A 54,321-nucleotide genomic window follows, 5' to 3' on the forward strand; every position below is an offset into this window, starting at 1 on the left:
ACCTTCTTTTCCACCACCCGGTCTCCGAGGGTGGCCACCGCGAGCTCATCCGGCCCGACGGTCAGGTGCAGTGGGTTGCCGGCGGTGAGCTTCGCCAGCGCCTCCCGCAGCGGTGCGTTGACGTCGACATTGGTTGTGCCGTGGCCGGTTTCGCCGTCCAGGCCGTCGGGCAGCACATCGAGCCGCGCGTGCACGCCGCCGCAGCCGGAGAAGGATTCGAACCGCAGCCGATCCCCGTTGGCGGTCACCACCGGATCGAGGCTGGCGACGCGCTTCGGATCGTAGTAGCGGGCCGCGGCGACATCGGCCACCGCGAGCAGCCCCGCGGCCGCCACCGCCGGATTCGTCACGAAGCCGCGGAAGAACGTCGGGTTCGCCACCGCACCCGCGGGTGTGCGGCCGCCACTGGTCTGCAGGCCGAGCGCGGCGCGATCGGGGGAGCTGGTGAGTGCGGACGGCTCGAGGTAGGTGAGCGAGTGCAGGGCTGCGGTTGCCATGTGACGAGACGGTAGAGGCCGGGTCCGACAAGAAGTCGGATCCGGCTCGTCGACCCTTCGTCAGTTCACCACGGGGACAGGAGATTACGTTGCCATCGAGTCGTCCGGCCACCCGATCAGTGCTGGGGGCAGGAAATTCCGGTGTGGGCCGGGTCGAGGGCGCGCTGGACGAGGTAGGCGATGGTGGGGGATTGGGGGAGTGGGCCGTGGTCGAAAGTGTCTGTGGGGCAGACGTCGTGGACCCAGATGTTGTCGACGGTCGCGCCGGGGCCTGCCTGGAGGAAGGTGGCTTCCGGCGGGGTGGAGGCCTTGTCGAGGCGGGTGGCCACCACGGTGTAGGCGATGCCGGGTTCGGTGTCGCCGCCCGCGTTGATCGTACGGACGACGTCGCTGCCGACGAGCTGCTGTACGGCGGCGGTGCCGACGTACGTCGCGGCGAGGTCGGCGGCCGGACCGGAGGAGCCGCCGGGCGGCAGCAGGCTCGCGAGACCGTTCATGGTGGTGCCGTGGTTGGTGCCCGCGAGGGAGACCAGGCTGCCGACCTCGGCCGCGCCGCCCTCGAAGCGCAGGTACTGCCTGGCCACCAGTGCGCCCTGGGAATGGGCGACCAGATCGACCTTCGCCGACCCTGTCGCGTCGCGGACCCGCTCGGTGAAGGCCGCGAGTTCCCCGGCCGACGCGCGGATATCGCCGGTGCCGTAGACCCCCGGCTTCGCACCCATGACGCTGCCGGTGTCGCGGCCGAAATTGAGCGAGAAGACGCAGTAGCCTTCGGCTTTCAGCTGCGGTGCCAGGACGTTCCAGTCGTTCTGATTGCCCCAGGTGCCGTGTACGAGCACCACCGGTCGCGGATGCGCGGCCGTCGGCGGGCAGCTCCAGTCGTTGGCGCCCGCGGGTGACACGCTGCCGTCCGGAACCTTGGCCGCACCGTCGGAAGCCGATCCGCTACCCCCGATTTCGTGCGCGGGCGCTGCCTCCGCGGGCGCGCACAGCATGGTGAGGGCGGCCGCTGCGCCTGCCATGGTCAGTCGTCGGAGCAAGGTCGGAGCCGGGGCAGGCACGCGGTCGAAATCCCTTCGGTTCTACGGTTGTTCGGAGCTGCGCTGAGTTCTTGGAGCGGTGCTGGGTTCTTGGAGCTGCGCCGAGTTCTCGGAGCCGCGCCTAGCGCGGCACGGTCACCGGGTCGATGCAAGTGCCGATGCCGTCGATCAGCGAGCAATCCTTCGGCGCGCGAGTCGGCCGGTAGTCCGGACGGACTCCGCCGTCGTGAGTGATGTCGGTGTAGGCGGGCACCGCGTCGGTGGGACGGCGGGTCAACGTCGGATCGGTCAGCACGTCGACCGTGTACAGCCCGAATCGCGGTGTGTAGGAGCCCCATTCGTAATTGTCCGTGAGGCTCCAGTAGTTGTAGCCGATGACGTTCATACCGTCTGCCTTGGCACGCTGGATCCAGTAGATGGTGTCACGCAGGTCGTCACCGCGGGTGTAGCCGTCGGCGCGCGGTTTGCCGTTCTCGGTCGGCATGCCGTTTTCTACGATGTAGAGCGGCTTACCGGGGAACTGCCGCGAATAGTGCTGCAGCGCATAGTAGATACCCTCCGGCTGCAGCGGGTTCTTCCACAGCTCGGCGAGGTTGGTGACCGACGTGACCGTATCCGGGCTCAGGCCGTAGTAGTAGTCGATGCCGATGTAGTCGAGCCTGGCCGCGATCTTGTCGATGAACGGCTTGTTGACCAGGTCCTCGCCGCCGGGGAGGTAGGCGACATTGCTGGTGACCATCGCGCCCGGCTGGACCCGGTGGATGTGGTCGTAGATCGCATTGTGCGCCTGAGCCAGTTTGTCCTGCATACCGAGGACGCTGGTGGCGCGGATACCGCCGTGCCGTAATTCGTTGAGGCCGTAGAAGGTCGGTTCGTTGAAGGTGACCCAGAGTGGGTCGCTCGCGGCGTAGCGGTCGACGACCTTGCGCGCGTTGGCCAGCCAGTCCTCGATGATGGCCGGGTTGTCCCAACCGCCGCGGTCCACCTCCCAGCCCGGGTACACCCAGTGATCCAGGGTGAGCATCGGGCGCATGCCCGCCGCCTTGATGGCCCCGATCACGTTGTCGTAGAAGCGGAATCCGTTCTCATCCCATACCCCGGGCTGCGGTTGCACGCGCGCCCATTCGATGCCGATGCGGTAGACCCGCACGCCGAGCTGCTTGGCCAGCTGAATATCGGACTGGTAGCGGGTGAAGAAGTCGATCGCGTCGTTGTACGGGTCATCGGTCTTGCCCGCCGCGACGTACCTGCTCCAGTTGCTGTCCGGCGCATGCCCTTCCGATTGGAAGCCCGATGCGGCCACGCCCCAGAGGAAGTCGGGGCCGACCGGCGCGACCTGTGCGGGCGGCGCCGGTCGCGCGAGCGACGCCGCGGGGTGCACGAGGGTGACGGCGGCGGCCATGGCGGCCAGCCATAGGCCGCGTGGACGGAGTCGCATCGGGAGGTGTGCTCCTGTTCGTCGTGACACGCCGGGCCGGGGTGGCCGCATCTCGTACGGCGTCGCGGTCGCGTCGGGGGTCGCAGCCAAAACCGTACAGTGCTCGGGTTTCGATGGCAAGGAGGACTCGCCGGGCGTCCTACACTTGCGCGGTGGGAAAACGGGGACCCTATGGCAAGGGCATCGAACGACGGGAGCAGATTCTCGACGCCGCGCTGCGCATCATCGCCGAGCGCGGCTACCTGGCGACCTCGGTCGCCGAGCTGGCCGAGGCGGTCGGTCTCAGCCAGAGCGGCCTGCTGCACTACTTCGGCTCGAAGGAAGAGTTGTTCGTCGCGGTGCTGCGCAAACGCGACGAATCCGATGCGGGGTCGCTGAGCGGCACGGCCGCCGAGGCGTTCATCGAGGTCATCCGCCGCAATACGACCGTTCCCGGCCTGATCGAGCTGTTCACCCATATGCTCGCCGACGCGGCGGACCCGAGGCACCCGGCCCACGAGTACATGCTGGAGCGCTACCGCATCGGCACCGAGGGGTTCGCGCGGGTCCTGTGCGAGGAACAGGCCGCCGGTGAGCTGCCCGCGCATATCGACCCCCATGCCGCCGCCGTCAGCTTCTTCGCGCTCGCGGACGGCCTGCAGGCCAGGTGGCTGATCGATCCCGGTATCGATATGGCGGCACACCTCGAGCGGTGGTGGCGGCACTACATCGGCCAAGTCGGGCAATAGCAACGGCGAATCGGGCATTTGACCGCGATGGCGTGGGAAGATGTGCAATGTTGTTACTTCGCAACGGCTTTGAGACGGTAGTCCCCGGGGCCCTTGCATAGGCACCGGTAAGGGGGTGCGGCGAGTCATGTCGGCGTCGAACGCGCACGTTACCGGCGGCCGCCTCGTTGCGCGCCGTCGGCGGGTTCCACTGTGGCCGGGAATGATTGTGCCCCAACGGGAGCAGCGGCATCGACACGCGATGCGCGTGCACCGGGCGCCGCGCCACCCCTGGCTGGTCGGCTCGGTCGCGCTCGGCGGCTCACTGGCGGCGGTGGCGGTGGTGCTCGTCTACACCTCCGCCGCGATGACCCCGCGCCAATCGGCGGCGGCGATGGATCCGGTGCTCGGCGGCGGACCCGGTTGCGAGGCAATGCGAACCGGGCAGTTGGTTCGCGGCAACGGCACCGGCTCGACCGCCTCGGGCCCCGAGGTGATCCTGGCGTTCCAGCACGCCTACTACGTGGCCAGGTCGGGCACCTCGGCGCGGGCGCTCACCGCGCCGGACGCCGCGGTGCCGCCCGCCGAGGTGATCGATAAGGGCATCACCTCGATCCCGGCGGGCACCCAGCATTGCGTGATGATCACCCCGATGCTGGACGGCCGTTTCGACGTGGTGATCAGCGAGATGCGCCCGGACGCCGCGGCACGCACCTATCGCCAATTCGTCACGGTCGCCGACCGGGACGGCGCGGTACTGATCACCAGGATCGCCGCGCCGTCCTGACGGTCGGCGCTCACCCGGTGCGCTGCGCCTCGATCAACCGATCGAGCTGAGTGCGGCAATCGTGTAGCGGCGCAACGGATCCGATGGCGCGCGCGTGCAATACCGCGCCCTCGATCGCCGTGACAACGAATCCGCCGAGCGAGCGGGCGGCCGATGGCGTGATCCCCGCCCGCTCGAACACCTCCGTGTAGGCCGCGGTCCAGCCGTCGAACGCGTCGCGAGTGGCGGCGCGCAATGCGTCGGTGCCACCGTCGACGGTGGCGGCGGCCACCGGGCAGCCCAGCTGGAAGTCGCTGTCGGTCAGCGCCTTCTCCCAGCCGCGCAGTGCCGCCGCGACGAGCTCGCGCGGATCGGTGTCGTCGCGTGCCGCCAGGATCGCCGCGGCGCCCCGCGCGCCCGCGATCTGGGTGGCGACCGCGATCAGCTCATCCTTGCCGCCTGGGAAATGCTGGTAGATGGACTGGCGTGCGGTGGAGCTCTGCTCGAGCAGTTCGCTGAGCCCGGTGCCGTGCACGCCCCGCCGTTGCACGAGCCGGATCGCGGTATCGATCAGCCGCTCGCGTGGTCCGGGTGTCATCCGACTTTCTCCTTGAATAGAACGATCAGTCTATGCTACACAGGGGGGAGTAGACCGAACGATCTATCCCACGGAGGTACGGCGATGACCACCAGCACGCATCCGGTGACGATCCAGCGACAGGCCGGTGGCTGGGCCACCCTGCGCATCGACAACCCGCCGATCAACCTGCTCGACCAGCACGTCTACCGCGGCTTGGCGGACGCGCTCGGAGAACTCGAGGCCGACCCGGAAACGCGCGTCGTCGTCCTCGAATCGGCGGATCCCGACTTCTTCGCGGCGCACTTCGACGTCGACCTGCCGCCCGAGGTCCTGCCCGAGGTGTCCGCGACTTACCCGCGGATCATCCAGCTGCTGCAGTCACCCCGGCTGGTGAGCATCGCGAAGATCCGTGGTCGTGCCCGCGGCGGCGGGCATGAGCTCACCCTGCTGTGCGATATGCGATTCGCCGCCAGGAACGCCACGGTCCTCGGGCAGCCGGAGATCACGGTCGGTCTGATCCCAGGCGGTGGCGCGCTGCAATTGCTTCCCGGTTTGATCGGACGCGGCCGCGCCCTCGAATTGATCCTGAGCGGGCGCAATACCGACGGCGCCACCGCCGAACTGTTCGGCGTGGTGAACCGCGCGCTACCGGATGACGAGCTCGACGACTATGTCGACGGCCTGGCCGCGCGGATCGCGAGCCACTCCGGCGCCGCGCTGGTCGCGGCCAAGGCGGCCGTCAACCGGCGCAATCTGCCCGACCCGGCCGACTTCGCCACGGACAGTGTGGATTTCGTCACCCTGCTCACTTCCGCGGAGGCGCGCGCGATGATCGACGCCGGCCTCGCGGCGGGCTTGCAGACGCGGGGCCCCCTCGAATACCACCTCGGCGATTGAGTTAAGCCGATTTACGCAGCGTGGCAACACGTCCGACGAGCCATGCCACCACAGCGGCGGCGAGGAAGGACAGCAGGGAGGCCGACATCCACGCCTGCTTCGTGAAGTGCAGCCGCTCTTGGACATTCACCCAGAACTCGGTCCACACGCCCGCGTCGCCCGGATTGATGAGCTGGTAGACCGAGAGCCCGGCCAGCCAAGCGAAGACCATGCCCCAGCGCGGCGGCGCGTCCTCGGCGGTATTCCAATCGCCCTTGGCGCGCAGGAAGAAATCGGCGACGAGCACGCCGAGCAGCGGTACGAACACCGAGCCGATCAGGCCGAGGAAGCCGAAGTAGTTCTCCATATTCAACAGCAGCGCGAGCACCGTGATCAGCGTGCCGAGGCCGATCGACAGGATGCGCCGGTCGACCCGTGGCACCAGATTCTGGATCGATACGGCGGTCGAGTAGACGTTGGCGAACGACTGGTCGGCCTCGCGGAACACCAGGATGAAGAAGAACAGCGCGCCGAGGGTCACCTGGAGGAACGGTCCGTAGGTACCGCTGCCGGTCGCCAGCGCCAGCGCGAACAGGCCGAGCACGTAGGCGATGATCTGGGTGACCGCGTACGCGCCGCTCGCCGCGCCGAATGCCGTTGCGCTGCTGCGGGAATGGCGGGTGTAGTCGGCCGCGACCGGCACCCAGGAGATGGATACGGCCAGTGCCGCGTCGGTGGCGATCCAGAACAGATTCCAGTCGACGCCGAACGGCCCGTCGCCCTCGGGGCCGGGATTGGTGGTCAGGTCGGGGATGCCCGCACGGAAGAACTGGATATAGAACCAGATCAGCGCGATCACCACGCCGACCGTGACGAACCGGCGCAGCATCCGGACCGAGCCGAGCGGCCAGATGGTCAGCACCGTGGTGAGCACACCGGCGATCACCACGTACAGCCAGCGCGGCCCACCGCCGAACAGCTCCTCGGCCGCACTGCCGATGACGATCAATTCGAAAGTGCCCCAGCCGATCAGCTGCGCGATATTGAGCACGGTCGGCAGGTAGCTCAGCTTCGCGCCGAACAGCCCGCGCAGCAGCACCATCGCCGGCTTGCCGGTCTTCGCGCCAGGCACCGCCGCCAAGCCGAGCATGAGTCCGCCGACGATGGTTCCGATGATCATCGCGAGGATGCCCGCGGCGATCGAGATCTGCGCGGCGCCTTCGGTATTCGGGGCGAGCACGGTGTAGGCGCCGGAGAATGCGAACAGGCTGACACCGAGGTTCGCCCAGAATGCGCTCTGATCCCAGAAGGAAAGGACCTTCGGTGCGGGTTCGTCGAGGGTGAGCGGCGCCTCGTGCCGCTCGGCGTCTGCCACGGATGATGCGGACATGGTCTGGCTCGCTCCCTACGCCGGCATTACCCGGACAGGTTCATGCGGTCGGCGAAGCGTTGGGTCCGCCCTCTCAGCCAGGCCATGCCCGAGCTCCCGCGAGTGGGGTTCATTCGGGCGAATAGTACACAGGCGTGGCGCGCGGTCAGCGCAGGAACCAGCCGGTGCCGCCGACCGGCACCTCGTCCTGGATGCGCGGCATGTGCTGGTCGAAGAACAATTTCGCGGTCAGCTCGGCGCGGCTGCGCACCCCGACCTTGCCGAACAGCCGCTTGATGTGGTCGTCCACCGTATGCGTGGAAAGGGCGAGCATGCGGGCGATCTCGGTGCGCGAATGGCCGCGCGCGAGCAGGCCGACCACCTCGCGTTCGCGCGCGGTCAGCCGGTAGCTGTCGGCGACGAGCGCGGCGATCTCGACCGGTCGCGTCGCCTCGATGATGATCGAGATCTGCTCGGCGGGCCCGGCCAGCCGCTCGGCGTGCATGGTCACCCAGCGGCCCGCCCTGGTGCGGATCCGGCTGCGGGCCGGGCCCGGCCGCGACCACGCCTGGTTGGCCAGGTTCAGCACGCAGTACGGCAGGCCGCGGCGCTGGTCGACGTCGTCGTCCACCCGATCCAGCCAGTGCGCGGCGGCGGTCGTCGTGCTGATCCGGTCGAAGTCGGGGTCGAGCAGCAGCAGGCCGGGTCCCTCGACATGTTCGTCGGCGGCGATCTCGGTGAGCACCATCTCCCGGCGGATCGCGTCCGCGACGCCCGCCGTCGCGCCGCTGATCAGCGCCGCGTCGGCATCGGAGAAGTCGGGCGCGTCCGCGCTGCGGAACAGTATGAGCGCGCCCCACACATGGGCGTTGGTGCTGAACAGCACCCGCATCTCGCGGGTGAAGCCGGTCGGCACCAGAATTTCCTGGTAGTGCGCGCTGCGCGCGGGATCTCCGCCGGTGGCGGTGCTCAGCGTGACCGCGCGCTCGGCGCCGCGGGCCAGCGTCGGCAGCGCGAGCGCGTCCTCGCCGCCCGCCTCGATCGCCATGAACCTCGGCATGTAGTCCAGCGCGAGGCCTTCGCGGTGGAAGCCGCCGGTGGGCAGGACGGACGCCGGATCGATGGTCAGCACGCACCATGCGTCGAACGGCACGGCCGCGCGCACCGTCTCGGCGACCGCCCGCTGCAGCGCGACCGCGCCGGAGGTGGTCCGGCAGGCATGTGCGACGCGGGCGGTCAACGCGTCCAGCGATCTCCCCGGCATGCTCCCCAGTATCGCGCGCCGGACCACGCGGCGAATCCCCCCGGAATCGGGGATCGCCGCGGCTCGCCCGCCGGATCAGGCTGAATCGCATGACGAGCGATACCGCCGGGCTCACCGGCTTCAGCGGAACCATGATCCGCCCGGAGGATCCGGAATACCATGCGGCGCGGCGGCTGTGGAACGGCGCGATCGACCGGTATCCGGCCTTCATCGCGCGCTGCCTGACCGCCGAGGACGTCGCGCTGGCCGTGCGCTTCGGGGTGCGCCACGATCTGACCATCGCGGTGCGCGGCGGCGGGCACAGCTTCCCCGGGCTTTCGATGTGCGAGGGCGGACTGGTCATCGATCTGAGCGGGATGCGCTCGATCGAGATCGATGCCGAAGCCCGCCGCGCCGAGGTCGGGGCCGGCGTGCTGTGGCGGGAACTCGACGCGGCGGCGGAGGCGTACGGCCTCGCGGTGCCCGGCGGCGAGGTCTCCCATACCGGCGTCGCCGGGCTGACACTCGGCGGTGGCGTCGGCTGGCTGTCCCGCCGCTACGGCCTCACCTGTGACAATCTGGTCGCCGCGCAACTGGTCACGGCCGACGGCGAGATACTCGAGGTCACCGAGGACGGCGCGCCCGAGCTGCTGTGGGGATTGCGCGGCGGCGGCGGCAATTTCGGCGTGGTCACCCGATTCACCCTGCGGCTCAACCCGATTCCGGTGCCGATGTACGCGGGCACGGTGCTGTATCCGCTGTCCGCCGCGCCGCTGTCGGTGTTCTTCGATATCGCGCGCGACGCACCCGATGAGCTCGGACTCAATGCCGCCCTGATCACCGCGCCGCCCGCGCCTTTCGTGCCGCCGGCGTTCCATGGGGCGCCGGTGATCGCGCTGGCCGCCTGCTATCTCGGTGACCTCGCGGCGGGCGAGGCGATGGTGCGCCCGTTGCGCGGGGTGGGCGCACCCATCGTCGACGCCTTCGGGCCGATGCCGTACACCGCGCTGCAGGCGATGGTCGACGATTCCGCGACGCCGGGCCTGCCCGCCTACGCGCGCTCGGAATGGCTGGGCCCGCTGGACGATTCCGCCGCCACCGCCCTGGTCGAGGCGGCAGGACGGATGACATCGCCGATGTCGCAGGTGCTGGTGCGGATCACCGGTGGCGCGATCGCCCGAGTGCCCGCCGAGGACACCGCGTTCCGGTTCCGCGACGCCGCCGCCATCCTCACCATCGCGGCGCGCTGGCCGGATCCCGCCGATGCCGGTGCCGCGCACCACGACTGGACCAGGACCACCTGGGAGTCGTTGCGCCCGTGGTCGGCGGGCGGTGGCTACATCAACCACCTGTGCGACGAGGGACCTGGCCGCGTGCGCGAGGCATACGGCGAACCGGCATGGCAGCGCCTGGTCGCGCTGAAGCGGAAGTTCGACCCGGACAACGTCTTCCACCTGAACCAGAACATCCCGCCGGAACGATGATGATCATCATCGCGGCCATCGCCGGTGGCCCCGCCATGTCGGCCACGCCGCACCCACCGCTCACCGACCGTGCCGACCGCGGCACCGGCACCGGCGAACGGCGGCCCCACGAGAACCTTGCACTCGATGCAACAACCCGAAACCGGCCGATCGAAAATCCGTAAACACCGCCCAAATGGCGATATTCAAAATGTAGTTATTGTTTCGTTATCACCGAATGGCGTGTTGCACTCCCTGCATATTGACATTTCATGAAATATGGCTCGTTGGATTTGTTGGACTGCTGAATCACCGTGATGTTTCGAACTATTCGAGCGGCTCAGGCCGCTGAATGAGAGCATCGGAGGTCGTATTCAATGGCATTCCTGCGGGCGTTTCTGCGAAGAAACATCTGGCGCATCGTCGTCGGCGCGGCACTCGCGGTCGGCGCGGGTGCGCTGATGGCACTGGCTGCGGGGCAGGCCTCCGCACAGCAGGTGACCGTGCCAGGCATCGGGACCTTCGAACTCCCGGGCGGACTCTCGATCCCCGCCGGCATCCCCGGCATCGAACTACCCGCTGTCACCAATGTTCCCGGCCTCGTGCCGGTGGCGCCGGTGGAGATTCCCGGCGACGAACTTCCCGTCCTCGTCGATATTCCGCGTGGCGCGCCGCCCGCGCACACCGCGCCGCCGCGCGATTCGGTCGGCCGGTCCGCGGCCGATGCCGCGCTGTCGCGGGTCGGTGCGGGCTACAGCTCGGGCGCCGTCGGCCCCGACGCTTTCGACTGCTCGGGCCTGGTGCAGTGGTCGTATCAGCAGGCGGGCCGCGATGTTCCGCGCACCAGCTACGAGCAGCTGGACACCGGGACACCGGTCGGCGCGGACGAACTGCAGCCCGGCGATCTCGTCTCCTTCTACGGTGGCGGCCATTCGGCCATCTACGTCGGCGACGGCGAGGTCGTGCACGCCTCGACCGACGGCGCGGGCGTCATGGTCTCGCCGATGTCGTCCATGCCGTTCGCGGGCGCACGCCGGTTCTGATCGGACCGCTGGCCGAAACGACACGCGGATCGTCGTGCCGCCGATCGGCACACTGGAGGGATGACCGAAAGCTCGCTACCTGCCGATGTGTATCTGCTCGGTTGTGACATGGACAAGCGTCGACTGCGCGGTCGCTGGCGCGTCGGTATCGTCCTGCGCGCGGCCGCGCTCGTGGAATTGGTCTCGCGTGACAAGCTCGGTGATGATTCCGGACGGGTCACGGTCACCGATTCCGGTCCGACCGGTGACGCGTTTCTCGATACGGTCCTCGGCGAGATCGCGGCGCGCCCCGGTAAACGCTGGCGGTATTGGATTCGCCGCCACGACAGCGCCGCGGTACGGATGATCCAGGATGAGCTGGTGCTGGATAAGGCGATTCGGGTCACGCCGCGCCGCATCCGCGCCGACGAGGTCAGCGTGGTCGACACCGGCCGGGTGAAACGCCTGCGCAAGAACGTCACCGGGCTGCTCGACGGCGGCCGCCCCGCCGACCCTGCCGAGGGTGTGCTTGCCGCACTCGTCGCCGCGGGGGAGCTCGGCGGTATCGCGGGCAGCCGCAGGCGCCGCGCGGCCATGGGCAGGCTGCCGGAGTTGACGGCGCGTAATCCCAAGCTGGACACGGTGATCCGCGGTCTGGACAAAACGCGCCGCGACAAGATGTCCGCGGCCTACGGCGGCTTCTGATCTTGCCGCCCGGTCTCGTCAGGTAGAAATGCGGATGCGGGGCGGCCCGGTGGGTGCCACCATGGAGTGGTGGGGAGAATTCTGGTAGCGGGCGATATCCACGGTGTGACGAGTCATGCGGTGACATTGCTCGGGATCGCGCGAAAGCAAGAATGCGCACGGGTATTCGTACTCGGCGATTTCGGGGCCTGGGAGCATATGCGCGACGGGCGGCACTACTTCGATGTCGTCGATCGGGCGGCGCGGCGCCAGCAACTGATCGTCTATTTTCTCGACGGCAACCACGACAAGTCCTCGCTGGTGCGCGAACTGTACGGCGAGCACCTCGACGACGAGGGTTTCCTGGTGTGCCGCAAGAATATCCGCTACGCACCGCGCGGGCATCGGTGGACCTGGGATGGCACCCGGTTCGCCGCGTTCGGCGGCGCGTATTCGGTGGACAAGCCGTGGCGGCTGGCGATGGAGGCGCTGCGCGAGCGGAAAGCGGAGCGGCGCAGGGTATTCGGGTCGTCACGGCGGCCCGCGACGACGGAGTCGCTGTGGTTTCCGGAGGAGCAGATGACCGATGAGGAGTTCGACGCGCTGCTGGCCGCCGACGAGTCCCCGGTCGAAGTGCTGCTCAGCCACGACAAGCCGCGGGCGTCGGCCCCGGCGTTGAATCGCAAGACCGCGCCGGAGTGCCTGCCCAATCAGGACCGGATCCAGCGCGCCGTGCACACCCTGCGGCCGCAGGTGCTGCTGCACGGGCATCTGCACTACCGCTACACCGACGTGATCGACCGCGGCGACGGCGGGCTGACCAGGGTCGAAGGGCTCGGCGCGGATCCGGATACCGCGCCGCAGCCCGGCTACGACCGCGCCGACTCCTGGCTGGTGCTGCCGCTGCCGTACCAGCACGATGCGGTCGGCGAGGAGCTCGCGAGCCGCGCCGGCTGACGAGTCCGCATCACTGTCGCGTCATCGATGCGTCACCACCTGGGAAAACGCCGTTCTCGGGCGATATCGGGCGGCCCGTTCGGTCGCTTACATTCGGTGGGTCCGAATGAGCGGGCCGCACACGCGCCTCCCTGAGTGTGGCGGCAGGCCATTCGCACTTCGGTGCCCCCCGCACCGGAACGAGAGCGGGAAGTCCGTGCGCACCGGACTTTCCGCTTTTTCGTGTTCGCATGCCGTTGCGGTTGACGGCGGTGAGATGTCCGTGAAGGCTCGGTGAGATTTCCGGAACGGAGCATCGTTTCCGTGCCGTTCCGAGCACACGACGAGGGAGACAATATGACGAGCACTGTGCGTAAGGCAGCGACTCTGGCGTTCGCGGTAGCGAGCTTCGCGGTCATCGGCGCGGGTATGGCGACCGCGGCGCCCGGCGACCCCAACGAGCCCATCGGGCCGTTCGAGGCGCTGAGTACCTGTCAGCACGAGGGCAATGTGCGGGTGGTGAACGACGGCTGGAACGACTACGAGTGCACCGGCGCGGCCCCCGAGTGGTTCCTCTACCGCCGGTGACGCACGACGCGCGGGATCTCGGTCCTACCCGAGATCCCGTGCGCGCGCCGCGATTCCGTCGAGTACACAGGCCAGCCCGAAGTCGAAGCGCTGGTCGGCATCGATGTCCTCGGCGTCGAGCACGCGGCGATTGATCTGGGGAAACTCGTTGCTGGCGATGACTTCCCGAATGTAGGGCCCCATGGACGCGCGCCATTCGTCCTTGGTGAGCCCGGTGCGCCGATGTGCTCGCTCCTCCGCCAATTGCAGGGTGACGGCGCCGAATACGTAGGCGTGCACCGTGCCGACGATGGTCGTCGCGCGGGTGATGTCGGCGGTGAGCCCGGCCGCCGCGGTGAGCGCGATATCTTGCAGGCGTAGCGAATTCGCGCCGAGCTGCGGCCTGCCGGTGAGCTCGGCGCCGAGCCACGGATGCCGGATCAGCGTGGCGCGCAGGTGCTGTGCGACGGCGGTCAGATCGGCGCGCCAATCTCCCGACACCGCAGGGGGCTCTCCCTCGCCGTTCACCGCGTCGATCATCAGATCCAGGAGATCGTCCCGGCTTTCGATGTAGCGGTACAGCGACGCGGTGCCGGATTCGAGCGCGGTGGCCACCCTGCGCATCGATACCGCCTCGGGCCCTTCGCTGTCGGCGAGCCCGATCGCGGTGCGCACGATCGTCGCCACGCTCGGCGCCTGACGCCGTGGCGTGCGCTGCTCCTTGCTCCACACCGGGGCATTCCTGGCCGGTTTCGGCATCCGACACCTCCTTCGCGACGCATATCCTAAAGTATGGCTACAGTGTATCCGTAACGGTAACACTGTAGCCATAACGGGAGTTGTCATGTCCGAGACCAGAGTTCCTGTCCTGATCGCCGGTGGCGGGTCGGTGGGGTTGTTCGCCGCGTTGTGCCTGGCAAGCCATGGCGTCGAGGCGCTGGTGGTGGAGGAGCAGCCGGGGCCGTCCATACATCCGCGCGCCACCGGACTCGGTCCGCGCACACTCGAATTCCTGCGTCAGCTCGGGCTGGTCGCCGCGGTGGACGCGGTGGCCGTCGACATGTCCGACCGAGGACTCGGCAAGATCGTGACCGAGACACTCGCGGCGCTCGACCTGTCCGGCGTGCCCGACCAAACGCCCGTCCGCGACGTGTGGGGCCTGGACCGGATCACGCCGACGGCGATTCGCGGCACCTGCCCGCAGCATCGGCTCGACGCGGTGCTCGCACCCGCCGCGCGCGAGCGCGGCGCCACCCTCCGCTTCGGCGCCAGGCTGGTGTCGTTCGAGCAGGATGCCGCCGGTGTCACCGCGCTGCTCGACGACGGAAGTACGGTCCGCGCCGACTATCTGGTCGCGGCCGACGGCGTGCGCAGCGCCACGCGTGACGCGCTCGGCATCGGCGCCACCGGGCCGGGCGGGCTGGGCATTCCGAAGATCAACATCCTGTTCCGCGCCGATCTGCGGCCGTACACGGGCGGGCGCCAGTTCGTCACCTGCAACATCACCACCCCGGCGGCGCCCGGCATGCTCGTCACCGTCGACGGTGCGCTGGAATGGGTATTCCACACCGACTACCACCCGGACCGCGGGCAATCCCCGGCCGACTTCACCGAGGAGCGCTGCCTCGCGTTGATCCGCGCCGCCGTCGGCGATCCCGGCCTCGAGGCGCAGATCCTCAGCCAGTTGCCGTGGCGGCCACGGGGATCGGTGGCCGACCGGTTCCAGGACGGCCGGGTGTTCCTGGTCGGTGATGCCGCGCACGCGGTGTCGCCGATCGGCGCCTTCGGCCTGAACACCGGCGTCGCCGACGCGCACAACCTGGCCTGGAAACTCGCCGCGGTGCTGCACGGGCAGGCCGGGCCCGCGCTGCTGGACACGTATGCGGCCGAACGGCGGCCGGTGGCGCTCGACACGCTCGAGCAAGCGTTGCTGCGGTTCCGGAATCCGCGGCTGCACTGGGATTCCAGCCCCGAGACGGTCGCGGCGCGCGCGGCGGCGGGCGGCAGGAACGCGCCCGTGGTGCACCTGGGTTATCGCTACGACTCCGCCGCAGTGATCGACCCGCAACCCGCGCTGCCCTCCACCGAGGATGCCGAACTCTGCATGGACGGCGCCGCCGGATCCCGGCTGCCGCATCACTGGATTCGCGACAGGGTGTCCACCCTCGATCTGGTCGACACGCATTTCACCCTGTTGACCGGTTCGGCGGGCGCGGCGTGGCTGCGGGCGGCCAAGGAGGCCGCGGCGGAACTCGATATCCCCCTTGACGCCTTCGAGCTGGATGAATGGCCCGCCCGCGTCGCGCTCGGTCCGGCGGGCGCGCTGCTCGTGCGGCCCGATCAGATGATCGCCTGGCGGGCAACGGAGCCCGGCGCGGATCCGGCCGCGGAACTCGTCTCGGTGCTCACCCGCGTACTGGCTCGCGACGGGCGCAGGCGGTAACCGTACCGATGGCAACCCGCCAGTTTCGCAGCGGCGGAATAGGGCACCCCGTTGTCATCGAGGATCGGGGCACCCACCGATCCGGAACGTGAGGTTGCACCATGACTGCGGAAGGGCCCTGGGAAATTCCACCGCTCGACGACGCGCCGGATATCGCCCGCGATACTGGGGCGCAACCAGGAGAGGCGTTGGCGGACACCAGGAATTGGGCGGGTTTCGCCCTACTGCTGATCGGCGCGCTGATCGGTATCGGCGCGGTCGGAGCGGCAGGATGGGGCTTGTCACCCGTCGCGATGGTCGGCTCGATCATCGCCTGCGCCGCGCTCGCGGCAGGCGCGGCGCTCATTCTGCTCGAAAGTCGGCGCCGCAGAACCCGATACGCCCCGCCGTCGGATGGGCCGCCGCCGGCCTGGCAGGCATACGTTCCGCCCAACGCCTGAGGCACCGGACCGGCCGGCGAGTGCGACGACCGTCGCCGCGGCGGGCGGCGCGCGGATCTACCCGCGCGGCCGCTCCGCCGCGGCGCGGTCACCGGCGAGCGCCTCGTTCGGGGCGATTCGGGCGTACGCTGCGACAAGAATGACTATCCGCGCGACACCGGTATCGCGGCAGGCGGCGGTCGGCCACTGACCGGCGCCACGCGGGAGCAGCAGAGGTTCCGTCATGGCCGAATCGAATCTTCGCCTGCACGTGCACAGTTGGGGCGCCGGGCCGCCGGTTGTCCTGGTGCACGGCGCGATTCTCGGTGGGCGTGCGGCCTGGCGGGCGCAGCGCCCGCTCACCGACCGCTGGACCCTGCTCGCGCCGGACCGGCCGGGCCACGGCCGATCACCGTGGGCCAGGCAGGATTTCGAGACAGAGGCCGCGCTGATCGCGGATCAGCTGCTGGATCGGCCGGCGCACCTGGTCGGCCTGTCCTATGGTGCGATCGTCTCGATGTACGCCGCGGCGCTGCGGCCCGAGAACATTCGCTCGCTCACCATCGTCGAACCGCCCGCGTTCGGCGTCGCGCGCGGGAACCCGGAGGTCGACGCGGCGAGCAAGGCGACCCGCGCCATCATCGAGGATGTCGACGCCGCCCCCGGGCAGGCGCTGCGCGCCTTCTTCCCGGTCGCGGGCGTGCAAGTGCCCCTTGCGGATCCGATACCGGAGGTGCTGATCGACGGCATGCGGCAGCTACAGGGCGCGCGACCGCCGGATGAGGCACAGCCGCCCCTGACGGCGTTGCGCGCGGCCGGATTTCCGATCCTGGTGATCTCGGGCGGGCATCAGGCCTACCACGAGATCATCTGCGACGTCATCGCCGAAGAGACCGGCGCCGAACGCCGGGTATGCGCGGGCATGGCGCACCTGGTGCCGGATACCGGCGCGCCGTTCAACCAGTTGCTCACCGAACTGTTCGAGCGGGCGCGCTAACGGCTGCCGTGGCCCTGGCAGGCGGAGATGGCGGCGTCCTTGGTGGCGTTGAATTTATCGATGGCGGCATTGAGCGTGTCGGTGTTCGCACCGCGGTCGAGGGTGTCGGCCAGTGCGTTGGTGTCGTCGCGGTAGGTCCTCAGCGCGCTCGCGACGCTCGTGAGCACTTCCTTGGTGACCTTCTGGTCGACCTGGCGCGCGTTGTCACGCAGGGTGCCGACCGCGGTACCGGCCTTGGCCTTGGTGTCGGGGTCGGCCGTGCCTTTGCTGTTGCTCGCCTCGATGTACTCGTTGAACGACTTCACCGAGCTGCCGTTCGCGGCGTAGAAGGCGTCGCAGGCGGCTCCGGTCACCTTCTCCGCGGCGGCGGCGCGGGAGGAGGAGGCCGCCACCGAGGAGGAGGTCACCTCCGACGCGTAGGCGGCGAGATCGGTCTGGTTCACCTCGGCGGTACCGCTGACCTGCCGGGAGCAGGCGCCGATCAGCAGGATCCCGGTCGCCGTCGCCGCCGCGGCAGCGACCAATCCGGCACGTTCCAGTCGTCGCATCGTCGGTCCTATCTCCCCGTGGTGCCCGGCCGCGCACCTTCAGCCTGAGAAAGCCGGACATTCCGACCGTACAAGCTGCACGCGGCGCCGTCAGCTCGGCATGCCGATTTCGATGGTCAATCGGTATCGGACGCGCCGGGCCGGGAGCGGGCGCCCCCGGCCCGGCGCGTGTCGGCTCAGCTCTGGGCGAGCATGCCGCGCATGGTGTCGATCTCCTTCTGCTGATCGGCGATCACGTTGGTCGCCAGCGCCTTCGATTCGGCGTTGACGCCGCCGGCGAGTTCGGTCTTCGCCATATCGATCGCGCCGGTGTGGTGCTCGATCATCAATGTCAGCCACTGCCGGTCGAATTCGGCGCCGGTGGCGGCCTGCAGCGCGGACATCTGCTCCCCGCTCATCATGCCCGGCATGGCATGCCCACCGTGTCCTGCGGCGGCGGGCGCGGGCTTGCCGAAGCTCTGCAGCAGCGTGGTGATCTGCTGCATCTCCGGCGTCTGCGCCTGCTCCACCGCCGTGGCGAGCGCGAGCAGCCGCGGGTTCTGGCTGCGGGACGGCACCAGCTTCGCCATCTCGACGGCCTGTGCGTGATGCGGATACATCTGCTGCAGGAAGGTCACGTCGGCGTCGTTGAAATCGGTGCGCGCGGCGGGTGCGGCCGACGGGCTCGCCGCACTCGACGAGGCGCTGTGGTTCATGCCCGGCATCGTGCCGTCTTTGTCGTTGCTACATCCCGCGGTGAACAGCGCCGCCGCGGCGGCGCCTGCGATCGCGACGGCCTTGATTCGGGCAGGGGTGATGAACATGGTTGGGCTCCTTGCGAATTGCGAATGTTTTCGGGCAGGCGAAACCGCGACCGCACGGTGGCGCGTTCGCGGCCTGACCTGTCAGATCCGCAGAATCGACAATTCGGCAAGGGTGGGCATGGTCCAGGGCGGCGGACGCGCGCGCCGCGGACGCCAGTGGCGTGGCAGTGACACCCCGCCGCCGGGGCGATCGATGGCCAGCCAGGACAGCAGCACCAGCCCGATGGCGAGCGCGAACACCGACAGGATGAAGACACAGCCGTGTATCCCGCTGTGCCCACCGCAGCCCGCGCCGCCGCAATCCGGGTCCGCCGCTGGGCTTTCCGTGCCCGGCATCGCCGCGCCAGGCATGGTCATGCCCTCGTGTGCGCTGGTCCGCGCGTGCGCGGTCTCGTGCGAGGCGAGGCCGAAGACCCCGACATGCATGGCTACGACGCCCGCCAGCAGGACGAGCACGCCGAGCAGCCGGGTGAGCCCGGATGCGCGCGTCGCTGCCTGCTGGTCGATCACGCGGCCAGTCTATCGGCGGCCCATCGCGGCGGCGCTGATACCCCCTGGCCGTATCGATATCAGGGGTGGTCGATATCGATGACCAGGCGGGTCGGCTGGGTGAGCGCGGTGACCGAGAATGCGGGCTTGTCGGCGTTCACGCCGATGAACGACTGGGTGGTGCCCTCGAATACCAAGGTCCGATAGACGCCGGTGATTCCGGGCGCGGCCGGATTGACCGCGGGATCGGGCCCGGCATACGGGGTCACATTGCTGTCGAACGGATAGGCCGAGCCGAGGATCTGGACCTCGAGGATCGAGCGGCCCGCCACATCGATCTGCTTGCCGCTGCCGTCCTGAATCGCGCGGTCGGCGTACTGGACCCGCCAGCCCGGCGCGCCGACGCCGCCGAGTTCGTAGACCACCCGGTCGAAGCCGGGGTGGTGGCCGATCCGGATATCGGTGACGGTGAGCGCCGCGTCCTTGCTCGGTGCACCCTGCTTGAGCTGGGCGTCACTCGGCCGCGTCCCCGGCGCGTCGGAGGGCGCGCTCGTCTTCGCGGCCGAGGTATCCGGGCCGGATCCGCCGTCGCCGCAGCCGGCGAGCAGTGCCGCGACGGCGGCGATGGTCAGCACCATCCTGTTACGCATGGGGCAGATGTTACTAAGCGATGGCCCGACCTTCGGTGAACCGAACACGGGCGTGGTGCGTGGTTGTTCTGTGTGCCGCGTGCGGGAGGCGCGGCATCGGACACGGGAGTTCGCGAGAATGAAGCCGGGGACGGGTTTTGCCGGGGTGTGGGTGTGCGGCGTTGTCATGCTGTGCTGCGCGTGTGAGGTCGGTGCGAGCGGCCCGACGCCGGTGTCGACGCTGCCGTCGGCAACGGGCTGGCACCAGCCGGTCGCGCGGCCCGCGAAAACCCAAGGCTGGCTGCGGGTTTACCGCGGCTCGGTGCCGGTGGACCAGACCCACGCGGTGCAGTTGACGGCGATCGGCGATCCCGCTGTCGGACAGCATGTTTCGGCGGCGCTCGGCCGCTCGCTGTATCGGTTCGACGGCGACGGCGTGAGCCCGCCCGCGTCGACCTGTGTCGGCGAGTGTGCCGGGAAGTGGCCGGGGCTGCTCGTGCGCCGCGATCAGGTGGTGTACGCGGCGGGCGTCGATCCACAGCTCGTCGGATACACCCAACGACCGGACGGCGCATATCAAGTCACCATCGGCGGCAGGCCGGTGTACTACTTCGCCGAGGATCGGAAGGCAGGTGATGTGCGGGGGCACGGCATCGACAACATGTGGTTCGCGGTATCGCCCTCGGGTGCGAAGGCCATGGCTGGCTAGTCGGTAAACCGTTGTGCCGCAGGACCTCCCGACAGCAGCGGGGTCTGCCGAGCGGTTCGGATGGCCGATTTACCGGGCCAGTTGCAAGGTTTCGGCAACGATCTAGCACACTTGATGGGTGGGCGATATCGAGGACGTACTCGGCAGGCTGCGGCGGTATCCGGATGTGGAGGCACTGAACCTCTACGCCGTGGACGCCGCCGATCGGCTGATCCTCGAAACCGCCGCCGACGCGCTGGCGGCCGTGGATAGCGGAAAGGTAGCCGTCGTCGGGGACAGTTACGGCGCGCTCACGCTCGGCGCCGTCGCCGGGCACGACCTGCGCGATATCCGCGTCCATCAGGATTTGCTGACCGGTGAGCTCGCGCTGGCCAACAACGCGCGCATGCTCGGCCTCGCCGACCGCTACACCGCCCACCCGCTCGGTGCCACGCTGCTCGACGGCGTGCGGGTGGTGCTGCTGCGGCTGCCGCGCGCGCTCGCCGGGCTCACCGAGGTGGCCGATGCCATCGCCCGCTACGCCGACCCCGACGTCGAGGTGATCGCGGGCGGTCGCGACAAGTATCTGACCAAGTCGATGAACGATGTGCTCGCCCAATCGTTTTCCGAGGTGCGGGCCAGCCGCGGCAGGCAGAAGTCGCGCACCCTGCTGGTCGAGGGGCCGAAACCGGTTGGCGATCCGCCGTTTCCGGTGCGCGATCACATCGACGATCTCGATATCGATGTGGTCGCGCACGGCGCCGCGTTCTCCGGTGCCCGCCTCGACATCGGCACCCGATTCCTGTTGCAGCATCTGAAGTTCATGAAGCCCGACGCCCGCGAGGCCATCGATCTGGGTTGCGGCACCGGCATTCTCGCCGTCTCGCTGGCCAAGGCGCGCCCGCGCGTCCGGGTGGTCGGCACCGACCAGTCGGCGGCGGCGGTGGCCTCGGCGCGGGCGACCGTCGCGGCCAACGATCTCGCCGACCGGGTGAGCGTGGTGCGCGACGACGCCATGTCCTCGGCGGCGGACAACAGCGCCGATCTGGTGATGTGCAATCCGCCGTTCCACGTCGGCGCCGCGGTGCACACCGGCTCGGCGATCAAGATGTTCGGCGAGGCGGGGCGGGTCCTTCGCCCCGGCGGTGAGCTGTGGATCGTCTACAACTCGCACCTGAACTATCGCGGTGTGGTCGAACGCATGGTCGGGCGCACCGAGGTGATCGCCCGCAACCGCAAGTTCACCGTCACCCGCTCGGTCCGTGGATTACACGATCCGCAGCGGTAGAGTCCGGTTTGTCCGTCTTTGTGACGCACTCGGCTATCGCCGGGGAACTCACCAGGGTGGACGAACGTTGGACACAGCAGTTGGATATCGAGCAAGGCTCGACGGACAGCCGCAACGACCAGAAAGGGACGTCTCGTGCGTACCACAAGCAATCCGGTTTTCAGGAACCTGCCGAGGCAGGAAGGCGGTGGCTACGCCAATTTCGGTTCGGGGGTGACCGGCGCGGGCCAGATGGGCCAGCAGTTCGGTAACCAGTACGGCCAGTACCCGAACCAGTACCAGCAGCCCTATCAGCAGGCGCCCGCCACCAGGTCGATGACCATCGACGACGTGGTGACCAAGACGGCCATCACGCTCGGCGTGCTCGCCATCTCGGCGATCATCTCCTACGGCCTGTCCAATGCGAACACCTCGCTCGCCCCGCTGTTCGTCGTCGGCGGCGGCCTGATCGGCCTCGTGCTCGTCCTGGTCGCGACCTTCGCCAGGAAGATGGACAACCCGGTCATCGTGCTGTCCTACGCGGTGTTCGAGGGCCTGTTCGTCGGCGCGCTGTCGTTCATGTTCACCGATATCAGCTTCGGCGGTGTCGGCGGCAGCGCGATGATCGCGCAGGCGGTGCTCGGCACCTTCGGCGTCTTCGCGGGCATGCTCGTGGTCTACAAGACCGGTGCGATCCGCGTCACCCCGCGCTTCACCCGGATGGTCGTCGGCGCCATGATCGGCGTGCTCGTCCTCGTGGTCGGCAACCTGATCGCCAGCTTCTTCATCTCCGGCGGCCTCGGCCTGCGTGACGGCGGCCCGCTGGCCATCGTCTTCAGCCTGGTGGTCATCGCGATCGCGGCGTTCAGCTTCCTGCTCGACTTCGACGCCGCCGATCAGTTGATCCGCGCGCAGGCGCCGGAGAAGGCGGCCTGGGGTGTCGCGCTCGGCCTGACCGTCACCCTGGTCTGGCTGTACGTCGAGATCCTCCGCCTGCTGAGCTACTTCAACAACGACTAGCGCCAGCCGGACGAAACGGCTCCCCATCCACCAGGATGGGGAGCCGTTTCTCGTTCGCGGCGGACCGGCCCGCCACCGTGCTCAGGCGGCGATCCCGAGACCGGTGGCGACGATGACCGGGACCATGTACAGCAGCGGGAAGGGGATGCTGCCGTACGCCTTCGCCTTGATGTTGGTGATGATGGCGCCCGCGAAGTAGAGCACGATGCCGACCGCGGCGGCGTAGCCGAGCACCGGAATCCAGATGCCGACGATGAGGCCGATGGCGCCGGCCGACTTGGCCAGGCCGAGCCAGGTCCACCACGACTCGGGCACGCCGTATTCGATCAGCGGATCGACGACGAACTTGGCCCGGCGCAGCAGTGAGAAACCCGAGAAGCCGACCCAGAGCGCGGCGAGGACGGTGACGATGAGGTAGGCGGTGTGCATGGCGGTGGCTCCCTGAGTAGCTGATTCAACTGGTCGTTTGCCGAGAAGACGGAACCCGGGCGGGCTCTGTGACATCTGCGAGCTGAATCAGCATCTCGCCGCCGATTAATACATGGGCGATGCGCGTGCGATGCGCGATACATGGATGCGAAAGCCCAGGTTGGGTACATTCGCGAGGCCGGTCCACCGGCGATCGATCGAATGGGGCGTGACATGGGTGTGTGGTTCGCGGTGCTCGGCCCCGTCGAGATCGCTGTCGATGGCCGGGTGTTGGCTGCGCCGCCGCGGCAGCGCGCGCTGCTGGCCAGGCTACTGATCGATGCCGGGCGCGTGCACAGCCTCGAGCGACTGATCGAGGAGATCTGGGGACTGGATCGGCCGGCCACCGCGCGGGCGCAGATCCACGCCGCGCTGACCGGGGTGCGCCACGTGCTGCGCGAGGCGGGCGCGGAGCAGGTGCTGCGCACCGAGACCGGCGGCTATGTGGCCCAGATCGCGGCCGGACAGTTCGATCTCGGCGAATTCACCCGGCGCGCCGCCGCCGGGCGCGACCTCGCGGCATCGGATCCGCATGCCGCGATCGCGGAACTGCGTGCCGCGCTCGGCCTGTGGCGCGGGCAGGCGCTGGCCGATCTGGAGTCCGCCTATGTGCCCGATATGCGGGCCGGACTCGACGACAGGCGCCTCGCCACGGTGGAGGAGCTGATGGAGCTCGAGCTGTCGCTCGGTGCGCACGAACGGCTGCTCGACGAACTGCTCGCCCTGGTGGCCGCGAATCCGCTGCGCGAGAAGCTGTCCGGTCAATTGATGCTCGCGCTGCATCGGGCAGGCCGTCAGACCGACGCGCTGGCCACCGCGCGAGATTTTCGCGTCAGGCTGGCCGAGGAACAGGGGCTGGAGCCACGTGCCGCGTTCAGCGAACTGGAACAGGCTGTGCTGCGCGATGACTCGCGCTTGCGGCTGCCCGAGGCCGCGGCGGTCGCGCAGATCCCGACGGTCGCGCAGACCACGGCCCCTGCGGCGCGGCGCGCGAACTTCCTGCCGTACGACCTGCCCGACTTCGCCGGGCGGGACGGTGAATTGGCGCGCCTGGCGGGGGAGTGCGCGGCGGCCGACGAGCCGATCTCGGCCATCGACGGCATGGCGGGCAGCGGCAAGACGACGCTGGCCGTGCGGGTCGCGCACCTGCTCGCCGACCGCTACCCCGACGGGCAGCTGTTCATCGATCTGCAAGGCCATACCGCGGGACACGCACCGGTCGAGGCGGCGGCCGCGCTGGAGATCCTGTTGCGGCAGTTGGGGATCGCGGTCGAGGACATCCCGGCGGCCGCGGCCGATCGCGGCGCGCTCTGGCGGGCCGAGCTGGGGCGGCGCCGGGTGATCGTGGTGCTGGACAACGCGATCGATGCCGCGCAGGTGCGGCCGCTACTGCCGGCGCCCGCGCCGAGCAGTCGCGTATTGGTCACCAGCAGAAGGCGTCTGGTCGATCTGGACGCGGTACGCGCGCTCTCGGTGGAGCCGCTGCCCGCGCGGGAGGCGATGCGGCTGTTCGCCTCGATCGTCGGGGAGCGGGCGGCCGCGGCGGACATCGCGGTGCTGGATGTGGTGCAGCTGTGCGGGTTTCTGCCGCTAGCGGTCCGGATCGCGGGTGCGCGGCTGGTGCATCGGCCGCGGTGGACGGTCGAGTATCTGGCGGGGCGGTTGCGCGACGAGCGCCGCAGGCTCGCCGAACTCTCGCTCGGCGTGCGCGGCGTCGCCGCCGCGTTCGCGCTGTCCTACGAACAGCTCGACCCCGATCAGCGGCGCATGTTCCGTTGTCTCGGTACCCATCCCGGCCGCGATATCGATCCGCACGCGGCCGCGGCGCTCGCCGCGATGCCGCTCGAGCGCGCCGAGGAACTGCTCGAGGAACTGCTCGACGGACACGTCGTCCTGCAGCGCGAGCCTGGGCGCTACACGCTGCACGATCTGCTGCGCGAATACGCGCGTGACCTGGCCGCCGCCGAGGACACCCTGGATTCCCGCGCCGCGGCGAGTATCCGCCTGCTCGACTACTACTTGCATTCGATGCGCGCCGCCGTCGAGCTGCAGTCGTATTGCGTCGGCTTCCAGCAGCGGGAGGTGCCTGCACCGGCCGTGGCGCCGATGTCTTTCGCCGATGCGGCCGATGCGGCGGGCTGGCTCGACGCGGAGTACGAGAATCTGCTCGCGGCATTGGGTTTCGCGGCGGAGCACGGGCAGCATGCGCATGCCCGTGACCTTGCCAACGCTCTGCGTCCCTATTTCGACCTGCAGTTCAGGCATGTCGATGCCATCGACGCGTACACCGTCGAGCTGCACGCCGCCCAGGCGCTGACCGACCGTGACGGTGAGGCGGCCGCGCTGATCAACCTCGGCTGGGTCGGCTGGCGCCAAGGCGATTTCGAGCGCGCCACCGGATATTCGCAACGGGCGCTGGATATTTCCCGCGAAACCGGTAGCGGCCTGTTCGAGGCGCGTGCGCTCAACACGCTCGGCAACGTGGCGCGCCGCCGCCGCGACTACGGCCTGGCCGAGCGCTACCTGCTGCGCTCGCTCGAGCTGGCCCGTGCGGCGGGCACCCGATTCGGCGAGGCGAACGTGCTCGGCAACCTCGGTGCGGTGCTGGCCGCGATGGGCAGGGACGACGAGGCCTGCGCCCACCTCGATCAGGCACTGGCCTTGCAGCGCGAATCCGGTACCCGGTTCGGTGAGGTGATGGCCCTGCAGCAGCTGGGACTGGTCAGCCTGCGCCGCAACGAGTTCGACCGTTCCCGCGCGTGCTACACCCAGGCCGTGGACCTGTGCCGGGTGCTGCGCAATCGCGGCGACGAGGCGGTCGCGCGCAACGGTCTCGGCGCCGCCGCGCGCGGCGCCGGTGAGCTCACCGAGGCGCTCGCCGAGCACACCGCCGCGCTGGCGCTGGCGACCGAGGCGGGCCATCGACTCGAACAGGCGAAGGCGCACGAAGGACTGGCCCGCACCCACCGCGATCTCGGCGCGCCCGACCTCGCCCGCCCGCACGCGGAGGCGGCGCGGCGTTACTACGAGCAACTCGGCCTCGATGCGCCGAACGGCTCTCTACCCGTGGAATAGAGAGCCGTTCAACTGATTTCGTGAGCACATGGGTAACTCGCCGGGGACGAGCTAACCCGGCCACCGCCCTACCGCCGGCCGCCGACGCGACTGTTGTGGCACCTCGGTCTGGCCTGAATACGCGGAGAGGCGGGAGAGCACCTCAGCTCAGGCGCTCGATGACCATCGCCATGCCCTGGCCACCGCCGACGCACATGGTTTCCACACCGAACTGCTTGTCGTAGGTCTGCAGGTTGTTGAGCAGCGTGGTGGTGATGCGCGCGCCGGTCATGCCGAACGGGTGGCCGAGCGCGATGGCGCCGCCGGACACGTTCAGCTTGTCCTCGTCGATCTTCAGCTCGCGGGCCGAGCCGAGCACCTGCACCGCGAACGCCTCGTTGATCTCGAACAGGTCGATATCGCCGATCGTCTTGCCCGCCAGTGCCAGCGCGCGCTTGACCGCCTCGATCGGGCCGAGGCCCATGATCTCCGGCGACAGGCCGGACACACCGGTGGACACGATGCGGGCCAGCGGGGTCAGGCCGAGTTCCTTGGCCTTGGTGTCGCTCATGATGACCAGCGCGGCCGCGCCGTCGTTGAGCGGACAGCAGTTGCCCGCGGTGACGGTGCCGTCGGGGCGGAACACCGGGCGCAGCTGGCTGACCGCCTCGTAGGTGACTCCGGCGCGCGGGCCGTCGTCCTTGGACACCACGGTGCCGTCGGGCAGCGTGATCGGGGTGATCTCCCGCTCGAAGAAGCCGTTCTTGATGGCCTCCTCCGCGCGGTTCTGCGAGCGCACGCCCCAGTGGTCCTGCTCCTCGCGGGTGATGCCGGTGAACGAGGCGACGTTCTCGGCGGTCTGGCCCATCGCGATGTAGGCGTCCGGGATCAGGCCGTCTTCGCGCGGGTCGTGCCAGACGCCCGCGCCGCCCTGCGCCGCGGCCGCGGTGCGCGCCTGCGCATCGGCGAACAGCGGGTTCTGGGTGTCGGGCCAGCTGTCGGCGGAGCCGTTCTTGTAGCGCGACACGGTCTCCACACCGGCGGAGATGAACACATCGCCCTCGCCGGCCTTGATCGCGTGGAACGCCATCCTGGTCGACTGCAGCGAGGACGCGCAGTAGCGGTGCACGGTGGTGCCCGGCACGAAGTCGTAACCGAGCTGGACCGCGACGATGCGGGCGATGTTGAAGCCCTGCTCGCCGCCGGGCGAACCGCAGCCGAGGATCAGGTCGTCGATCTGGGCCGGGTCCAGGGCAGGCACCTTGTCGAGCGCCGCGCGCACGATCTGCGTGGTCAGATCGTCGGGCCGCATATCGACCAGCGAGCCTTTGGCGGCTCGGCCGATCGGGGAGCGCGCGGTCGAAACGATGACGGCCTCGGGCATGAGGACTCCTTGTGTCGGAAGGATCTTGCGAACCGTTGTTACCGGTGGGTTCGTACCGAATCTACGTCGCGTCCCGGTGCGCGGGAAGGCAGGGTGGCCTCGATCAGTACCGGAAGCAGATGCGCCGCGGCGAGCTGATACCCGGCCGCCGAGGGATGGAAACCGTCCTCGGCGAAGAGCAGTTCCGGTGTAGCGCGGAACTCCGGCGCGAGCAGATCGCCCATCGGCACCGGTATACCGCCCGCGACGGTGGTCGCCACCGCCTGCGCCTTGGCGAGGCGGACGCTCCAGTTGTGCACGACGGTGCGCAGCGGCTGCGGAATCGCGGTGACGGTACCGAGATTCGGGCAGGTGCCGACCACGACGACGCTGTCGGCGCGGCGCAATCGGGCCACCGCCGCGGCGAGCCTGCGCGCGGAGGCGCGGACCGAATGCTTCTTGGTGATGTCGTTGGCGCCGATGAAGATCACCGCCGCATCCGGCGGCGGGCCCGCCACGAACACGGCGTCGACCTGCCCGGCCAGCCCCTTCGAGGTGGCTCCGGATATCGCCTTGGTGCTCAATCGGATTCGCTGCCCCGTGGCCTCGGCCAGCCCGCGCGCGATGCGCACGCCGGGCACCTCCTCGGCGGAGGTACACCCGACACCAGCGGCGGTGGAGTCACCGAAGATCATCAGGTGCAGATCGGCATGCAGGCCGGTGCGCCACGGCTGCGGCGCCTCACAGCCCGCCGTGTAGATGCCATCGGCCTCAGGCGGTTTCGAGGTATCGCGCCCGATGACCCCGCGCGCCGCACCCGCCTGTGCCATCAGCCATCGATAGGCGGCCCACCCGGCGGCACCGCCGCCGGATCCGGCCAACACCGTCGCGGCGCTGGTCACCGCCGCCGTCCGCCAACCAACCCGAACTCCGCCCATGCCCAGGGATTTTACGGAAGCGGCGCCACGCGCGCCGCCGTCGCGCGTGGGATCAGGCGGGTGCGGCGGGCGGTGTGGGTTCGGCCGGTGGTGTGGGTTCGGCCGGTGGTGGCGGTGGCGGGGCGGGGACATAGATGGAGCCGTGGGCGGGCAGGCTCGCGGTGTCGGTGGTGACGGTGATGTCGACGTGGCCGGGGCCGGTGTCCTGGAACAGTGAGTACTGGATGCTGCCGTAGATGCCGGTGACCACGTTGTTGTCGAAGACGCCGGTCGCGCCGGTGGTGGTGTTGCGCCAGGAGACCCTGGTGCGCACCTCGCACAGCGGCGCGAGCGGATAGTCGCCGGGGCCGATGCCGCCGACCGGGTTCGCCCGCACGTTGACGATGGCGCGGCCCGGCCAGTCGGGGCTGGTGTCGGCCCAGGTGCGAATGCTCGTCCAGCACAGTCCGCCGTGGGCGAGCGTTGGCACCTGGGGGAATTCGACGGTGGTCGCATGTGCCGCTGACACGGATCCGACGGTGGCGACGATCGCCGAACCGGCGAGAACAGTGGCGGCGCGGGCAACATTCGGCAGCCTCATGCGGGCATCTTAGCCGCGGTCCGCCGATCGGCACGGGGTGTAGAACCGGTCCAGGTAGGCGTCGAGACCGTCGAGATCGTCGGCCGCGCCGAGATATCCGCAGTGACCGTCGGGCCGTATGAGCAGCAGTTGCGACCGGCGCACCCCGTATCTGGCGCGCTCCGGCGCCGGTACGGTCCGCACCGGGATCAGGACCGCGTAGCGAGCGAGGAGCGCGTCGATATCGGCGCGCCGCGCGAGCGCGTCCCGATCGTCGAATACCAGCAATTGGTGGCCGAGCCCGCCGGTGCGGTCCGGGACGCGATCGCCGGGACGAAGCCCCGACCGTGCCGTCCCCGCCACGGCCGGGCTGTCGCGATAGTTGATCCAGGTTTGCGAGAAGAGCCCGAAAACCGCCGCGCGCAGCGGGCTTACGTGATCGATCAGCCGCAGCGCCGGGGTGAGATGGGCGCGTATCCAGTCGGCCAGCGGATGCCGCATGGTCTCGAAGACGAAGCCGCGATCGGCGCCGCGCAAGATCTTTCGGGCGATCGGCGCGCGTTCGGTGTGGTAGGACTCCAGCAGCGCGGGCCGTGCGAGTCCGTGTGCGGTCAGCGCGAGTTTCCAGCCGAGGTTGACGGCGTCGCCGATGCCGAGGTTCATGCCCTGACCACCCGCCGGGCTGTGGATGTGCGCGGCGTCGCCGATCAGGAAGACGTCGCCGACGCGGAAGTGCGCGGCGATCCTGCTGTGCATGCGGAACAGCGCGGTCCACTCGGCGTCCTCGACGCGGGCGTCGACGCCGAAATAGTCCGTGAACCACGCCTGGATGTCGGGCACCGAAACCTGGGAGTACGCCTCGTGTGTCGCGTAGGTGCGGTGGTCCGTCGGCGCGAGTTCCGGCGGCACCGCGCCGAACAGGCGGTATCGGCCGTCACTGAGCCGGAGCATGCCGACGGAGCCGCCCCTGGTGAGGTTGAGGCGGATGGTGCCGTCCGCCAGCGGTGATTCGGGGGCGAGGTCGAGGTCGACATCGGCGAGCAGGCCGGTTTGCTGATAGGTGCTGCCGGTGAATTCGAGGCCGAGCGCGGCGCGGACCGCGCTGTGCGCGCCGTCCGCGCCGACCACCCACCTGGCCGAGACGGTGTGCGCGCCGCCGGCGCCGCCGAGGGTCACCTGCGCGCCCGACGGCGTGTGCGTCATGGACACCATGTCGGTATTCCATTCGACCGTCCGGCCGTATCCGGCCAGGCCGCGGAGGAGCAGCGCTTCGGTGTGGTCCTGTTCCAGCGCGAGCGCGAACGGAAAGGGCGTCCGTGCCGCGAGCCCACGCCCGGCGAGCGGGAACGACGCGGCCTTGCGCCCGCTCTGGCAGATCTCCATCCGGGTGATCTTGCGTCCCTGCGCGATTGCCTCGTCGGCCAAGCCGAGCAGGTCGAGCAGCTCCAGGGTGCGCACGTGCACGATGGCCGCCCGGGATTGGCGGATCGGACCGGGCTTTCGATCCACGATCCGGAAGTCGACACCGTGTGCGGCCAGTATCGAGGCCAGGACCAGGCCGGACGGACCGGCTCCCACGATCAGGACATCGGTGTGTGCGGTGGATTCCGCCATGACAATACCTTCGTTAGTAGACGTCAACGTTCACTATTGCTGAGCAGAACAGTAGGGCGTGAAGATTAGATACGCAACCGTCTACTATTGGCGGTGTGGCACAGCGGACGGAGGCGGCGCGCACGCGCCGCCGTGGCTCGAATCTCGAAGCGGCGCTGCGTGATGCGGCGCTGGCGGAACTGGCCGAGGTGGGCTACGCCGGGCTGACGATGGAGGGCGTGGCCAAGCGCGCCGAGACCGGGAAGGCGGCGCTGTATCGGCGCTGGCCCTCGAAGGCCGAGCTGGTCCTCGACGCGTTGCGGCAGGTACTGCCCGATCCGCGCACGGCGGGCCCGGCCTCGGCGCTGCGCGCGGGTTTCGTCGCGGCGCTGACCGGTATGGCCGATGTGCTCGCCGGCCGGACCGCCGCGCCCGGCTTCGGTGTCCTCGCCGAGATCTCCCGGGTGCCCGAGCTGCGCAATGCCTTCGCCGACGCGGTGATCCGGCCGCGGATGCGCTTCATGCAGGAGCTGCTCGACGCGGCCGTGGAGCGGGGCGAGATCGCGGCCGCGGTGGTGACGCCGATGACCGTGCGCGTCGGCCCCGCGCTGGTACTCGAAACGTTCATGCACACCGGTGAACCGCCGCCGCCCGAGGAGCTCGAGCTGATCGCCGACACCGTTCTCAGGCCGCTCGGCATGCGATGACCGCTCACTCGGCGGCGTGCGCGAACGCACAGTGATGGATCGGCGTCGTCGGTGCCCTGCGTGGTTACGCTGCGCTGCCGCCTCCGGGCCCGTCGGCAACGCCGCAGGACACCTTCTGGAACGATGGGGGCCATGCGCATCGCGGATCATGTAGTGGACCTCGTCGGCAACACGCCTCTGGTCCGGTTGAACTCTGTGGTGGAACGGGAGGCCGGTCTGGTCGCGGCCAAGATCGAATATCTGAACCCGGGCGGTTCCTCCAAGGACCGGATCGCGGTGAAGATGGTCGACGCGGCCGAGAAGTCGGGCCAGCTGAAGCCCGGTGGCACCATTGTCGAACCCACCTCGGGCAATACCGGCGTCGGCCTGGCGCTGGTCGCCCAGCAGCGCGGCTACCGCTGTGTATTCGTCTGCCCCGACAAGGTTTCCGAGGACAAGCGCAACGTGTTGCGCGCCTACGGCGCCGAGGTGGTCGTCTGCCCGACCGCCGTCGCGCCGGAGGATCCGGCCAGCTATTACAACGTCTCCGACCGCCTGGTCCGCGAGATTCCCGGCGCGTGGAAGCCGGATCAGTACTCCAACCCCGGCGGCCCGGAATCGCACTACGAGACCACCGGCCCGGAGATCTGGCGCGACACCGAGGGCAAGGTCACCCACTTCGTCGCGGGCGTCGGCACCGGCGGCACCATCACCGGCACCGGCCGCTACCTCAAGGAGGTCTCCGGCGGCAAGGTGAAGATCATCGGCGCCGACCCGGAGGGCTCGGTCTACTCCGGCGGCACCGGGCGGCCGTACCTGGTCGAGGGTGTCGGCGAGGACTTCTGGCCCGCCGCGTACGACCCGGCCATCCCGGACGAGATCATCGCGGTCTCCGACGCCGATTCCTTCGATATGACCAGGCGCCTCGCCCGCGAGGAGGGCCTGCTCGTCGGTGGTTCCTGCGGTATGGCCGTGGTCGCGGCCATCGAGGTCGCCCGGCGCGATCCCGACGCGGTCGTGGTGGTGCTGCTGCCCGACGGCGGCCGCGGCTACCTGTCGAAGATCTTCAACGACCAGTGGATGAGCTCCTACGGCTTCCTGCGCACTCGGCTGGACGGCAGCACCGCCGAACCGCTCGTCGGTGACGTGCTGCGCGGCAAGTCCGGCGAACTGCCCGATCTGGTGCACACCCATCCGTCGGAGACCCTGCGCGACGCCATCGAAATCCTGCGCGAGTACGGCGTGTCGCAGATGCCGGTCGTCGGCGCCGAACCGCCGGTGATGGCGGGCGAGGTGCGCGGCAGCGTCTCCGAGCGCGACCTGCTCTCCGCGGTCTTCGAAGGCCGTGCGCACCTGACGGATTCGGTCGAGCGGCATATGAGCCCCTCGTTCCCGCTCATCGGTTCCGGCGAGCCCATCTCCGCCGCGACCAAGGCGCTCTCGGATACCGACGCGCTCATGGTGGTCGAGGACGGCAAGCCCGTCGGCGTCATCACCCGCCACGATCTGCTCGGCTTCCTGAGTACCGGCACCATCGGCCACTGACCCGGACGCGAGCCGGCGCCGCGCACGGAATGCCGTGTGCGGCGCCGCTTATCACACAGTGACGCGCGATCGGTCGTCGCACCCGAAGTCGCCGATAAGATCGGGTGATGCGTTACGAGGAACTTTCGGCTATTCCCTGCACGATCACGCGCCCGCTGGTGATCTTCGGCGACCGCTGGACGCTGCTGGTGTTGAAGTTCTCGTTCTCGGGCGTCCGGCGCTTCAACAAGTTTCAGGACGCGCTGGGGATTTCCCGCAGCCGCCTGCAGGACCGCTTGGACCGGCTGCTCGAACACGGCATCCTGGAGAAGCGTAAACAGGCCGACAGCGCGTACGAGGAGTACCACCTCACGCCGAAGGGGTACGACATCTACCCGATCTTGATGGCGATCAAGAACTGGGGCGACGAGTACACGCCGTCCGACGGTCCCGTCGTCCATTCCATGCACAGGGACTGCGGCGGCGAGGTGCATGTTCACCTCGAATGTGATTCGTGCGCAGCGCATCTCACCGCGAGTGAGATCGTGCCCGAGATCCGGCCCGGTAAGAAAGCGGCAGGCTGAGCCGGCGGCGCAGGTCCGCTGGACGAACCTATTCAGTGCCGAAATGAGACCACTCCCGTTATGCTCTGTCCTGAAGTCGAACGGCCGATGAGGGCCACTGGCGACTGCGGAACGTCGATGGAGCTACCAGGTGGGCAAGCCGGAAATCGCCATTATCGGTGCGGGCTTCGGCGGGCTCGCCGCCGCGATCGAGTTGAGCCGCAACGGTATTGATAGTTACGAGGTGCTGGAGCGGGCCGACGAGGTCGGCGGCGCGTGGCGCGCCAACACCTATCCCGGTGCGGCATGCGATGTGCCGTCCGCGATCTACTCCTACTCCTTTGCGCTGGAACCGGATTGGTCCGCGCGGTTCAGCACCCAACCGGAGATCAAGGACTATCTGCACCGGTGCGCGGACGATTACGACGTCAGCTCGCACATCCGCTTCGGCACCGAGGTGGTCGCCGCGACCTTCGTCGACGACCGCTGGCAGCTGGAGTTCCAAGACGGCCAACGGCGTACCTACGACGCGGTGATCACCGCGACCGGCCTGCTCTCCCGGCCGAGGATCCCGGAATTGTCCGGGCTGGAAACCTTTTCCGGCGTCTCGTTCCACTCCGCCGAGTGGAACCACGACGTCGACCTCAGCGGCAAGCGGGTGGTCGTCGTCGGCAGCGGCGCGAGCGCGATCCAGGTGGTGCCCGAGATCGTCGACGACGTCGCCGCGCTGACCGTGGTGCAGCGTTCACCGAACTGGGTGATGGATCGGCACAATTACGGGCGGAGCCCACGGGTGCGCGCACTGCTGCGCCGGTTCCCGATTCTGCCTCGGCTGCAACACAATCTGGAGTTCCTCTGGCACGACGCGCGGGCACCGCTGATCTATCGGCGGCTCGATCCGCTGCGCGCGGGCATGCACCTGTGGATGCGCATGAAGATCCGGCGTCAGATCAAGGACCGTGAGCTGCGCGCCGCGGTCACCCCGAATTACCTGGCGGCGTGCAACCGGCTGCTGATGTCCAACGACTGGTTTCCCGCGCTGGACCGTGCGCACGTGAACACCTATCGGCAGGGCATCGACCGGGTGACCGAGCACGGCATCGAACTGTCCGACGGCACCGCGGTCGACGCCGACGTCATCATCTGGTGCACCGGCTTCACCCCGGACGAATACCTGGCGCCCATCGACATCACCGGACGCGACGGCCGCAAGCTGCGCACGGAATGGAAGGCGGGGCCTGAGGCCTATCTCGGGGTCGCGGTCTCCGGGTATCCCAACTTCTTCATGCTCTACGGACCGGGCACGGTGTCCAGCGTCAACTCCGTCATCTTCATGCTGGAGAAGGAGGCGAGGTACGCGCGAATGCTGGTGCAGCGCATCGCCGAAACCGGCGGCTGGCTCGACGTCAGGCAGGACAGGCAGGACGAGTACAACGCCGACCGGCAGCGGCGGCTGGCGACGACCGTCTACGCCGCGGGCTGTCCGGGCTGGTACGCCAAGGACGGCAAGGTGTTCGCGCCATGGCCCGGCTCGCACACCTCCTTCGCGCGGGCGACGCGCACCGTCGACTTCACCGCGTTCGAGCACGGCGGCGTGCGCGCTGCCGTGGCGCGCATCGATAGCTGACCCGGAATCGGGGCGCGTGCCCAGTCGTCGACGCGCCCCGGTTTCCCGCCCTATGCAGGGGATTGACCCCTGCGCCGCGCATCACATCTTTCGTTAGCCGGGATAACGGTGCCGTAACGGGTTGTTCACTGGCGGCTGCCAGCATCGGATGGTATGAGTCGGTGGCGAGTGATCGGTTGGGTGGCGCTGTTCTTCGCGGTACTTGGTGCCGCGGAGGTACTCGATCGGTTCCGCTTCCCCGCACCACAGATGATCCTGGCGATGGTGGTCGGCGCCGGGCTCGCGCTCGCCGGGCGGCTGCCCTCGAAGATGCCGAGGGAGATCTCGATCGGCGCGCAGGCGATGCTCGGTGTGCTGATGGGCAGCTACCTGGAGATCTCGCTGCTCGGCTCGATCGGGCTCGCGCTGATCCCGGTGCTCGCCGTCACTATCGCGACCCTGGTGCTGAGCGTGCTCGTCGCGCTGGCCTTCGCGCGAGTGGCCGACGTCGAGCTGCCGACCGCGACGCTCGGGCTGCTCGCCGGCGGTTCGGCCGCGGTGGTCGCCTGCGCGGACGAGATGGACGCCGATCCGCGCCGCGTCGCGTTCATGCAGTACCTGCGGGTGGCGCTGGTCGCGCTGAGCGCACCGGCGCTGGCGGCGATCCTCGACGACGGCGACCGTGTCGCCCGCGTGCCCGCCGCGGTGACCAGCTCCGTCACCGATCCCGATCTGCCGCACTGGATGGTCGTCGGCCGTGGTGATCAGGTCGCCGGGCTGTGCATCGCCGTGGTGCTCTGCCTCGTCGGCATCAAGCTCGGCAGGCGGCTGGGGCTGCCGAGCCCGGCGCTGATCGGGCCGATGCTGATCACCGCGCTGCTGACGGCTCTGGGCCTGAGCCACGGCTACGCGCCGACCAACCTGTTGAAGGAATCGCTGTTCGTCATCATCGGTTTCGAGGTCGGCACCCGCTTCACCAGGACCGTCGTGGTGGAGATGGCCAAGATGATTCCCGGCATGACCCTCACCATCGTCGTGCTGTCCGCCGCGGTCGGCGCGCTGGCATTCGTCGTCGCGGCCTTCGTCGACCTCGAGCTCTCCGATATCTACCTGGCCACCACGCCGGGCGGTATCAACGCCGTGCTGGCCACCGCGGAGTCCATGGACGCCAACCTGCCGCTGATCGCCAGCGTGCAGAGTATCCGCCTGCTGCTGATGATGCTCGCGCTGCCGCTGCTGTTGCGCGGGCTGCGCTATCTGCGCGACCGCCGCGCGAATTCCGAAGAGCCGCAACGGGAACTGGTCACGCACTGAGCCGCGTCGATCGGCGTCGGCTACGCGGGGCGCCTGCCGCGTACCCGCTCGCGTGCCGCGCCGAGAAGCAGATCGGTCCATTCGTCGGCGATCAGCGCGAGCCGATACCAGGCGGCATGCACGCGCGCGTCGGAGACCTGCTCGGCGGTGTACAGCAGGTGGCTGGCGTGCACGTGCGCGGCCGCCATCCGATCGATGGTCGCGCCGACGGATTGGGCGTGGATATGCGCGGTGGCCTGCCTGTGCGGCACGTGCTCGACCACCCAGTTGTCCAGTGTGGCGACAAGTTCCGCTCTGCGGCAGTCGATTCCGGCGGCCGCGAGTGGATCGAGCTGCCGCTGCCTGTGTAGTTCGGCCAGCGCGTGCGCCCACCCGGTCACCGGATTCTCCGCCGTGCCCAGCTGTCCGCCGAAAGCCGCCACCAGTGTGCGTTGATCCGGCAGATTCCTGGCCGTGGTGTGGACGAACATGGCGATCTCCTGAGCGACAGGCAGTCCCGGTAACCGGGTGTCGCGATAGCATGCCCCTCTTACCCTGTCCCGTTGGTGACACGAAGATGGCACCTCGGTGACGGCCGGTAACAATGTTCTGCCAGCGGTTATCGACGGGCCGTGAGGAATACCGACCAGTTCATTCTTCGACGAATTGTTCAGTCGGACACCATGATTCGTTCACCTGCCGAAGCCGAAGTTGTCGAACCACCAGAACGAGGCGAGTGCCCACGCGAGGACGAAGGAGCCGAAGACCAGCCCGCCGAGCACCGGCAGGAGCCAGCCCGGCGTATTGCGCAGTCGCAGCGTGAGCATCTTGCTGGCGAAGGCGCCATAGAAGACGCACCCCGCGATCGAGTGGACGATCGTGCGCGTCTCGGCGTTCGCGCCGAAGCGGAAACCGAAGGTATAGAGGCAGTAGAACGCCACCGGCAGGCTCAGCGCGAACGCGACCGTGCCGGCCAAGCGGTGATACAGATGTACCACCCGTCCCGCGCGCCAGCGGTAGATCCAGACGGCGGTGAGCAATTGACCGCAGATCAGCAGTAATACCAGGCTGCTCAGATACGCCTTGAAGGCCTCGGGTCCGGAAAACCCCCACGTGGGTAGGGGATTGGTGCCCGGCCAGTAGTAGGTGCCGAGCATACCGAGCGATACCGCGACCGCGGCGCCGGTGAGCAGTACCGGCACCGCGATCAGTGGGCGAGCGGACATGACGTCAGCTCAACTTCTTGTTGTCGGCGATGCCACCGGCCAGGATCGCCGCCGTCATCGGCATGTGGTGGCCCGCCTCGTCCAGATTCTGGAACAGCTTGCCGTCGCCTGCGACCAGCGAGTCGATTGTCGCGAAGATCGACGCCACATGGGGTTTCAGCTCGTCGGCCACGGCCTGCGCCGGAAGTTCGGCCACCACCGAGTTGATGAGCTGGCCGAACGAGGAGCGGTAGCCGTCGAGGTCGGTCTTGGCCTTGTCGACCTTGGCCTGGTTCTTGGTTGCCTTGCCGAGGGTGTAGTCGACGAAGAAGCCGATGTGCTGGCGCCAGGAGTCGAGGAACGGCTTCTCGGCATCCGGATACGCCGAGCCGACCGCCTTGGACAGTGCGACCGAATTCTCGTCGACCGCCGCCACCGCCGCCTTCACGCTCGGCTCGTTCAGGTTGCCGCCCTTGGCGACCGCCTGCGCCAGCGCGATCGCCGCCAGGTCGACGTGGCTGGTCAGCAGGTAGGTCAGCTGGGCGCGTAGCTCCGAACCCTTGGCCGCCGGATCACCGGACAGCTTCTTGTTCTTCGCGATGCCGCCCGCCAGGATCGACGCCGTCATCGGCATGTGATCGGCCGCGTCGACCAGTGTCGAAAAGGCCTGACCGTCATTGGCGACCAGCGAGTCGATGGTGGAGAACAGGCTGGCCACATGGGGTTTCAGCTCGTCGGCCACGGCCTGCGCCGGAAGTTCGGCCACCACCGAGTTGATGAGCTGGCCGAACGAGGAGCGGTAGCCGTCGAGGTCGGTCTTGGCCTTGTCGACCTTGGCCTGGTTCTTGGTTGCCTTGCCGAGGGTGTAGTCGACGAAGAAGCCGATGTGCTGGCGCCAGGAATCGAGGAACGGTTTCTCGGCATCCGGGTAGGCGGCCCCGACGGCCTTGGACAGCTCCACCGAATTGTGGTCGAGCGCGGCGACGGCGGCCTTCACCGTCGGGTCGTTCAGGTTGCCGCCTTTCTCGACGGCGAACTTCAGCGTGATCCCGGCCTGGTAGACGTGCTGGGTGAGCAGGTAGGTCAGCTGGGAACGCAGCTCGGCCGCATCGGTTTTCGTCGTGACCGCGCCCGCGGGTGGTGCGGGCGCCGCGGTCTGGGTTGCCGGGATCGGCTGGTTCGCCGGTGCCGCGGTCTCGCTGCCGCACGCGGTCAGTACGAGCGCCGACGCCGCCATGGCGGCGACCAGCGCGGTGCGGGTCTTGTGCACGGTTTTCTCCTGAAAAATAGTGTGGGGTAGTCGATTACGCGGTGACGGTGACTTCGCCGCGCATGCCTTTGTGAATCGAGCAGTAGTAGGTGTAGGTGCCGGGCTTGTCGAAGGTGTGGGTGACGTTCTGGCCCTTGCGCAGCGGCTTGTCGATCACGCCGTCCGGGTTCTCCGAGGTGCGCAGGCCGTCGCCGCCGAGGGTGAACTTGCCGGTGGTCACGGTGTGCGCCAGCGAATCCGGGACCTCCCAGGTGACGGTGGTGCCCACCTTCACGGTCAACTTCTCCGGTTCGAACTTCAGCAGCTTGGTGTGTACGGTCGCGGCGGCGCCGGGCGCGCCCGCTGGTGCGGCGACGCTCGGCGCACTCGGGGTGGACGAGCTGCCACAGGCGGGCAGGATGATGAGCGACGCGGCGGCGAGTATCCCGAAAGTGCCGCGCGCCAAGGCATTGCGCGTCATCGCTCGGCACCGGCGCGCAGCCTGAGCAGGAACCCGGTGATCACCGAGCCCTGACTGTGTACCGTGTCGGCGCCCGCGTTCGCGGCGATCACCTTGGCGGTGTCGGCGTAGGTGCGGAAGCGGATCACCTGGCCTTGCTCGTCCAGGGTCCACAGATGTAGCTGTTCATCGGCCACCCGGCCACCGCTCGGCAGCACGGCGTCGAGCCGCAGTTCGACGGCGACCTGGCGCCCCGCGCCGACGATATCGATCACCTTCAGCTCCTTGATCTGCCAATCGGCAAGCAGGGCAAAGAATTCGGCGACCTGGGCGGGGCCACGGCGCGGGCGCATGTGGCCGACATCGACACTCTGCGCGCTGTTGTCGTGCCAGTCCGCGTCCCAGCTGACGTCGTCGCTGAGCTGATCGAGGATGTAGGCGATATCGCCGTGGTGGAAGGCTGCGTAGATCGAGCCGACGATGTCGGCGTAGGGCGGTTTACAGGTTGCGCACATACGGCACTCCGTGCTGAATTCGCTGGATGGGAGTCCCCGCCGGCGAGCGGGTGGGGTGCACACATGGTTGCCCCGGCGGCGACCGGCTCACATCGGTCGATCGACCTATTCGGGAGATCTCAGCCGGGCAGTAGGCCGTTTTCCATCGCGAAAACGGCGGCGCCCGCCCGCGTGCGGCGGCCGGTCTTGTCGTAGATATGCGCCAGGTGGTGGCCGACGGTGCGTTCGGAGACAACGAGTTCCGCCGCGATCTGCCGGTTGGACAGGCCACGCGCGGCCAGGCGCAGCACGTCGACCTCGCGGTCGGTCAGCCCGCACGGCCATTCGGTGCGCGGCGGGCGCAGTCCGGCGGCCTCGATCACCGCGGCGCAGGCGTCGCGGTCGAGCGTGCCCGCCGACGCCTCGGCGGTCAGCTGGGCCGCCGCCTCGCTCGGCTTCGCCGCGGGCCGGTACGGGCGCGGTTCGGTCATCGCCGCGAAAACATCGGCGGCGGCGAGCAATCGGGCGGCGGGGGACAGGTCGTGCACCCGGACCCCGCGGTGGTATCCGCTACCGTCGAGCCGCTCGTGATGGCCCGCCGCGAGATCGGCGAGATCGCTCAGCCCCGGGCAGCGCCGCAGTACTCGATCGGTCCAATAGCTGTGCAGCCGAACGCGTTCCCAATCGCCGGGACCGAGCGGGCCGGGACGATCCCACACCGCGCTCGACACACCGGCCCTGCCGATATCGTGCAGCAGCGCGGCCGCGCGCAATGCGGCCCGCTCACCGGTCTCCATGCCGGACAGTTCCGCGGCGGCACCCGCCAGCCGCGCCACATGCGCCGAATGACCGAGCAGGAAGCGGCCTTTCAGATCGACGACGATGGCGAGCGCCAGGCACAGCCGATCCCGCTCCGCAGGCCGGATCAGCGTCGGCAGCCCCGGTTCCGCGGCGACGACGGCCGCGAGCAGATCGGGTGCGTCCAGCGCGCGCCACACCGCCTCCGGTTCGTCGGCGAAGGCCGCGACCAGGTCCGGATCGAGGTGGCCACCGGCGCGGCGGCGTACCTCGTCGAGCGCGTCGGTCCGCTGCGGCCACGGTCCGCCACGGGGCCGCCGGTTCGTCGAATGGCCGGGCTCGGTGCGCGCCGCCGGGGTGAACCCGGCGCTGGCGCCGAACGCGATCACCGCTTGCTCGGCCAGATGCAGCACCCGGCCCGCCAGCGAGATCGCCGCGCCGCGGCGCCGATCGGGCGCGCCGAGCCCGTCCCAGCGCTCCTTCACCTCGGTCAGCGCGAGCACCGCGCCCTCGGGTAGTCCGAGCCGCGGCCCGAGCGCCCTGCTCACCTCACAGACCGAGCGCACCGCGAACGGCGCGCCCTTCGGCGCCTCGGTCACGTATCTGGTGCGCATCGCCGTTTGCCCGGCGGGCGACCAGTTGCCGAAATGCCGCATCTGCTCGGCGAAGACCGCCGTGTCGCCGGGATCGAGCACGTGGAAGGCGCGCTGGAAGGCGATGTCGTCGGCGTAGGAGTCGGCGTTCTCCGGCGCCCGGCTGGTGCAGCCGACCGCGCCGAGCAGTGCGGCGTGGAACACCACCCGCCGGTCGTTCTCGTCCATTCCGATCCGGTCGGCGAGCGCGGTGGCAACCAGGCAGGTGGCCAGGCCCTTCTCGAACGGCATGCCGGTGGCCAGATCGGTCGTCAGTGAGAGTGCCGCGAGCACCTCGGTGACCCGGATGGACGACATCTTCCGACAGTAGCCGCCCGGTCGACGCCGTGGGCCAATTCGATTCCGGCCGTTGCGAATCGGCGCCTCCGGCGCTCCGCGTGCGCCACGAACGGAGCGCGGCGCGCCGACGCGGCGAATAAATCGGCCCTTACGTTCGATGATCGAATTTGGCAAACTGTTCGCAAATGTGAGATTCGAGTGATTGCATAGGGGTATAACCGCGCTGGAAATCGCCTGGGCAAACGCTTAGGCGCAATCGGATAGCGAAGGGAAGTGCCGTGCACACCTCCAGTTTGGCTGTCGATTGGCAGGGGGGCCTTTCGGACGCGTGGAGTTCGGTCGCCACGTTCGTCCCCAAATTGGCCGGTTTCCTGGTCATCATGCTCGTCGGCTGGATCATCGCGAAGGTGGTCTCGGCGATCGTGAGCCGCGTACTCGACCGGGTCGGCTTCGACCGGCTCGTCGAACGTGGCGGGCTGCGGCAGATGATGTCGCGCAGCCGCTACGACGCCTCCGACCTGCTGGCGAAACTGGCGTACTACGCGATCCTGCTGATCGCGCTGCAGCTCGGCTTCGGTGTCTTCGGGCCGAATCCGATCAGTTCGATGCTCGACGGCATCGTCTCGTGGTTGCCCAAGGCGGCCATCGCGATCGTCGTTGTGGTGATCGCGGGCGCGATCGCGCACGCGGTCCGCGACATGGTCACCAACATGCTCGGCGGGCTGTCCTACGGCGCGATGATCGGCCGGATCGCCTCGGTGTTCATCTGGGGCGTCGGCATCGTCGCCGCGCTGAACCAGGTCGGCGTCGCGACCTCGGTGACCATGCCGATCCTGATCACGGTGCTCGCCACCATCGGCGGCGTGCTCGTCGTCGGTGTCGGCGGCGGCATGATCCGGCCGATGCAGGAGCGCTGGGAGGGCTGGCTGAGCGGGCTGGAGCAGGAGATGCCGACGGTAAAGGGGCATGCCGAGGCCTATCAGCGCGGCCGCGAGGATGTCGCGCGTGAGCAGCTGTGGATGGATCAGCAGGCCGCCCGCGGGCAGCAGTGGCCGCAGGGGCAGCAGATGGCGGGCGGATATCCGCAGCAGCAGGGCGAATACATGCAGCAGGGTGAGTACATGCAGTACGGCGATCCGCGCGAGCGGCGCTGAATCGTCGTCCGATCGCGTCCGCCGTGGCCCATGGCCGCGGCGGACGCTGTCGTCTAGACGGCCTGCCGGGAAGCGTGCAGGCAGACGCCGGCCAGGCGCAGCTGCAGCCAGCCGGCCCGCGCCCAGCCGCCGAGGTCGTCGGGCGCGCTGCCGGTCATCGCGGTCGCGGTGGCCTCGACCTCGTCGAGCAGGCCGCGGACATATCCCGCGAGCAGCACGCTGGCGGGCACCGTGGTCGACTCCTCGACACCGAACTCGAGAATGTCGCGCACCGCGGCGGCGTGCTGATCCAGCGTGGCGAGTAGTGCGGGCATTTCCGCGGCGGCCGCGAGCGCGGGCACTCCGTGCGTTGCGTGCAGGCGAGTCAAAATCCGACGCGCCGACACTTCGAGCAACGCGGGGCCGAGCGAGAACATCTTCCGATGCTAGCAACCGTCCAGAATTTATGAAACTGTGACGTTTGACCTATTCGCATTGTCCGATTCGTTCGAATTCAGCAAACTCGCCCGGCGAATTCCGTTGTCAGCGAAACGCATTGGCGTCGGTGAGGGCCTTGCCGAGCACCAGTTGATGCACCTCGGCCGTGCCCTCGTAGGTGAGCACCGACTCGAGGTTGTTGGCATGGCGCAGCACCGGATAGTCCAGGGTGATGCCGTTGGCGCCGAGGATGGTGCGGCACTCGCGGGCGATGGCGATGGCCTCCCGCGTGCTGTTCAACTTGCCCGCGCTGACCTGTTCGGGCCGGATCTCGCCGCGATCCTTCAACCGGCCGAGCTGAATGGCCAGCAGCTGTCCCTTGCCGTACTCGAGCGCCATATCGGCCAGCTTCGCCTGGGTGAGCTGATAGGCGGCCAGCGGCTTGTCGAAAACCTCTCGGGTCCGCGCGTATTCGATGGTCGCGGCCAGGCAGTCGCGTGCCGCGCCGAGCGCGCCGAAGATGATGCCGAAGCGCGCCTCGCTCAGACAGGACAGCGGCGCGTTCAGGCCGTGCGATTCCGGCAGGACGGCGTCGGCGGGCAGGCGCACGTCGTCGAGATCGAGTTCGGCGGTGATGGAGGCGCGCAGCGAGAGCTTGCGGTGCATCTCGCGCGCGGTGAAGCCCGGCGTGCCCGCCGGCACCAGGAAGCCGCGCACCACCGGCTTGCCTTCATCTTCGGTGTAGGCCCACACCACCGCGACATCCGCGACGGAGCCGTTGGTGATCCACATCTTCGAGCCGTTGAGCACCCAGTCGGTGCCGTCCCGCTTCGCCCTGGTGCGCATACCGCCCGGGTTGGAGCCGAAATCGGGTTCGGTGAGCCCGAAGCAGCCGATGGCGCGCCCGGCCGCCATCTCGGGCAGCCAGCGCTGCTTCTGCTCCTCGGAGCCGAACTTGTGGATGGCCGTCATCGCCAGCGAGCCCTGCACCGACACCATGCTGCGCACGCCCGAATCGACCGCCTCCAGCTCCTGGCAGGCCAGCCCGTACTCGACCGCCGACATGCCCGCGCAGCCGTAACCCTCCAGGTGCATGCCGAGCACGCCGAGCTCGCCGAGCTCGGGCGCGATCTCGCGGGCCGGGAAGGTACCGTCCTCGAACCAGTCCGCGATATGCGGGCGCAGCCGCTGGGTCGCGAAAGTCCGCACGGTGTCGCGGATCTCGCGCTCGTCGGCGGAAAGCAGGGTGTCGGTCGCGAACAGTTCATCCACAGTCAGCATGGCGTCAGCCTAATTGGGGATCCGTGACCGCGAGACCGGAGTCGTCCATCATATTCTTCGGTCTTTGCTTACTCTGGCAGTACAAAGACCGGCTGCCGTTGGTGATGGCAGGAAGTATTTGGAGGGCGATCGTAGTGTGGTGGCTGAACCGCGCCGGGGTGCGCACCCGGGTCGACCTCTTGATTCGGCCAGGCGGCCAGTTGCCGAAAAGTGGCACCCAATTAGGCTGTGATCATGAGTGAGCTGGGATTCTCCACACGGGCCGTACATGCCGGATTCGATCCCGATCCCCAGACCGGTGCGGTGAACGTGCCCATCTACGCGAGTTCGACGTTCGCCCAGGACGGCGTCGGCGGACTGCGCGGCGGATTCGAGTACGCGCGCACCGGCAACCCGACCAGGACCGCGCTCGAGGCCAACCTCGCCGCGCTCGAATCGGGTAGCTACGGGCGGGCATTCGCGTCGGGCATGGCCGCCACCGACTGTGCGCTGCGCGCCACGCTGCGGCCGGGCGATCACATCGTCATCCCGGACGACGCCTACGGCGGCACCTTCCGGCTGATCGACAAGGTGTTCAGCCAGTGGGGCATCGAGCACTCGCCCGCACACGTATCCGATATCGACGCGGTGCGCGCCGCGATCCGCCCCAACACCAAGCTGGTGTGGATCGAGACGCCGACCAACCCGCTGCTCAGCATCGGCGATATCGCCGCGCTGGCCGATGTCGCGCACACGGCGGGCGCGAAGCTCGTCGTCGACAACACCTTCGCCACCCCGTACCTGCAGCAGCCGCTGCTGCTCGGCGCCGATATCGTCACCCACTCGACGACCAAGTACCTCGGCGGGCACTCCGATGTCGTCGGCGGCGCGCTGATCACCAACGATGCCGAGCTGGACGCGGCATTCGCCTTCCTGCAGAACGGTGCGGGCGCGGTGCCCGGCCCGTTCGACGCCTTCCTCACCATGCGCGGCATCAAGACGCTCGCGCTGCGGATGGAACGGCACAGCGACAACGCCGAGCGGCTGGCCGAATTCCTGACCAGGCACCCGGCCATTTCGCAGGTCATCTACCCGGGCCTGCCCGAGCACCCGGGCCACCTGGTCGCCGACAAGCAGATGCGCCGCTTCGGCGGCATGATCTCGGTGCGGCTGCACGGCGGCGTGGACGCGGCGCGCGAATTCTGCTCGCGCACCAAGGTCTTCACGCTGGCCGAATCGCTCGGCGGCGTGGAATCGCTGATCGAGCACCCGGCCGCGATGACCCACGCCTCCACCGCGGGCTCCCAGCTCGAGGTCCCCGCCGACCTCGTCCGCCTGTCCGCGGGCATCGAGGACGCCGCTGACCTGCTCGCCGATATCGAGCAGGCCCTGGGCTGACCCGCAGCACGGCATGACAAAGCGGCCGCCCCGGCAATCGGGTGCGGCCGCTTTGTTGTTCGGGGAGTCTCGGCCCGGCAGAGCGCGGGGCCGTGCGCGTCAGCTGTGGTAGGGCTCGGCGCTGATCAGCGTGACCTTCATGGTCTTGCCGTTGGGCAGCGTGTACTCGCGGGTGTCGCCGACCTTGGCGTCGATGAGCGCGCCGCCGAGCGGCGAGTTCGGCGAGTAGGTCTCCAGCTTGGAGTCGTTCAGGCCCTCTTCGCGGGTCGCGATGAGGAAGGTTTCGGTATCGGACTCGTCGCCGTCGTAGTAGACCTTCACCACGGAGCCGGGCAGCGCGACGCCGGACTTGGTCGGCGCGACGCCGACCTTGGCGTTGTTCAGCAGCTCCTGCAGCTGGCGGATGCGCGCCTCCTGCTGGCCCTGCTCCTCGCGCGCGGCGTGGTAGCCGCCGTTCTCCTTGAGGTCGCCCTCTTCACGTCGTTCGTTGATCTCGGCAGCGATGACCGGACGATTGGCGATGAGCGCGTCGAGTTCGCCCTTGAGCCTGTCGTGCGACTCCGGGGTCAGCCAGGTCACTTGCGTCTCAGTCATCTCGATCACTCCCTAGTAGTTGTTCCCGGCGTGAGCCGGGATTCCCTGATAAGCGTCCGCCGGGCATACGCCCGACCAGCGCCCTTCGCTGCAGTACCCACCAGGAGCGCAGGCACGCACCAGTTGACGGCTGGAGCGATCCTGGGAAGTTCTTCGAACCCCGACGGAACTGACAGCGCTGGCCGCCAATGCAGCAAACACGGCTCCGAACCCCGGAACCGTGTGTCAGGCCATTTTAGCATGAATCGCAAACATGCAGGTCGGAGTTCGTTTTCCCGGGGAGGAGTGCGGCAAAAGCCGCGAATCACCCGGCCCGGAGGTATTTGGGCACCTGATCAGTGCAAGCGTAGATGCTCCCCGAGGAGGGGCGCGAGGAGGAGCGGACGGTGGTGGACACCTCGACGGTGCCGCTGGCCGACGGCTCGATCAGCACTTCGCGGCGGCCGACCTCGACGGTGTCGCCGTTCATCGCCCTGACGAAACACACCACGGGTTTGGCGGGATCTTTACGGGTGACCTTCAGCCGGACCGAGAGCGTCGAGTCGTCGACCACGACATAGCCGAGTTGTTCCGACTCGATGTCCTTCGGGCCGTACTTGTCGTATCCCAGGTAGGCGACGCCGAGGCCGGCCAGCACCACGACAACCCCGAGTACCAGTGGAAACCAGCGCGGCAGCTTGCGCGGCGCCGCGCCGTACCGGTCGGCGCGCAACTGTTCGCGTGCGGCTTGCTCGCTCATGACAGTGTCGCTCCCGGGGGGTACGTCGGAACAAAAGTAGGTCGAATGGAACTATAGGTAACGAAGACCAGACACCCGCGAGCGAGAGCGATGGTGAACGAGACGTGAGTGGCCTTCGCCTCATGGCGGTGCACGCCCACCCCGACGACGAATCCAGCAAAGGTGCTGCGACCACCGCGCGTTACGCCGACGAAGGACACGACGTCCTGATCGTCACGCTGACCGGCGGCGAACGCGGCAGCATCCTCAATCCCGCCATGGACACCCCCGGTGTGCTCGAGCGGATCGAGGAGGTCAGGCGCGAGGAGATGGCGGCCGCGGCGGCCGCGCTCGGCGTGCGGCAGACCTGGCTCGGCTTCGTCGATTCCGGACTGCCCGAGGGTGATCCGCTACCACCGCTACCCGAGGGCTGCTTCGCGCTGGTACCGCTGGAGGAGGCCGTCGAGGCGCTGGTGCGCGTCGTGCGCGAGTTCCGGCCGCACGTGATGACGACCTACGACGAGAACGGCGGCTACCCGCACCCCGACCACATCCGCTGCCACGAGGTGTCGATGGCCGCGTTCGAGGCGGCGGGCGATCCGGAGCGGTTCCCCGACGCGGGCGAGCCGTGGCAGCCGCTGAAGATCTACTACGACCACGGATTCTCGATGGCGCGCCTCGACACCTTCGCCGAGGAGTACGAGCGGATCGGCGAGCCGTTCCCGCTGCAGGAGTGGCTGGAGCGGATGCGCACCTACCGGCAGGGGCGCCCCGACGGGATGACCAGGGTCACCACCCGGATCGAATGCGCCAAGTACTTCCCGTTGCGTGACGACGCCTTGCGCGCGCACGCCACGCAGATCGATCCCAACGGCGCCTTCTTCGCGATCCCGCTGGAGATGCAGCAGCGGCTGTGGCCCACCGAGGAATTCGAGCTGGCGAAGTCGCGGGTCGAGAGCGCGCTGCCGGAGACCGATCTGTTCGCGGGCATCGAGGACGAGTACCGGTGATGATGGTGCTGCTCGCCCAGACCCCGGGCACTCCTACCGGACCCGAGTTCGGTAAGGCGTCGCCGCTCGGGCTGGTGATCATCCTGATCCTGCTCGTCGGCACGGCGCTGCTGGTGTGGTCGATGAACAAGCACATCAAGGGCCTGCCCGCGACGTTCGAGCCCGAACATCCGGAACCGGACCAGGAAGCCGACGAGGGCACCGAACACGGTGTCGTGCGCCGCCCGGAATCCGATTCCGGCATAACCGAATCGAGCTGACCCGCTCGATCGGCCCGAGTACCTCGGCATCCCCGGATCCGGCAACGGATTCGGGGATTTCTCGCGTGGCGACACCGGCGTGACCGAGCACACAGCCCGCGCTGTTTCCTTTTGCCCACCCGCATTCGTCAAGGGAGTGTGGGCGCGCAGCACTTGCCGTCCAGACATCCCAGCGAACAGCGGAGTGAGGACAGGGCAATGGCATTCGAGGATCTGCGGCGCAGGCTCACCGGCCGGGTACTGGTACCCGGTGACGAGGGATTCGAGCAGACGGCGCGGCCGTGGGCGCTCGCGGTCAGCCAGCCGGTCGCCGCGGTGGTCGACGCCGCGAACGCCGACGACGTCGCCGCGGTGGTCTCCTACGCGCGCAGGGCCGGTATCGCGGTGGCCGCGCAGCCGACCGGCCACGGCGCGGCAGGCGGCCTCGACGAGGCGATCCTGCTGCGCACCGGACAGCTGAGCAAGGTCGACGTGCATGTCGAGCGGCGGGCCGCGCGGGTCGGGGCAGGCGTGAATTGGGGCCAGCTGCAAGCCATCGCGGGCGAGCACGGGCTGACGGGATTGGCGGGCAGCAACCCGGCCGTCGGCATCACCGGGTACACGCTCGGCGGCGGATTCGGCTGGTTCGCGCGCAAGTACGGCTGGGCCTCGGATGCGGTGCGCGCCTTGGACATCGTCGACGCGGACGGGGTGCGGCGCACGGTGTCGGCCGACAACGATCCCGAGCTGTTCTGGGGATTGCGCGGCGGCGGTGGCGATTTCGCCGTGGTGACCGGTCTGGAGTTCGACCTGTTCCCCGTGCCCGCACTGTACGGCGGCAGGCTGGTGTGGCCCGGCGCGCGGACCCGTGAGGTGTTCGACGCCTTCCAGGAGATCACCGCGGTGGCGCCGGACGAGTTGTCACTGTGGTTCTTCCGCGTGCAGTTCCCGGAGGCGCCGGCGATGGTCGGTGTCGATACCGCGTTTCTCGGCGGCGCCGAGGAGGGGCGCGAGCTGCTGGCCCGGCTCGACGCGCTCGGCGGCGCGGTACAGGACACCCGCACCGTGCTCTCGCCCGCCGATATCGGCGCGATCACCGCCGAGCCGACCGATCCGGCGCCCGCGCTGTCGCGGGCCGAGGTGCTCACCGATGTCGGTGACGCCGTGCTGAAGACGCTGCTCGACGATCCGGTCGCGCCGCTGGTCAACATCCAGATCCGCCACCTCGGCGGCGCGCTGTCGCGTGCTCGCCAGGACGGCGGCGCCCGCGGCCCCATCGCCGAGCCGTACCTGGCCTACCTGCTCGGTCTCGGTCTCCCGCACCTGGCGGACGCCGTTCGTGCCCGCTTCGCCGAGGCCGCCGAGGCGCTGGGCGCGCACACCGCCACGCACAAGCCGTTCACCTTCCTGGCTCCCGGCGAATCCGCGGACGCGGCCTTCGACGACGAGCGGACGGTGTCGCGCCTGCGCTCGCTCAAGCGCGCCCGCGACCCGCAGGCCGTAATCCGCTCGAACTACCCGGTCCTCGGCTAGCACCCTCCACCAGCTCCGGCGACCTCCGCCGAGCGCAGTCGAATGGCCCTTCGACACGCCGTAACCAGGGGCCATATCACTGCGCTCGGGGGAACGCGGCGCTAGCTTGCAGGTCCCGGCGGGCCGAGCAGGTCCCAGCGATTACCGGCGATATCGCGGAAGACGGCCACTCGGCCGTAGGGCTCGTCGCGGGGAGCGGAGACGAATTCCGCTCCCGCGCGGGCCATTCGGTCGTAGGCGGCGGTGAAGTCGTCGACGCGGAGGAAGAACCCGACCCGCCCGGCCGCCTGGTGTCCGATTGCGGCGCTTTGGGTTTCGCCGTCCGCGCGGGCCAGCAGAATCCCGGTCTGTGCATTGGGCGGCCGGACGACGACCCATCGCTTGGCCCGCCCGTCGTTGGTTTCGGCGGGCGAGTCCTCGACGAGCTCGAAGCCGAGGACTTCGGTGAAGAAGGTGATCGCCGGATCGTAGTCCTCGACGATGATCGTGAACAGGTCGATGTGCATCACGCGACCTTAGGTGTGGGAGCACCCGAGTTCGAGACGGCTACGGGTATCGCTCCACCCTGGAGCCTCCAGCCTTTTCGGGCCGGGCGGGACTCGAACCCGCTCACCTTGTCAGGAAGTAACCGTTGCGCGCGCACCGGGTGCTGTTCCACGATAGCGCCCGAACTTCCGGCAGCCCAATCGAATTCGGACCCTTGCCGCTCGGCCTGGGCCGAGACGCATGGGGTCTCGGCCCAGGGTTCAGAACGGCCAGTCGGCGGCGTGGCCTGCCTCCAGTAGCGGGATCATGGCGAATGCCGCGTCCGTGAGGCCGCCGAAGGTGTGGCGGTACGGGCCGCCACTGGGGGAGTGGCCGTACCGGTAGCCCGCCAGATTCCAGGTGTAGAGCGGAACCCGCTGGGGCACAGCCTCGTTCACGTCGCCGGTGGCCTGCTCGTCGGTGATGACGACGACGCGGTCCTGTCCGGTGTAGTGCGCGCGCACCGCGGCCGGGGTGTCGGTGCCGTAGCCGATGAAGTACTCCTCGTCGCGCCAGCGCTGCACCGCCCGCAGCAGCGGCTCGGCTGGCCGCTGACGAAACACCTTGCTGAGCGGGTACATCCGATCGCCCCACACGCCTTCGCAGGAGTACGAGACGACGTCGGCGTGCGCGCAGCGGGCGGCGAGGGCGAGGCCGAACACCACCGCCGCGTCCCAGCGGCGCAGCGTCCCGTCCCGCGAGAAGCCGGAGTCCATGGAGCCCGAGGTGTCGACGAGCACCAGCGTCCGGCCGGGCAGTGCGGGCACCGCGGACAGCGCGTGACCGAGCGCGACCTCGAGCGCGTGCCCCCAGCGCAACGAGGGCGCGGCACGGTAGGCCGAAAGGAACCGCATCGGCAGCTGCCGCGAGCGTGCCACCTGCTCCGGATCGGCCAGCCCGGCCGCCACCTCGGCGGCGACCGCGTCGCTCACCCCGGCCTGGTCGAAATTGCGCAGGTTGCGCAGCCGCGCCATGTAGCCCATGGACGGGATGAGCGCCTCCCAGACGGGTGCGTCCATCGGGCCCTGCAGCCAGCCCGCCACCGACTCCCAGGTCATACCCGCCGCGCGCAGCGTGATTCGCGCCTGCTCGGGATCATCGAACAGGGCACGGCGCTGTTCGATCGGCCGGGCCATCAGCTCGGCGCGGGCGCGCAGCACCGCGAGCTCGGCGGGCAGTCCGACGACCCGGTTGCCCCGGCGTCGGTCGATGGCGTGCGCGAACAGCTCGCCCTGCCAAGGCTTTTCGGCCGATGCGGTCGGATGGGTCAGCTCGATCACGTCGCCGAAGCGGAAGCTGTGCGCCGCGCCGTCCCACTTGAGCAGCGCGCGTTCGTCGTACAGCCTGCGCACGGCGTCGGTGACGCCGCGCTTGACCGGCTTCGGGAGCGCGCGGCCGTAGGTCGAGGTCCAGTAGCCGAGCAGTTCGCCGGGCTCGTCCGCGCGCCGCAGCACCGAGTCGATCACCTGACGGGACAGGCCGGGCTCGCCCGCGTCCAGGCGCGCCCTGGTGAACTCGGCGGCGCCGACCAGGGCGGCGCTGCGCATGCCCGCCTCGGTGCGCAGCCAGCGCAGGAAGCGTGCGGTCCAGTCCGGATCGGCGAGCGTCGCCGCGCGCACCAGGGCGGCGTAGCGGTTGTCGCGCTGATCGGCGGACTCGTAGAAAGCGTTCTCGCCCACCATGTTCGAGACAGCGAGCAGGAACAGCTCGCCCTGTGTGGTGCGTGCGTAACCGGCGCCGTCCTCGTGGGTGTGACCGGACGGTGTCGCCTCCCCGACGACGGGTGAGGACGCCGCGCGAGGTACGCGCGCCGGGTTGAACTTGCTCATCGGAAATTCCCCCATGACAGACGGGGGCGGCACGTGCGGACGGCCCGAGGTCGAAGGTCGACGACGGTACGGGCGATATGACCTCTATTCCACCACCGCCGGAGAGACGGTGCGGGAGTCGAACCCGCGCGGCCCGGAGGTCATTCTGAAGTAGCCGTTGTCTGCGCACCGGGCCGGTGCACGTGACGCCTCCCGAGATCTTGATGTACCCGCGGACGTCCCCTGTGTGGTGGAGAAGTAGCCGCCGGCGACGCACCGGGAGGTGCGATGTAGTTGTGGCGCACCCGAGTTCGAATCGATGACGGTACGTGCCGCTCTGCCGATTGAGCTACCGGACCGTAATCCGGGCGGGATTCGAACCCGCAACCTGCCGATCCGAAGTCGAAGTAACCGTCGTCTGCGCACCGGGTGCACCGAAACTGTAGCGATACGGATCCGGCCGCCGCATCCTAATTTTCCGGGTCCGTTCGCCGCATGGTGTTTTGCCGGTTCGGTGGCGGGGAACGCTGAAAGGGCCGACATCTGTCGACGGCGAGTCCCAGTGCGGACCCAAGGAGCCACTGTATCGCTGGACCGGTTACAGCACAACAGATTTGGGGCGTGATACAGGCAATTCCCAAGCGGCCCAGGGATGTCACCCCGATGTGTTACCAATGCACGAACCCCGCTCGACCGAAGGAAGACCATGGACAAAGTGATCGGACAGATCGACCGTGCTCTCGACGCGACCGGCGCCATCGTCGTCGCTGTCGACGCGGCCCAGCTCACCGCGCCGACTCCGTGTAAGGAGTGGGATGTGCGCACGCTGTTGAACCACCTCGTCGGTGATATGCACGTCGTGGCCGCGGAGCTGAGCGGGACCGATCCCGGCGCCGATCACGAGGACGATTCGCTCGGCGCCGATCCGCAGGTCGCCTGGGCCGCGGCCGCCGAGATCGACCGGGCCGCCTGGCACCGCCCCGACGCGCTCACCGGCACGATCCGCCTCGCGGGCGGCGAGCTGCCCGGCGTCGCCGCCGCGACCGTCCACCTCATCGAATTAGTGGTGCACGGCTGCGATGTCGCCGTCGCGATCGGCCGCCCCGACCTGGCCGACGACGAGCTGTGCGCGGAACTCCTTGCCACCATGCACGAGCGCGGCGGCATCGATGCCTTCCGCAAACCGGGCGTTTTCGGCCCCGAGGTCGCCGTCGCGGACGACGCGCCGGCCCACCGCAAACTACTGGCCTATCTCGGCCGCACCTGGTGAATCGGAAACTCGCCGCACCCCTTGACATTTCGGGTGCGGCGAGCGCATCAACCAGGTTCGTCGGTCGATCTCGGTGTCGGGTAAAGGCTCATCCCGTCGCGGGTCGAGTCGACGCCGACGAACCGGCCGTGGTTGATCGGATTGTTCGCCAGAAAACGCACCATCAGCCCGTCGGGATCGATGATGTTCAGAAATGCTCCATATTCGCCGTTGTCGGAGACGCCGTGCTGAGTACTGCCCATTGCGTCGGCCCGCTCGGCGAGTGCGTGCAATTCCGCCACGGAATCCACTTCGATCGCGAAAACGTCGAAACCCGTGAGATCCGGTTTGCCGACGCAGTATTCACGCTGGCGCAAGGCGATACCGAAACCGGACGGGTGCATGAGTTGCGCACCGCGCAATTGTCCGTCCTCGCAGAATTCCGCCGCGAGCTCCATACCGAGCAGATCCCGATACCAGGCGACACTGCGCGCCAGATCGTCGACCGGCAGCTTGATATGCCGGATCCTGAGCAGTCCCGTCATCGCCGCGCCTCCCCTGTCAGCTAGGTACGCAGGCCGACGACATTACCCGCGGCGTCGCACCGGATGCCGCAGAATCGTCCTGGTGTTCTCGGCGGGCGTCTTGCGCGGGTCGGACAGGTAGATCTCGTGGTGCCTGCCGTTCATCAGCAGCCCGTGCTCGGTCATGAACGCTGCCATGCGGGCCAGGGTCTCCGGCTCGGTGGCATAGGGGCCGATGTGCAGCACCTGGATCGACTCGCCTTCGGTCAGCCGCTCGAAGACGGCGCCGCTCACCATGTCCGCGGTGACCACCTCGGGCATGCGGATCATCATCTTCCAGTGCCACTGCTCGCGCGGCACGCTCAGCGGCGGCTCATCGGACTCCACCCACCACAGGCCCTCCAGCTTCGGCACGACGAAATCCGCGTCCGCGGCCTTGGCGAGCTTCTTCGCACCGTAGGCGGCGCGGTAGAGCCCCGCCACCGCGTCGGTGTAGGCGTCGCCCAGCGGCGCGCCGGACCCGGTGGCGGTCACGTAGCCGTGCGCGCCGAAGGTGCGCAGGACGGGCTCGCGCGGCGCGTCGTAGTACTGCTTGTCGGTCTTGGCCAGATCCAGC

At 68.8% G+C, this 54,321-nt stretch carries 58 protein-coding genes and 1 riboswitch (2 of these 59 cut by a window edge); of the genes, 27 read left to right on the top strand and 31 right to left on the bottom strand.

From position 1 onward, the window contains the following. The 3 genes from ACIG5A_RS31030 to ACIG5A_RS31040 all read right to left on the bottom strand — a co-directional run. A protein-coding gene (locus ACIG5A_RS31030) for an SWIM zinc finger family protein (protein ID WP_397246527.1) crosses the window boundary here: on the bottom strand, positions 1-497 show its 5' portion. Its footprint begins 868 nt before the window's first position; only the first 497 of its 1,365 coding nucleotides appear in the window; it begins with the start codon at positions 495-497; its stop codon lies off the left edge, out of view. 116 nt (positions 498-613) lie between these two features. Further along, on the bottom strand, positions 614-1,519 hold the full coding sequence (locus ACIG5A_RS31035) for an esterase/lipase family protein (protein ID WP_397246529.1): 906 nt from the start codon (positions 1,517-1,519) through the stop codon (positions 614-616). A 139-nt stretch (positions 1,520-1,658) separates the two neighbouring features. After that, a complete protein-coding gene (locus tag ACIG5A_RS31040) occupies positions 1,659-2,975 on the bottom strand; it encodes a family 1 glycosylhydrolase (RefSeq protein WP_397246531.1) in 1,317 nt (438 codons plus the stop codon). 152 nt (positions 2,976-3,127) lie between these two features. On the opposite strand from ACIG5A_RS31040, the gene ACIG5A_RS31045 reads away from it, so the two are divergent. Together ACIG5A_RS31045 and ACIG5A_RS31050 are read left to right on the top strand one after the other, a co-directional pair. Then, positions 3,128-3,703 carry a TetR/AcrR family transcriptional regulator gene (locus ACIG5A_RS31045; protein WP_397246533.1) on the top strand — a complete coding sequence of 192 codons (576 nt, stop codon included), beginning with the start codon at positions 3,128-3,130 and terminating at the stop codon, positions 3,701-3,703. 241 nt (positions 3,704-3,944) lie between these two features. After that, positions 3,945-4,469, top strand: coding sequence for a hypothetical protein (locus ACIG5A_RS31050; protein ID WP_397246535.1), 525 nt, complete (start codon positions 3,945-3,947; stop codon positions 4,467-4,469). A 10-nt stretch (positions 4,470-4,479) separates the two neighbouring features. Here ACIG5A_RS31050 and ACIG5A_RS31055 read toward each other — a convergent pair whose 3' ends face one another. Continuing rightward, a complete protein-coding gene (locus ACIG5A_RS31055; RefSeq protein ID WP_397246537.1) occupies positions 4,480-5,046 on the bottom strand; it encodes a TetR/AcrR family transcriptional regulator in 567 nt (188 codons plus the stop codon). A gap of 84 nt (positions 5,047-5,130) precedes the next feature. Between ACIG5A_RS31055 and ACIG5A_RS31060 the strand changes: the two genes are divergently transcribed. Further along, complete coding sequence (locus tag ACIG5A_RS31060) at positions 5,131-5,925, top strand: enoyl-CoA hydratase/isomerase family protein (RefSeq protein ID WP_397246539.1); 795 nt, start codon at positions 5,131-5,133, stop codon at positions 5,923-5,925. Position 5,926: 1 nt separating this feature from the next. On the opposite strand, the gene ACIG5A_RS31065 is transcribed toward ACIG5A_RS31060, so the two are convergent. Continuing rightward, on the bottom strand, positions 5,927-7,294 hold the full coding sequence (locus ACIG5A_RS31065) for a purine-cytosine permease family protein (protein WP_397246541.1): 1,368 nt from the start codon (positions 7,292-7,294) through the stop codon (positions 5,927-5,929). Next, a riboswitch (TPP riboswitch) is annotated at positions 7,290-7,404 on the bottom strand. (Overlaps the previous gene by 5 nt.) 35 nt (positions 7,405-7,439) lie before the next feature. Continuing rightward, positions 7,440-8,537 (bottom strand): response regulator transcription factor, encoded by a 1,098-nt coding sequence (locus ACIG5A_RS31070; RefSeq protein WP_397246543.1) that lies wholly within the window; start codon positions 8,535-8,537, stop codon positions 7,440-7,442. Positions 8,538-8,626: 89 nt separating this feature from the next. On the opposite strand from ACIG5A_RS31070, the gene ACIG5A_RS31075 reads away from it, so the two are divergent. The 6 genes from ACIG5A_RS31075 to ACIG5A_RS31100 all read left to right on the top strand — a co-directional run bounded on the left by ACIG5A_RS31075 (position 8,627) and on the right by ACIG5A_RS31100 (position 13,209). Further along, entirely contained in the window at positions 8,627-10,000 is a 1,374-nt protein-coding gene (locus ACIG5A_RS31075) for an FAD-binding oxidoreductase (protein WP_397246545.1), read from the top strand. Beyond that, positions 9,997-10,164, top strand: coding sequence for a hypothetical protein (locus tag ACIG5A_RS31080; protein WP_397246547.1), 168 nt, complete (start codon positions 9,997-9,999; stop codon positions 10,162-10,164). Before ACIG5A_RS31075 ends, ACIG5A_RS31080 begins: the two co-directional genes overlap by 4 nt. 192 nt (positions 10,165-10,356) lie before the next feature. Further along, positions 10,357-11,022 (top strand): C40 family peptidase, encoded by a 666-nt coding sequence (locus tag ACIG5A_RS31085; RefSeq protein WP_397246549.1) that lies wholly within the window; start codon positions 10,357-10,359, stop codon positions 11,020-11,022. 60 nt (positions 11,023-11,082) lie between these two features. Next, complete coding sequence (locus ACIG5A_RS31090) at positions 11,083-11,706, top strand: GPP34 family phosphoprotein (RefSeq protein ID WP_397246551.1); 624 nt, start codon at positions 11,083-11,085, stop codon at positions 11,704-11,706. A 69-nt stretch (positions 11,707-11,775) separates the two neighbouring features. Then, positions 11,776-12,642, top strand: coding sequence for a metallophosphoesterase (locus ACIG5A_RS31095; protein WP_397246553.1), 867 nt, complete (start codon positions 11,776-11,778; stop codon positions 12,640-12,642). Between the two features lie 336 nt (positions 12,643-12,978). After that, positions 12,979-13,209: a hypothetical protein gene (locus ACIG5A_RS31100; RefSeq protein ID WP_397246555.1), complete on the top strand. Its 231-nt coding sequence runs from the start codon at positions 12,979-12,981 to the stop codon at positions 13,207-13,209. A 24-nt stretch (positions 13,210-13,233) separates the two neighbouring features. Here ACIG5A_RS31100 and ACIG5A_RS31105 read toward each other — a convergent pair whose 3' ends face one another. Further along, positions 13,234-13,947 carry a TetR/AcrR family transcriptional regulator gene (locus tag ACIG5A_RS31105; RefSeq protein ID WP_397246557.1) on the bottom strand — a complete coding sequence of 238 codons (714 nt, stop codon included), beginning with the start codon at positions 13,945-13,947 and terminating at the stop codon, positions 13,234-13,236. 85 nt (positions 13,948-14,032) lie between these two features. On the opposite strand from ACIG5A_RS31105, the gene ACIG5A_RS31110 reads away from it, so the two are divergent. Then, positions 14,033-15,631 (top strand): FAD-dependent monooxygenase, encoded by a 1,599-nt coding sequence (locus ACIG5A_RS31110; RefSeq protein ID WP_397246559.1) that lies wholly within the window; start codon positions 14,033-14,035, stop codon positions 15,629-15,631. A 101-nt stretch (positions 15,632-15,732) separates the two neighbouring features. Beyond that, entirely contained in the window at positions 15,733-16,071 is a 339-nt protein-coding gene (locus ACIG5A_RS31115) for a hypothetical protein (RefSeq protein ID WP_397246561.1), read from the top strand. A 57-nt stretch (positions 16,072-16,128) separates the two neighbouring features. Here ACIG5A_RS31115 and ACIG5A_RS31120 read toward each other — a convergent pair whose 3' ends face one another. Further along, a complete protein-coding gene (locus tag ACIG5A_RS31120) occupies positions 16,129-16,296 on the bottom strand; it encodes a hypothetical protein (protein WP_397246563.1) in 168 nt (55 codons plus the stop codon). Here ACIG5A_RS31120 and ACIG5A_RS31125 point away from each other — a divergent pair. After that, positions 16,295-17,047, top strand: a complete 753-nt coding sequence (locus tag ACIG5A_RS31125) for an alpha/beta fold hydrolase (protein ID WP_397246565.1) — start codon at positions 16,295-16,297, stop codon at positions 17,045-17,047. The genes ACIG5A_RS31120 and ACIG5A_RS31125 overlap by 2 nt on opposite strands. Here the strand turns inward: ACIG5A_RS31125 and ACIG5A_RS31130 are convergent. The 4 genes from ACIG5A_RS31130 to ACIG5A_RS31145 form a co-directional block, all read right to left on the bottom strand. Next, positions 17,044-17,595: a hypothetical protein gene (locus tag ACIG5A_RS31130; protein WP_397246567.1), complete on the bottom strand. Its 552-nt coding sequence runs from the start codon at positions 17,593-17,595 to the stop codon at positions 17,044-17,046. The two genes, ACIG5A_RS31125 and ACIG5A_RS31130, sit on opposite strands and share 4 nt — an antisense overlap. 176 nt (positions 17,596-17,771) lie before the next feature. Beyond that, complete coding sequence (locus ACIG5A_RS31135; protein ID WP_397246569.1) at positions 17,772-18,398, bottom strand: DUF305 domain-containing protein; 627 nt, start codon at positions 18,396-18,398, stop codon at positions 17,772-17,774. 81 nt (positions 18,399-18,479) lie between these two features. Beyond that, a complete protein-coding gene (locus ACIG5A_RS31140) occupies positions 18,480-18,908 on the bottom strand; it encodes a DUF6153 family protein (protein WP_397246571.1) in 429 nt (142 codons plus the stop codon). A gap of 59 nt (positions 18,909-18,967) precedes the next feature. Next, a complete protein-coding gene (locus ACIG5A_RS31145; protein WP_397246573.1) occupies positions 18,968-19,537 on the bottom strand; it encodes a hypothetical protein in 570 nt (189 codons plus the stop codon). Between the two features lie 118 nt (positions 19,538-19,655). On the opposite strand from ACIG5A_RS31145, the gene ACIG5A_RS31150 reads away from it, so the two are divergent. From ACIG5A_RS31150 to ACIG5A_RS31160, 3 genes are all read left to right on the top strand, one after another. Next, complete coding sequence (locus ACIG5A_RS31150) at positions 19,656-20,225, top strand: hypothetical protein (RefSeq protein ID WP_397246575.1); 570 nt, start codon at positions 19,656-19,658, stop codon at positions 20,223-20,225. Between the two features lie 118 nt (positions 20,226-20,343). Continuing rightward, entirely contained in the window at positions 20,344-21,492 is a 1,149-nt protein-coding gene (locus ACIG5A_RS31155; protein WP_397246577.1) for a class I SAM-dependent methyltransferase, read from the top strand. A gap of 135 nt (positions 21,493-21,627) precedes the next feature. Then, complete coding sequence (locus tag ACIG5A_RS31160; RefSeq protein ID WP_397246579.1) at positions 21,628-22,491, top strand: Bax inhibitor-1/YccA family protein; 864 nt, start codon at positions 21,628-21,630, stop codon at positions 22,489-22,491. 81 nt (positions 22,492-22,572) lie between these two features. Here ACIG5A_RS31160 and ACIG5A_RS31165 read toward each other — a convergent pair whose 3' ends face one another. Continuing rightward, positions 22,573-22,920 (bottom strand): DoxX family protein, encoded by a 348-nt coding sequence (locus tag ACIG5A_RS31165; protein WP_397246581.1) that lies wholly within the window; start codon positions 22,918-22,920, stop codon positions 22,573-22,575. A gap of 213 nt (positions 22,921-23,133) precedes the next feature. Here ACIG5A_RS31165 and ACIG5A_RS31170 point away from each other — a divergent pair, with 213 nt between their 5' ends. Beyond that, entirely contained in the window at positions 23,134-26,034 is a 2,901-nt protein-coding gene (locus tag ACIG5A_RS31170) for a BTAD domain-containing putative transcriptional regulator (RefSeq protein ID WP_397246583.1), read from the top strand. 142 nt (positions 26,035-26,176) lie between these two features. Here ACIG5A_RS31170 and ACIG5A_RS31175 read toward each other — a convergent pair whose 3' ends face one another. The 4 genes from ACIG5A_RS31175 to ACIG5A_RS31190 are packed head-to-tail and all read right to left on the bottom strand — an operon-like array spanning position 26,177 to position 30,487. Next, a complete protein-coding gene (locus tag ACIG5A_RS31175; protein ID WP_397246585.1) occupies positions 26,177-27,397 on the bottom strand; it encodes an acetyl-CoA C-acetyltransferase in 1,221 nt (406 codons plus the stop codon). Between the two features lie 38 nt (positions 27,398-27,435). Continuing rightward, complete coding sequence (locus ACIG5A_RS31180) at positions 27,436-28,314, bottom strand: SGNH/GDSL hydrolase family protein (RefSeq protein ID WP_397246587.1); 879 nt, start codon at positions 28,312-28,314, stop codon at positions 27,436-27,438. A 52-nt stretch (positions 28,315-28,366) separates the two neighbouring features. Further along, positions 28,367-28,894: a hypothetical protein gene (locus ACIG5A_RS31185; RefSeq protein WP_397246589.1), complete on the bottom strand. Its 528-nt coding sequence runs from the start codon at positions 28,892-28,894 to the stop codon at positions 28,367-28,369. 9 nt (positions 28,895-28,903) lie between these two features. Continuing rightward, positions 28,904-30,487 carry an FAD-dependent monooxygenase gene (locus ACIG5A_RS31190; protein WP_397246591.1) on the bottom strand — a complete coding sequence of 528 codons (1,584 nt, stop codon included), beginning with the start codon at positions 30,485-30,487 and terminating at the stop codon, positions 28,904-28,906. A 95-nt stretch (positions 30,488-30,582) separates the two neighbouring features. Between ACIG5A_RS31190 and ACIG5A_RS31195 the strand changes: the two genes are divergently transcribed. The 5 genes from ACIG5A_RS31195 to ACIG5A_RS31215 all read left to right on the top strand — a co-directional run bounded on the left by ACIG5A_RS31195 (position 30,583) and on the right by ACIG5A_RS31215 (position 36,159). Continuing rightward, complete coding sequence (locus ACIG5A_RS31195) at positions 30,583-31,173, top strand: TetR/AcrR family transcriptional regulator (protein WP_397246595.1); 591 nt, start codon at positions 30,583-30,585, stop codon at positions 31,171-31,173. Positions 31,174-31,305: 132 nt separating this feature from the next. Further along, a complete protein-coding gene (locus tag ACIG5A_RS31200; protein ID WP_397246597.1) occupies positions 31,306-32,697 on the top strand; it encodes a cystathionine beta-synthase in 1,392 nt (463 codons plus the stop codon). 107 nt (positions 32,698-32,804) lie between these two features. Beyond that, on the top strand, positions 32,805-33,260 hold the full coding sequence (locus ACIG5A_RS31205) for a winged helix-turn-helix transcriptional regulator (protein ID WP_397246599.1): 456 nt from the start codon (positions 32,805-32,807) through the stop codon (positions 33,258-33,260). A 130-nt stretch (positions 33,261-33,390) separates the two neighbouring features. After that, complete coding sequence (locus ACIG5A_RS31210) at positions 33,391-34,866, top strand: flavin-containing monooxygenase (RefSeq protein ID WP_397246601.1); 1,476 nt, start codon at positions 33,391-33,393, stop codon at positions 34,864-34,866. A 153-nt stretch (positions 34,867-35,019) separates the two neighbouring features. Beyond that, positions 35,020-36,159: an AbrB family transcriptional regulator gene (locus tag ACIG5A_RS31215; protein ID WP_397246603.1), complete on the top strand. Its 1,140-nt coding sequence runs from the start codon at positions 35,020-35,022 to the stop codon at positions 36,157-36,159. A gap of 20 nt (positions 36,160-36,179) precedes the next feature. On the opposite strand, the gene ACIG5A_RS31220 is transcribed toward ACIG5A_RS31215, so the two are convergent. From ACIG5A_RS31220 to ACIG5A_RS31245, 6 genes are all read right to left on the bottom strand, one after another. Further along, positions 36,180-36,629 (bottom strand): DUF4254 domain-containing protein, encoded by a 450-nt coding sequence (locus ACIG5A_RS31220; protein WP_397246605.1) that lies wholly within the window; start codon positions 36,627-36,629, stop codon positions 36,180-36,182. 201 nt (positions 36,630-36,830) lie between these two features. Beyond that, complete coding sequence (locus tag ACIG5A_RS31225) at positions 36,831-37,364, bottom strand: DUF6529 family protein (protein ID WP_397246607.1); 534 nt, start codon at positions 37,362-37,364, stop codon at positions 36,831-36,833. Between the two features lie 4 nt (positions 37,365-37,368). Further along, positions 37,369-38,613, bottom strand: a complete 1,245-nt coding sequence (locus ACIG5A_RS31230; RefSeq protein WP_397246609.1) for a hypothetical protein — start codon at positions 38,611-38,613, stop codon at positions 37,369-37,371. A 34-nt stretch (positions 38,614-38,647) separates the two neighbouring features. Then, positions 38,648-39,073, bottom strand: a complete 426-nt coding sequence (locus tag ACIG5A_RS31235) for a plastocyanin/azurin family copper-binding protein (RefSeq protein WP_397246611.1) — start codon at positions 39,071-39,073, stop codon at positions 38,648-38,650. Next, positions 39,070-39,567 (bottom strand): nuclear transport factor 2 family protein, encoded by a 498-nt coding sequence (locus ACIG5A_RS31240; RefSeq protein WP_397246613.1) that lies wholly within the window; start codon positions 39,565-39,567, stop codon positions 39,070-39,072. Before ACIG5A_RS31240 ends, ACIG5A_RS31235 begins: the two co-directional genes overlap by 4 nt. A gap of 119 nt (positions 39,568-39,686) precedes the next feature. Beyond that, a complete protein-coding gene (locus ACIG5A_RS31245; protein ID WP_397246615.1) occupies positions 39,687-41,294 on the bottom strand; it encodes an HD domain-containing phosphohydrolase in 1,608 nt (535 codons plus the stop codon). A gap of 260 nt (positions 41,295-41,554) precedes the next feature. Between ACIG5A_RS31245 and ACIG5A_RS31250 the strand changes: the two genes are divergently transcribed. After that, positions 41,555-42,430 (top strand): hypothetical protein, encoded by an 876-nt coding sequence (locus ACIG5A_RS31250; RefSeq protein ID WP_397246617.1) that lies wholly within the window; start codon positions 41,555-41,557, stop codon positions 42,428-42,430. A gap of 53 nt (positions 42,431-42,483) precedes the next feature. On the opposite strand, the gene ACIG5A_RS31255 is transcribed toward ACIG5A_RS31250, so the two are convergent. Both ACIG5A_RS31255 and ACIG5A_RS31260 read right to left on the bottom strand, forming a co-directional pair. Beyond that, positions 42,484-42,846, bottom strand: a complete 363-nt coding sequence (locus tag ACIG5A_RS31255) for a DUF6401 family natural product biosynthesis protein (protein WP_397246619.1) — start codon at positions 42,844-42,846, stop codon at positions 42,484-42,486. A gap of 106 nt (positions 42,847-42,952) precedes the next feature. Further along, positions 42,953-44,128: an acyl-CoA dehydrogenase family protein gene (locus tag ACIG5A_RS31260; RefSeq protein WP_397246621.1), complete on the bottom strand. Its 1,176-nt coding sequence runs from the start codon at positions 44,126-44,128 to the stop codon at positions 42,953-42,955. A gap of 234 nt (positions 44,129-44,362) precedes the next feature. On the opposite strand from ACIG5A_RS31260, the gene ACIG5A_RS31265 reads away from it, so the two are divergent. Continuing rightward, complete coding sequence (locus ACIG5A_RS31265; protein WP_397246623.1) at positions 44,363-45,505, top strand: cystathionine gamma-synthase; 1,143 nt, start codon at positions 44,363-44,365, stop codon at positions 45,503-45,505. A 99-nt stretch (positions 45,506-45,604) separates the two neighbouring features. On the opposite strand, the gene greA is transcribed toward ACIG5A_RS31265, so the two are convergent. Both greA and ACIG5A_RS31275 read right to left on the bottom strand, forming a co-directional pair. Beyond that, positions 45,605-46,099, bottom strand: a complete 495-nt coding sequence (gene greA / locus ACIG5A_RS31270; RefSeq protein ID WP_397246625.1) for a transcription elongation factor GreA — start codon at positions 46,097-46,099, stop codon at positions 45,605-45,607. Positions 46,100-46,403: 304 nt separating this feature from the next. Further along, complete coding sequence (locus ACIG5A_RS31275; protein WP_397246627.1) at positions 46,404-46,838, bottom strand: DUF4307 domain-containing protein; 435 nt, start codon at positions 46,836-46,838, stop codon at positions 46,404-46,406. A 122-nt stretch (positions 46,839-46,960) separates the two neighbouring features. Here ACIG5A_RS31275 and mca point away from each other — a divergent pair, with 122 nt between their 5' ends. The 3 genes from mca to ACIG5A_RS31290 all read left to right on the top strand — a co-directional run bounded on the left by mca (position 46,961) and on the right by ACIG5A_RS31290 (position 49,599). Then, entirely contained in the window at positions 46,961-47,827 is an 867-nt protein-coding gene (gene mca / locus ACIG5A_RS31280; RefSeq protein ID WP_397247957.1) for a mycothiol conjugate amidase Mca, read from the top strand. Continuing rightward, on the top strand, positions 47,827-48,087 hold the full coding sequence (locus tag ACIG5A_RS31285; RefSeq protein ID WP_397247959.1) for a hypothetical protein: 261 nt from the start codon (positions 47,827-47,829) through the stop codon (positions 48,085-48,087). Before mca ends, ACIG5A_RS31285 begins: the two co-directional genes overlap by 1 nt. Positions 48,088-48,285: 198 nt before the next feature. Next, complete coding sequence (locus ACIG5A_RS31290; protein WP_397246629.1) at positions 48,286-49,599, top strand: FAD-binding oxidoreductase; 1,314 nt, start codon at positions 48,286-48,288, stop codon at positions 49,597-49,599. 101 nt (positions 49,600-49,700) lie between these two features. Here the strand turns inward: ACIG5A_RS31290 and ACIG5A_RS31295 are convergent, their stop codons facing one another. Together ACIG5A_RS31295 and ACIG5A_RS31300 are read right to left on the bottom strand one after the other, a co-directional pair. Continuing rightward, positions 49,701-50,105, bottom strand: a complete 405-nt coding sequence (locus ACIG5A_RS31295) for a VOC family protein (protein WP_397246631.1) — start codon at positions 50,103-50,105, stop codon at positions 49,701-49,703. A 240-nt stretch (positions 50,106-50,345) separates the two neighbouring features. Then, positions 50,346-51,953 carry a TROVE domain-containing protein gene (locus tag ACIG5A_RS31300; RefSeq protein WP_397246633.1) on the bottom strand — a complete coding sequence of 536 codons (1,608 nt, stop codon included), beginning with the start codon at positions 51,951-51,953 and terminating at the stop codon, positions 50,346-50,348. Positions 51,954-52,638: 685 nt separating this feature from the next. Here ACIG5A_RS31300 and ACIG5A_RS31305 point away from each other — a divergent pair. Then, positions 52,639-53,202, top strand: coding sequence for a TIGR03086 family metal-binding protein (locus tag ACIG5A_RS31305; protein ID WP_397246635.1), 564 nt, complete (start codon positions 52,639-52,641; stop codon positions 53,200-53,202). A 47-nt stretch (positions 53,203-53,249) separates the two neighbouring features. On the opposite strand, the gene ACIG5A_RS31310 is transcribed toward ACIG5A_RS31305, so the two are convergent. Next, the gene (locus ACIG5A_RS31310; protein WP_397246636.1) at positions 53,250-53,726 is read right to left on the bottom strand and encodes a VOC family protein; all 477 of its coding nucleotides are present in this window, start codon (positions 53,724-53,726) and stop codon (positions 53,250-53,252) included. Positions 53,727-53,768: 42 nt separating this feature from the next. After that, a protein-coding gene (locus ACIG5A_RS31315) for a GyrI-like domain-containing protein (protein WP_397246638.1) crosses the window boundary here: on the bottom strand, positions 53,769-54,321 show its 3' portion. 5 nt of this gene lie beyond the right edge of the window; only the last 553 of its 558 coding nucleotides appear in the window; the start codon falls outside the window, past its right edge; it ends in the stop codon at positions 53,769-53,771.

Source organism: Nocardia sp. NPDC052566 (assembly GCF_044547285.1).
In the GTDB taxonomy this organism is placed as follows: domain Bacteria; phylum Actinomycetota; class Actinomycetes; order Mycobacteriales; family Mycobacteriaceae; genus Nocardia.

Bases quoted from the DNA above. Each gene is read 5' to 3' on its own strand.
- ACIG5A_RS31035 (WP_397246529.1), bottom strand. From the start codon at position 1,519: ATGGCAGGCGCAGCGGCCGCCCTCACCATGCTGTGCGCGCCCGCGGAG.
- ACIG5A_RS31040 (WP_397246531.1), bottom strand. From the start codon at position 2,975: ATGCGACTCCGTCCACGCGGCCTATGGCTGGCCGCCATGGCCGCCGCC.
- ACIG5A_RS31050 (WP_397246535.1), top strand. From the start codon at position 3,945: ATGCGCGTGCACCGGGCGCCGCGCCACCCCTGGCTGGTCGGCTCGGTC.
- ACIG5A_RS31055 (WP_397246537.1), bottom strand. From the start codon at position 5,046: ATGACACCCGGACCACGCGAGCGGCTGATCGATACCGCGATCCGGCTC.
- ACIG5A_RS31060 (WP_397246539.1), top strand. From the start codon at position 5,131: ATGACCACCAGCACGCATCCGGTGACGATCCAGCGACAGGCCGGTGGC.
- ACIG5A_RS31065 (WP_397246541.1), bottom strand. From the start codon at position 7,294: ATGTCCGCATCATCCGTGGCAGACGCCGAGCGGCACGAGGCGCCGCTC.
- ACIG5A_RS31070 (WP_397246543.1), bottom strand. From the start codon at position 8,537: ATGCCGGGGAGATCGCTGGACGCGTTGACCGCCCGCGTCGCACATGCC.
- ACIG5A_RS31075 (WP_397246545.1), top strand. From the start codon at position 8,627: ATGACGAGCGATACCGCCGGGCTCACCGGCTTCAGCGGAACCATGATC.
- ACIG5A_RS31080 (WP_397246547.1), top strand. From the start codon at position 9,997: ATGATGATCATCATCGCGGCCATCGCCGGTGGCCCCGCCATGTCGGCC.
- ACIG5A_RS31085 (WP_397246549.1), top strand. From the start codon at position 10,357: ATGGCATTCCTGCGGGCGTTTCTGCGAAGAAACATCTGGCGCATCGTC.
- ACIG5A_RS31090 (WP_397246551.1), top strand. From the start codon at position 11,083: ATGACCGAAAGCTCGCTACCTGCCGATGTGTATCTGCTCGGTTGTGAC.
- ACIG5A_RS31100 (WP_397246555.1), top strand. From the start codon at position 12,979: ATGACGAGCACTGTGCGTAAGGCAGCGACTCTGGCGTTCGCGGTAGCG.
- ACIG5A_RS31105 (WP_397246557.1), bottom strand. From the start codon at position 13,947: ATGCCGAAACCGGCCAGGAATGCCCCGGTGTGGAGCAAGGAGCAGCGC.
- ACIG5A_RS31110 (WP_397246559.1), top strand. From the start codon at position 14,033: ATGTCCGAGACCAGAGTTCCTGTCCTGATCGCCGGTGGCGGGTCGGTG.
- ACIG5A_RS31115 (WP_397246561.1), top strand. From the start codon at position 15,733: ATGACTGCGGAAGGGCCCTGGGAAATTCCACCGCTCGACGACGCGCCG.
- ACIG5A_RS31125 (WP_397246565.1), top strand. From the start codon at position 16,295: ATGGCCGAATCGAATCTTCGCCTGCACGTGCACAGTTGGGGCGCCGGG.
- ACIG5A_RS31120 (WP_397246563.1), bottom strand. From the start codon at position 16,296: ATGACGGAACCTCTGCTGCTCCCGCGTGGCGCCGGTCAGTGGCCGACC.
- ACIG5A_RS31130 (WP_397246567.1), bottom strand. From the start codon at position 17,595: ATGCGACGACTGGAACGTGCCGGATTGGTCGCTGCCGCGGCGGCGACG.
- ACIG5A_RS31135 (WP_397246569.1), bottom strand. From the start codon at position 18,398: ATGTTCATCACCCCTGCCCGAATCAAGGCCGTCGCGATCGCAGGCGCC.
- ACIG5A_RS31145 (WP_397246573.1), bottom strand. From the start codon at position 19,537: ATGCGTAACAGGATGGTGCTGACCATCGCCGCCGTCGCGGCACTGCTC.
- ACIG5A_RS31150 (WP_397246575.1), top strand. From the start codon at position 19,656: ATGAAGCCGGGGACGGGTTTTGCCGGGGTGTGGGTGTGCGGCGTTGTC.
- ACIG5A_RS31165 (WP_397246581.1), bottom strand. From the start codon at position 22,920: ATGCACACCGCCTACCTCATCGTCACCGTCCTCGCCGCGCTCTGGGTC.
- ACIG5A_RS31170 (WP_397246583.1), top strand. From the start codon at position 23,134: ATGGGTGTGTGGTTCGCGGTGCTCGGCCCCGTCGAGATCGCTGTCGAT.
- ACIG5A_RS31175 (WP_397246585.1), bottom strand. From the start codon at position 27,397: ATGCCCGAGGCCGTCATCGTTTCGACCGCGCGCTCCCCGATCGGCCGA.
- ACIG5A_RS31180 (WP_397246587.1), bottom strand. From the start codon at position 28,314: ATGGGCGGAGTTCGGGTTGGTTGGCGGACGGCGGCGGTGACCAGCGCC.
- ACIG5A_RS31185 (WP_397246589.1), bottom strand. From the start codon at position 28,894: ATGAGGCTGCCGAATGTTGCCCGCGCCGCCACTGTTCTCGCCGGTTCG.
- ACIG5A_RS31190 (WP_397246591.1), bottom strand. From the start codon at position 30,487: ATGGCGGAATCCACCGCACACACCGATGTCCTGATCGTGGGAGCCGGT.
- ACIG5A_RS31200 (WP_397246597.1), top strand. From the start codon at position 31,306: ATGCGCATCGCGGATCATGTAGTGGACCTCGTCGGCAACACGCCTCTG.
- ACIG5A_RS31205 (WP_397246599.1), top strand. From the start codon at position 32,805: ATGCGTTACGAGGAACTTTCGGCTATTCCCTGCACGATCACGCGCCCG.
- ACIG5A_RS31215 (WP_397246603.1), top strand. From the start codon at position 35,020: ATGAGTCGGTGGCGAGTGATCGGTTGGGTGGCGCTGTTCTTCGCGGTA.
- ACIG5A_RS31220 (WP_397246605.1), bottom strand. From the start codon at position 36,629: ATGTTCGTCCACACCACGGCCAGGAATCTGCCGGATCAACGCACACTG.
- ACIG5A_RS31225 (WP_397246607.1), bottom strand. From the start codon at position 37,364: ATGTCCGCTCGCCCACTGATCGCGGTGCCGGTACTGCTCACCGGCGCC.
- ACIG5A_RS31235 (WP_397246611.1), bottom strand. From the start codon at position 39,073: ATGACGCGCAATGCCTTGGCGCGCGGCACTTTCGGGATACTCGCCGCC.
- ACIG5A_RS31240 (WP_397246613.1), bottom strand. From the start codon at position 39,567: ATGTGCGCAACCTGTAAACCGCCCTACGCCGACATCGTCGGCTCGATC.
- ACIG5A_RS31245 (WP_397246615.1), bottom strand. From the start codon at position 41,294: ATGTCGTCCATCCGGGTCACCGAGGTGCTCGCGGCACTCTCACTGACG.
- ACIG5A_RS31255 (WP_397246619.1), bottom strand. From the start codon at position 42,846: ATGTTCTCGCTCGGCCCCGCGTTGCTCGAAGTGTCGGCGCGTCGGATT.
- ACIG5A_RS31260 (WP_397246621.1), bottom strand. From the start codon at position 44,128: ATGCTGACTGTGGATGAACTGTTCGCGACCGACACCCTGCTTTCCGCC.
- ACIG5A_RS31265 (WP_397246623.1), top strand. From the start codon at position 44,363: ATGAGTGAGCTGGGATTCTCCACACGGGCCGTACATGCCGGATTCGAT.
- greA (WP_397246625.1), bottom strand. From the start codon at position 46,099: ATGACTGAGACGCAAGTGACCTGGCTGACCCCGGAGTCGCACGACAGG.
- ACIG5A_RS31275 (WP_397246627.1), bottom strand. From the start codon at position 46,838: ATGAGCGAGCAAGCCGCACGCGAACAGTTGCGCGCCGACCGGTACGGC.
- mca (WP_397247957.1), top strand. From the start codon at position 46,961: ATGGCGGTGCACGCCCACCCCGACGACGAATCCAGCAAAGGTGCTGCG.
- ACIG5A_RS31285 (WP_397247959.1), top strand. From the start codon at position 47,827: ATGATGGTGCTGCTCGCCCAGACCCCGGGCACTCCTACCGGACCCGAG.
- ACIG5A_RS31290 (WP_397246629.1), top strand. From the start codon at position 48,286: ATGGCATTCGAGGATCTGCGGCGCAGGCTCACCGGCCGGGTACTGGTA.
- ACIG5A_RS31295 (WP_397246631.1), bottom strand. From the start codon at position 50,105: ATGCACATCGACCTGTTCACGATCATCGTCGAGGACTACGATCCGGCG.
- ACIG5A_RS31300 (WP_397246633.1), bottom strand. From the start codon at position 51,953: ATGAGCAAGTTCAACCCGGCGCGCGTACCTCGCGCGGCGTCCTCACCC.
- ACIG5A_RS31305 (WP_397246635.1), top strand. From the start codon at position 52,639: ATGGACAAAGTGATCGGACAGATCGACCGTGCTCTCGACGCGACCGGC.
- ACIG5A_RS31310 (WP_397246636.1), bottom strand. From the start codon at position 53,726: ATGACGGGACTGCTCAGGATCCGGCATATCAAGCTGCCGGTCGACGAT.